General features: G+C 72.5%; 44 protein-coding genes (2 of these 44 cut by a window edge). 26 read left to right on the plus strand and 18 right to left on the minus strand.

The genetic code is table 11. The annotated features are described in order from the left end of the window. From EMA17_RS19620 to EMA17_RS19635, 4 genes are all read left to right on the plus strand, one after another. Positions 1 to 1,141: the 3' portion of a bifunctional adenosylcobinamide kinase/adenosylcobinamide-phosphate guanylyltransferase gene (locus EMA17_RS19620; RefSeq protein ID WP_126638371.1), read on the plus strand. The gene continues 176 nt to the left of window position 1, outside the view; the window shows 1,141 of its 1,317 coding nt (coding positions 177-1,317); its start codon lies beyond the left edge, outside the window; it ends in the stop codon at positions 1,139 to 1,141. Positions 1,142 to 1,402: 261 nt separating this feature from the next. After that, the gene (locus EMA17_RS19625) at positions 1,403 to 2,443 is read left to right on the plus strand and encodes a nicotinate-nucleotide--dimethylbenzimidazole phosphoribosyltransferase (RefSeq protein ID WP_126638372.1); all 1,041 of its coding nucleotides are present in this window, start codon (positions 1,403 to 1,405) and stop codon (positions 2,441 to 2,443) included. Beyond that, positions 2,440 to 3,222 carry an adenosylcobinamide-GDP ribazoletransferase gene (locus tag EMA17_RS19630; RefSeq protein ID WP_126638373.1) on the plus strand — a complete coding sequence of 261 codons (783 nt, stop codon included), beginning with the start codon at positions 2,440 to 2,442 and terminating at the stop codon, positions 3,220 to 3,222. The genes EMA17_RS19625 and EMA17_RS19630 overlap by 4 nt, the downstream gene beginning before the upstream one ends. Before the next feature lie 157 nt (positions 3,223 to 3,379). After that, positions 3,380 to 4,885: a leucyl aminopeptidase gene (locus tag EMA17_RS19635; RefSeq protein ID WP_126638374.1), complete on the plus strand. Its 1,506-nt coding sequence runs from the start codon at positions 3,380 to 3,382 to the stop codon at positions 4,883 to 4,885. A 111-nt stretch (positions 4,886 to 4,996) separates the two neighbouring features. On the opposite strand, the gene EMA17_RS19640 is transcribed toward EMA17_RS19635, so the two are convergent. After that, positions 4,997 to 5,320: a hypothetical protein gene (locus EMA17_RS19640; protein WP_078977513.1), complete on the minus strand. Its 324-nt coding sequence runs from the start codon at positions 5,318 to 5,320 to the stop codon at positions 4,997 to 4,999. Between the two features lie 273 nt (positions 5,321 to 5,593). On the opposite strand from EMA17_RS19640, the gene lpdA reads away from it, so the two are divergent. The 4 genes from lpdA to EMA17_RS19660 all read left to right on the plus strand — a co-directional run bounded on the left by lpdA (position 5,594) and on the right by EMA17_RS19660 (position 11,440). Beyond that, complete coding sequence (gene lpdA / locus EMA17_RS19645) at positions 5,594 to 6,982, plus strand: dihydrolipoyl dehydrogenase (RefSeq protein WP_170222194.1); 1,389 nt, start codon at positions 5,594 to 5,596, stop codon at positions 6,980 to 6,982. Between the two features lie 71 nt (positions 6,983 to 7,053). Next, entirely contained in the window at positions 7,054 to 8,850 is a 1,797-nt protein-coding gene (sucB, locus tag EMA17_RS19650; protein WP_126638375.1) for a 2-oxoglutarate dehydrogenase, E2 component, dihydrolipoamide succinyltransferase, read from the plus strand. Between the two features lie 105 nt (positions 8,851 to 8,955). Then, positions 8,956 to 9,849, plus strand: a complete 894-nt coding sequence (locus EMA17_RS19655) for a TIGR01777 family oxidoreductase (protein ID WP_126638376.1) — start codon at positions 8,956 to 8,958, stop codon at positions 9,847 to 9,849. A 337-nt stretch (positions 9,850 to 10,186) separates the two neighbouring features. Then, positions 10,187 to 11,440 (plus strand): NAD(P)/FAD-dependent oxidoreductase, encoded by a 1,254-nt coding sequence (locus tag EMA17_RS19660; protein WP_307721552.1) that lies wholly within the window; start codon positions 10,187 to 10,189, stop codon positions 11,438 to 11,440. A 13-nt stretch (positions 11,441 to 11,453) separates the two neighbouring features. Here EMA17_RS19660 and EMA17_RS19665 read toward each other — a convergent pair whose 3' ends face one another. Next, the gene (locus EMA17_RS19665) at positions 11,454 to 12,824 is read right to left on the minus strand and encodes an NsdA family TPR-like regulatory protein (RefSeq protein ID WP_126638378.1); all 1,371 of its coding nucleotides are present in this window, start codon (positions 12,822 to 12,824) and stop codon (positions 11,454 to 11,456) included. A gap of 413 nt (positions 12,825 to 13,237) precedes the next feature. Between EMA17_RS19665 and EMA17_RS19670 the strand changes: the two genes are divergently transcribed. From EMA17_RS19670 to EMA17_RS19690, 5 genes are all read left to right on the plus strand, one after another. Continuing rightward, positions 13,238 to 13,942, plus strand: coding sequence for a hypothetical protein (locus tag EMA17_RS19670; protein ID WP_126638379.1), 705 nt, complete (start codon positions 13,238 to 13,240; stop codon positions 13,940 to 13,942). 28 nt (positions 13,943 to 13,970) lie between these two features. Further along, positions 13,971 to 14,762, plus strand: coding sequence for a lipoyl(octanoyl) transferase LipB (lipB, locus tag EMA17_RS19675; RefSeq protein WP_126638380.1), 792 nt, complete (start codon positions 13,971 to 13,973; stop codon positions 14,760 to 14,762). A 209-nt stretch (positions 14,763 to 14,971) separates the two neighbouring features. Then, the gene (lipA, locus tag EMA17_RS19680; RefSeq protein ID WP_126638381.1) at positions 14,972 to 15,943 is read left to right on the plus strand and encodes a lipoyl synthase; all 972 of its coding nucleotides are present in this window, start codon (positions 14,972 to 14,974) and stop codon (positions 15,941 to 15,943) included. Between the two features lie 91 nt (positions 15,944 to 16,034). After that, positions 16,035 to 16,298: a hypothetical protein gene (locus EMA17_RS19685; protein ID WP_246126770.1), complete on the plus strand. Its 264-nt coding sequence runs from the start codon at positions 16,035 to 16,037 to the stop codon at positions 16,296 to 16,298. 155 nt (positions 16,299 to 16,453) lie between these two features. After that, positions 16,454 to 17,140, plus strand: coding sequence for a DUF4191 domain-containing protein (locus EMA17_RS19690; protein WP_126638382.1), 687 nt, complete (start codon positions 16,454 to 16,456; stop codon positions 17,138 to 17,140). Positions 17,141 to 17,253: 113 nt separating this feature from the next. Here the strand turns inward: EMA17_RS19690 and EMA17_RS19695 are convergent, their stop codons facing one another. Further along, positions 17,254 to 17,712, minus strand: a complete 459-nt coding sequence (locus tag EMA17_RS19695; RefSeq protein WP_126638383.1) for an RDD family protein — start codon at positions 17,710 to 17,712, stop codon at positions 17,254 to 17,256. Between the two features lie 246 nt (positions 17,713 to 17,958). Between EMA17_RS19695 and glnA the strand changes: the two genes are divergently transcribed. The 5 genes from glnA to EMA17_RS19720 all read left to right on the plus strand — a co-directional run bounded on the left by glnA (position 17,959) and on the right by EMA17_RS19720 (position 23,623). After that, on the plus strand, positions 17,959 to 19,368 hold the full coding sequence (gene glnA, locus EMA17_RS19700; protein ID WP_126638384.1) for a type I glutamate--ammonia ligase: 1,410 nt from the start codon (positions 17,959 to 17,961) through the stop codon (positions 19,366 to 19,368). Between the two features lie 222 nt (positions 19,369 to 19,590). Next, positions 19,591 to 20,409: a helix-turn-helix domain-containing protein gene (locus EMA17_RS19705; RefSeq protein ID WP_160161470.1), complete on the plus strand. Its 819-nt coding sequence runs from the start codon at positions 19,591 to 19,593 to the stop codon at positions 20,407 to 20,409. Positions 20,410 to 20,419: 10 nt separating this feature from the next. Beyond that, positions 20,420 to 20,788, plus strand: a complete 369-nt coding sequence (locus EMA17_RS19710; protein ID WP_246126771.1) for a VOC family protein — start codon at positions 20,420 to 20,422, stop codon at positions 20,786 to 20,788. A 227-nt stretch (positions 20,789 to 21,015) separates the two neighbouring features. Continuing rightward, entirely contained in the window at positions 21,016 to 22,461 is a 1,446-nt protein-coding gene (locus tag EMA17_RS19715) for an MFS transporter (protein ID WP_126638386.1), read from the plus strand. Between the two features lie 289 nt (positions 22,462 to 22,750). Then, entirely contained in the window at positions 22,751 to 23,623 is an 873-nt protein-coding gene (locus EMA17_RS19720) for a phosphatase PAP2 family protein (RefSeq protein WP_246126772.1), read from the plus strand. Here the strand turns inward: EMA17_RS19720 and EMA17_RS19725 are convergent. Further along, positions 23,587 to 26,604, minus strand: a complete 3,018-nt coding sequence (locus EMA17_RS19725) for a bifunctional [glutamine synthetase] adenylyltransferase/[glutamine synthetase]-adenylyl-L-tyrosine phosphorylase (protein WP_126638388.1) — start codon at positions 26,602 to 26,604, stop codon at positions 23,587 to 23,589. The two genes, EMA17_RS19720 and EMA17_RS19725, sit on opposite strands and share 37 nt — an antisense overlap. Positions 26,605 to 26,848: 244 nt before the next feature. On the opposite strand from EMA17_RS19725, the gene EMA17_RS19730 reads away from it, so the two are divergent. After that, positions 26,849 to 27,475, plus strand: coding sequence for a TetR/AcrR family transcriptional regulator (locus EMA17_RS19730; protein ID WP_126638389.1), 627 nt, complete (start codon positions 26,849 to 26,851; stop codon positions 27,473 to 27,475). Between the two features lie 193 nt (positions 27,476 to 27,668). On the opposite strand, the gene glnA2 is transcribed toward EMA17_RS19730, so the two are convergent. Continuing rightward, positions 27,669 to 29,030, minus strand: a complete 1,362-nt coding sequence (gene glnA2, locus EMA17_RS19735; protein WP_078977486.1) for a gamma-glutamylpolyamine synthetase GlnA2 — start codon at positions 29,028 to 29,030, stop codon at positions 27,669 to 27,671. A 482-nt stretch (positions 29,031 to 29,512) separates the two neighbouring features. On the opposite strand from glnA2, the gene EMA17_RS19740 reads away from it, so the two are divergent. After that, positions 29,513 to 31,279 carry an NAD+ synthase gene (locus EMA17_RS19740; protein WP_126638390.1) on the plus strand — a complete coding sequence of 589 codons (1,767 nt, stop codon included), beginning with the start codon at positions 29,513 to 29,515 and terminating at the stop codon, positions 31,277 to 31,279. A gap of 92 nt (positions 31,280 to 31,371) precedes the next feature. Here the strand turns inward: EMA17_RS19740 and EMA17_RS19745 are convergent, their stop codons facing one another. The 3 genes from EMA17_RS19745 to EMA17_RS19755 all read right to left on the minus strand — a co-directional run bounded on the left by EMA17_RS19745 (position 31,372) and on the right by EMA17_RS19755 (position 34,845). Then, positions 31,372 to 32,427: an endonuclease/exonuclease/phosphatase family protein gene (locus EMA17_RS19745; protein ID WP_126638391.1), complete on the minus strand. Its 1,056-nt coding sequence runs from the start codon at positions 32,425 to 32,427 to the stop codon at positions 31,372 to 31,374. A gap of 116 nt (positions 32,428 to 32,543) precedes the next feature. After that, complete coding sequence (locus EMA17_RS19750; protein ID WP_160161471.1) at positions 32,544 to 33,236, minus strand: TetR/AcrR family transcriptional regulator; 693 nt, start codon at positions 33,234 to 33,236, stop codon at positions 32,544 to 32,546. 1 nt (position 33,237) lies between these two features. Continuing rightward, the gene (locus tag EMA17_RS19755) at positions 33,238 to 34,845 is read right to left on the minus strand and encodes an MFS transporter (RefSeq protein WP_126638393.1); all 1,608 of its coding nucleotides are present in this window, start codon (positions 34,843 to 34,845) and stop codon (positions 33,238 to 33,240) included. A 255-nt stretch (positions 34,846 to 35,100) separates the two neighbouring features. On the opposite strand from EMA17_RS19755, the gene panB reads away from it, so the two are divergent. Both panB and EMA17_RS19765 read left to right on the plus strand, forming a co-directional pair. Beyond that, positions 35,101 to 35,982 carry a 3-methyl-2-oxobutanoate hydroxymethyltransferase gene (gene panB, locus EMA17_RS19760; RefSeq protein ID WP_126638394.1) on the plus strand — a complete coding sequence of 294 codons (882 nt, stop codon included), beginning with the start codon at positions 35,101 to 35,103 and terminating at the stop codon, positions 35,980 to 35,982. A 68-nt stretch (positions 35,983 to 36,050) separates the two neighbouring features. Further along, a complete protein-coding gene (locus EMA17_RS19765; RefSeq protein ID WP_126638395.1) occupies positions 36,051 to 36,857 on the plus strand; it encodes a site-2 protease family protein in 807 nt (268 codons plus the stop codon). On the opposite strand, the gene EMA17_RS19770 is transcribed toward EMA17_RS19765, so the two are convergent. Together EMA17_RS19770 and EMA17_RS19775 are read right to left on the minus strand one after the other, a co-directional pair. Next, positions 36,830 to 38,026 carry an AI-2E family transporter gene (locus tag EMA17_RS19770; RefSeq protein WP_126638396.1) on the minus strand — a complete coding sequence of 399 codons (1,197 nt, stop codon included), beginning with the start codon at positions 38,024 to 38,026 and terminating at the stop codon, positions 36,830 to 36,832. The genes EMA17_RS19765 and EMA17_RS19770 overlap by 28 nt on opposite strands. Positions 38,027 to 38,178: 152 nt before the next feature. Beyond that, positions 38,179 to 38,376, minus strand: coding sequence for a DUF3046 domain-containing protein (locus tag EMA17_RS19775; protein WP_126638397.1), 198 nt, complete (start codon positions 38,374 to 38,376; stop codon positions 38,179 to 38,181). A 102-nt stretch (positions 38,377 to 38,478) separates the two neighbouring features. On the opposite strand from EMA17_RS19775, the gene EMA17_RS19780 reads away from it, so the two are divergent. The 4 genes from EMA17_RS19780 (at position 38,479) to EMA17_RS19795 (ending at position 45,622) form a co-directional block, all read left to right on the plus strand. Continuing rightward, positions 38,479 to 43,083 (plus strand): ATP-dependent helicase, encoded by a 4,605-nt coding sequence (locus tag EMA17_RS19780; protein WP_126638398.1) that lies wholly within the window; start codon positions 38,479 to 38,481, stop codon positions 43,081 to 43,083. Positions 43,084 to 43,427: 344 nt separating this feature from the next. After that, positions 43,428 to 44,261 (plus strand): DNA-formamidopyrimidine glycosylase family protein, encoded by an 834-nt coding sequence (locus EMA17_RS19785; protein WP_126638399.1) that lies wholly within the window; start codon positions 43,428 to 43,430, stop codon positions 44,259 to 44,261. Next, entirely contained in the window at positions 44,258 to 44,731 is a 474-nt protein-coding gene (locus EMA17_RS19790) for a hypothetical protein (protein ID WP_126638400.1), read from the plus strand. The genes EMA17_RS19785 and EMA17_RS19790 overlap by 4 nt, the downstream gene beginning before the upstream one ends. Positions 44,732 to 44,824: 93 nt before the next feature. Continuing rightward, entirely contained in the window at positions 44,825 to 45,622 is a 798-nt protein-coding gene (locus tag EMA17_RS19795; protein ID WP_126638401.1) for an SDR family NAD(P)-dependent oxidoreductase, read from the plus strand. A gap of 138 nt (positions 45,623 to 45,760) precedes the next feature. Here EMA17_RS19795 and EMA17_RS19800 read toward each other — a convergent pair whose 3' ends face one another. The 8 genes from EMA17_RS19800 to EMA17_RS19835 form a co-directional block, all read right to left on the minus strand. After that, positions 45,761 to 46,150 carry a helix-turn-helix domain-containing protein gene (locus EMA17_RS19800; RefSeq protein ID WP_078977475.1) on the minus strand — a complete coding sequence of 130 codons (390 nt, stop codon included), beginning with the start codon at positions 46,148 to 46,150 and terminating at the stop codon, positions 45,761 to 45,763. Positions 46,151 to 46,394: 244 nt separating this feature from the next. Further along, on the minus strand, positions 46,395 to 47,672 hold the full coding sequence (locus EMA17_RS19805) for a CinA family nicotinamide mononucleotide deamidase-related protein (protein ID WP_218042935.1): 1,278 nt from the start codon (positions 47,670 to 47,672) through the stop codon (positions 46,395 to 46,397). Positions 47,673 to 47,718: 46 nt separating this feature from the next. After that, the gene (gene pgsA / locus EMA17_RS19810) at positions 47,719 to 48,393 is read right to left on the minus strand and encodes a CDP-diacylglycerol--glycerol-3-phosphate 3-phosphatidyltransferase (RefSeq protein WP_126638402.1); all 675 of its coding nucleotides are present in this window, start codon (positions 48,391 to 48,393) and stop codon (positions 47,719 to 47,721) included. After that, entirely contained in the window at positions 48,390 to 49,889 is a 1,500-nt protein-coding gene (gene rimO, locus EMA17_RS19815; protein ID WP_126638403.1) for a 30S ribosomal protein S12 methylthiotransferase RimO, read from the minus strand. Before rimO ends, pgsA begins: the two co-directional genes overlap by 4 nt. An 81-nt stretch (positions 49,890 to 49,970) precedes the next feature. Continuing rightward, a complete protein-coding gene (locus EMA17_RS19820; RefSeq protein WP_160161472.1) occupies positions 49,971 to 50,765 on the minus strand; it encodes a helix-turn-helix domain-containing protein in 795 nt (264 codons plus the stop codon). Between the two features lie 57 nt (positions 50,766 to 50,822). Beyond that, positions 50,823 to 53,330, minus strand: coding sequence for a DNA translocase FtsK (locus EMA17_RS19825; protein ID WP_126638405.1), 2,508 nt, complete (start codon positions 53,328 to 53,330; stop codon positions 50,823 to 50,825). A 110-nt stretch (positions 53,331 to 53,440) separates the two neighbouring features. Continuing rightward, on the minus strand, positions 53,441 to 54,133 hold the full coding sequence (locus EMA17_RS19830; protein ID WP_126638406.1) for a response regulator: 693 nt from the start codon (positions 54,131 to 54,133) through the stop codon (positions 53,441 to 53,443). A gap of 396 nt (positions 54,134 to 54,529) precedes the next feature. Then, a protein-coding gene (locus tag EMA17_RS19835; RefSeq protein WP_126638407.1) for a HAMP domain-containing protein crosses the window boundary here: on the minus strand, positions 54,530 to 57,671 show its 3' portion. 2,552 nt of this gene lie beyond the right edge of the window; 3,142 of the gene's 5,694 nt are visible here — the last part of the coding sequence; the start codon falls outside the window, past its right edge; its stop codon occupies positions 54,530 to 54,532.

The following is a 57,671-nucleotide window of genomic DNA, read 5'->3' on the forward strand; positions in this document are numbered from 1 at the left end:
CGGGTACCCGCTGACCGGGGTGCGACGGTTGTTGCTGAGCGGTCCGGCCGAGGCCGCGCCGCTGGCCTGGCTGCCCGCGGCGGGGCTCGACGAGGTGGCCGCGCCGTCCGCGCCGCCGGCCTGGTTGCCGGCGCCTGCGGCGGGCGGGCCCGGGTGGCGACGGGTCGCGGCGGGTGACACCTTCGAGGTGGACGGTCGGCGAATACGGGTGTTGCCCGGCGGGACCCCCGGGCGGGTCGCGTACGAGGTGATCGGGGCCGACGGCACGCGGCTGCTGTACGTACCGCCCTCGACGCTGCCGCCCGAGGCCGAGGCCGGCCGGGCCTGGACGCGCGGGGGCGGGCACTACGACGTGGTGTTGCTCGACGTGGTGTCGTGGCCGGAGCGGCTGGCCACGCTGCGGCGCGACGGCGCGGTCACCGAGGACACCGACGTGCTGGCGATCCACCTGTCGCACGAGTCGCCGCCGGGCGAGGAGTTGCACCGCCGGTTGGCCGCGTGGGGCGCTCGCGCGGTGCCCGACGGCGGTCTGGTGCGGGTCGGCGCCGACCCCTCGCCGGCGCCGCGTCCGCATCGCACCCTCGTCCTGGGCGGGGCCCGCTCGGGCAAGTCGGCGGAGGCCGAACGGCGCCTGGCGGCCTGTCCGGACGTGCTCTACGTGGCGACCGGCGGCACCCGGGAGGGCGATCCGGAGTGGGCCGAGCGGGTCGCGCTGCATCGTGATCGCCGCCCGGACACCTGGAGCACCGCCGAGACGGTGGAACTGACCGGGCTGCTCGCCGAGGCGCGCCGGCCGCTCCTGGTGGACTGCCTGTCGTTGTGGCTGACCGCGGTGATGGACGCGCACGGCGCGTGGGACGACGACGCGTGGGCGGACGGCGGCGCGCGCGAGGCGGTGCGGGCCGACGTCGCCGCGCTGGCCGCCGCGTGGCGGGCGTGCCGGGTCCCCGTGGTCGGGGTGAGCAACGAGGTGGGCAGCGGCGTGGTACCGGCGACCCCCGCGGGCCGCCGCTTCCGCGACGAACTGGGCCGCCTCAACGCGACGATCGCGGCCGAATCCGACGAGGTCCTCCTGGTCGTCGCCGGCCAGGCCCTGACCCTCCGAAGCCTTCCGAGCCGAGCCAAACACGCCGCTCCCTGACCCCACCCCCGAAAACCCACGCGGCGAGCGGGCGAGCGAGCGGGCAGGCAAGCGAGCGGGCGGGCGGGTGGGCGCACGCGCGACCGGCGCTTCGCGACCATCCGCGTCGGCCCCGAACCGGCTTGCGGGGCCCGATCGGTGGGTCCCTGCGCCGTGCACGCGCAACCTTCGACCGCAACGCAACGGGCCGGGCGGGTGGGCAAAACCAACCCCTCCGCACCAAGGCGCAACCGCCGCGCCGGCGACAACTACCCTGACCAGGTGACAATCGACCTCGACTCCCTGGCCGCACAGGTGGAGCGCCCAGACGACGACGCCCGCGCACGCGTCCGCACACACCTGGCGGACCTCGCGGGCGCACCGAGCGCGTACGGCCGACTCGAAGAGCTCGCGATCCGGTACGCCTCGATCCGGGGCGGCGAGACCACCGCGCCCATCGGTGCCCCCCGGGTGGTGCTGTTCGCCGCCGACCACGGAGTGGCCGCGCACGGCGTGTCGGTCCGCCCGCCCGGCTGGACCGCGCGCGAGGTGCGGGCCACCCTCGCCGGCACCACGCCCGCGGCCACGTTCGCCGCCGCGCTCGAGGCGCCGATCCGGGTCGTCGACATCGCCGTCGACGCCGAGCCCGACGCCTTCCCCGAGCCGATCGTGCGGGACCGGATCCGGCGCGGCTCCGGCGCCCTGGACAGCGCCGACGCGCTCGCTCCCGGCGAGGCCGAGGCGGCGTTCCGGGTCGGGACCGAGATCGCCGACGCGGAGATCGACTCGGGCGCCGACGTGCTGCTGCTGGGCTCCCTGGGTGCGGCCGCCACCACCCCGGCGGCCGTCCTGATCGGCGCGCTCACCGGCATGGACGCGGCGGCGGTGATCGGCCGCGGCTCCGGCATCGACGACGCGACCTGGATCCGCAAGTGCGCCACCATCCGCGACGCGCTGCGCCGGGCCCGGCCGGTGCTCGGCGACCCGATGCGGCTGCTCGGCGTCAGCGGCGGGGCCGACTTCGCCGCGATGACCGGATTCCTGCTCCAGTGCTCGGTCCGCCGCACGCCGGTGCTGCTCGACGACGTCTCCACCGCCGCGGCGGCCCTGGTCGCCCAGCGGATCTCCTACCGCGCGCCCGACTGGTGGCTGGCCGGCCACGTCACCCCCGAGCCCGGCCACGTCAAGGCGCTGGACCGGCTCGCCCTCGAACCGATCCTGGACTACCGGGTCCGCGGCGGCGAAGGCGTCGGCGCGCTGCTCGCGCTCCCGGTGCTGCGGGCGGCGGTCGACCTGGTGGCCCGGGTGCAGCCCACCCCGTGAGCGCCGGTACCACCTCGGCCGGGCTGCGCCTGGCGTTCGGCATCCTGTCGGTGATCCCGGTCGAGGTGGAGCGGGTGGACCGCCCGGTGGCCGGCCGCGCGATGGCCTGCGCACCGCTGGTCGGCCTGGTCCTGGGCGGCCTCGCCGCGGGTGTGCTCGCCCTCGCCGACGCGGCCGGCACCGGCGCGTTCACCGCCGCCGCGCTCGCCGTCGCCGGCCTGGCCCTGCTCACCCGAGGACTGCACCTGGACGGCCTGGCCGACACCGCCGACGGCCTGGGCTCGGCCAAGCCCGCCCCGGACGCGCTGCGCGTCATGAAGGCGTCCGACATCGGCCCGTTCGGCGTACTCACCCTGCTCTTCCTGGTCCTGATCGAGATCGGCGCGCTGAGTCGGCTCGGGCGGGACGGCAGCGGACCGGCCGCCGCCGCCCTGGTGTTCGCGGTGGTCACGGGCCGGGTCGCGCTGTCGATCGCGTGCGGCCCGGGCGTGCCGTCCGCGCGCCCCGACGGACTCGGGGCGATGGTCGCCGGCACCGTCGGACGCGGCGTGCTGCTCGCCTGGTCGCTCGTCCTGGTCGCCGGCGCCGGCCTGTACGGCCTCGTCCAGAACCCGGCCGAGGGGCTGCGCGCGCTCGGCGCGGCGATCGCCGGACTCGCCGCCGCCGCCCTGCTGTTGCGGCACACCACGCGCCGATTCGGCGGCATCACCGGCGACGTGCTGGGCGCCGTCGTGGAGACCGCCGGCTGCGTCGCGCTGGTGGTCCTGTCCACTGGCTGAGACGTTTGCCGGGAAGGCGTGAAATGCTGAGGGCGAACGTATCTTCCATACGGCTCGTCACCGCTCGACGAGGCATCCCGAGCAAGGATCGCCGCGTCGGTGCCCCACCGATCGTGCGGGCACTCAGCACCTCCGAGAGATGAGAGACAGGACACTCGTGACCACACTGAGTATCGGCTCCACCGCGGCCCTTTCCCTGCGCGCCGACGTTCTCGTGATCGGCGCCGTCAAGGGCAAGGACGGCGCCGTCCTGGCCGAGGGCGCCGAGAGCATCGACGCGGCGCTCGACGGCCGGCTCACCGCCACCCTGTCCGCCGTCGACGCCACCGGGGCCGAGGGCGAACTACACCGGGTACCGACGTTCGGCGCGGCCAAGGCTCCGCTCGTGCTGGTCGTCGGCCTGGGCGAGCAGCCCGCCGACGGCTTCGCGCACGAGACGCTGCGCCGCGCGGGCGGCACCGTGGCGCGGGCGCTCGCGGGCGTCAAGAAGGCGGGTGTGGCGCTGCCGTTGGCCGGTGCGGAGGCGGTGGGTGCGTTCGGGGAGGGCGTGCTGCTCGGCGCGTACTCCTTCGAGACCTACCGGGAGAAGTCGCGCGAGGGCCGCAAGGACGCGGTCAAGGACGTCGTGCTGCTCGGCCTGAAGGCCAACAAGGCGGCCAAGGCCGCCGCGGAGCGCGCCGCGATCACCGCGGAGAGCGTGAACCACGCCCGCGACCTGGTCAACACCCCGCCGAACGACCTGAACCCGAAGGACTTCGCCGCGATCGCGGTGGACACCGGCAAGAACGCGGGCTTCAAGGTCGAGGTGCTGGACGACAAGGCGCTCGCCAAGGGCGGCTTCGGCGGCATCCTCGGCGTCGGCCAGGGTTCGGCCAACAGGCCGCGCCTGGTGCGCCTGGGCTACACGCACCCCAAGGCCAAGCGCACCATCGCGCTGGTCGGCAAGGGCATCACCTACGACTCGGGCGGCATCTCGCTCAAGCCGGCCGGGTCGAACGAGACGATGAAGATGGACATGGGCGGCGCGGCGGCCGTCCTGGGCGCGGTCACCGCGGTGGCCCGGCTCGGCCTCGAGGTCAACGTGACCGGCTGGCTGGCGCTGGCGGAGAACATGCCCTCCGGCACCGCGATCCGCCCCGGCGACGTGTTGCGGATGTACGGCGGTCGCACCGTCGAGGTGCTGAACACCGACGCCGAGGGCCGCCTGGTGCTCGCCGACGCGATCACGCGCGCGTGCGAGGAGTCGCCGCAGATGCTGATCGACGTGGCCACGCTGACCGGCGCGATGATGGTCGCCCTGGGCAACGACATGTACGGGATCATGGCCAACGACGACGCCTTCCGCGACGCGGTGTACGACGCCGCGACGCGTGCGGGCGAGCAGGCCTGGCCGATGCCGCTGCCGGCCGACATGCGCAAGCAGATGGACTCGCCGATCGCGGACCTGAAGAACATGGGCAACTCGCGGATGGGCGGCGGCCTGATCGCCGGCATCTTCCTCCAGGAGTTCGTCGCCGAGGGTGTGCACTGGGCGCACCTGGACATCGCCGGCCCGGCGTTCCACGAGGGCGAGGCCGGCGGCTACCGGCCCAAGGGCGGCACCGGCGTCGCGGTGCGTTCGCTGCTCCAGGTCGCGCAGGACGTGGCGGACAACCGGATCTGACCCGGACGCGGAACGGCGGTCCGGTCCGGGCGGGGCACGCAGGCGCCCCGGCCGGACCGGCCGTACCGCGGTGGAGCACGCGTCGCCGGGCAACGGCGGCGGCGGATCGGGTCAGGAACCGTCGCCGGACTGCCGCCGGGTCCACTCGCGCATGCGCTTGGGGTAGCCCACCAGGGCCGCCTCGTACACCGGTATGCCGAGCTTGCGCGCGAGGGAGCGCGCGGCCGCGGGGTCGGCGACCCGGCGCCGGGTCCACTCCCCCGTGTCGGCGATGAACACCACGGTCGTGCCGCTCAGCGTGGTGACCGGTTCGATGTACGCCTCGACACCCTTGCGGCTGTGCGCGAATTCGCTCAGGTGGGCGGCCGCGGCGGCGGCCTGCTTACGATCGGGCGCGTCCGCGCCGGCACCGCGTTTGCGTCGGAACAGCCCCACGGGGATTTCCTTCCTGTCGTTCGCGCGTTCGCCCGCGTCCGTCCTGCGCGGACGCCGGGATCGTGCCGGAACAACGCGTCGCGAGGGCACGTCGTGCCCCCGACCCGCCATTTCGGTGCGGCCCCTGTGGGACAGGCAACACCGGGGCGGAGTGCTCGGTCGCCTCCGACAAGTGGGAGGATGTTGTACCGGCACTTGAGACCTTCCACAAGAAGGGGGTGCCGCCCGCCGCGAACCGCGCGGGTCGGCATCGCAATCACAGGAGGACGTGACGTGGCGAACGACGCCGGAGCCGTTTTCGATGTAGTCATTCTCGGCGGCGGGAGTGGCGGCTACGCGTGCGCCCTGCGCGCGGCCGAACTCGGTATGCGCGTCGTCCTCGTCGAAAAGGGCAAGCTCGGCGGCACGTGTCTGCACAACGGCTGCATCCCGACCAAGGCGCTGCTGCACGCCGGCGAGGTCGCGGACCAGACGCGCGAGAGCGAGCAGTTCGGCGTCAAGTCGACCTTCGACGGCATCGACATCGCCGCGGTGCACGCGTACAAGGACGGCGTGATCTCGCGCCTGTTCAAGGGCCTGACCGGGCTGATCGCGAGCCGCAAGATCACCGTCGTCGAGGGCGCCGGGAAGCTTGTGTCGCCGACCGCAGTCGAGGTGAACGGGCAGCGCTACGAGGGTCGACACGTGGTACTGGCGACCGGCTCGGTGCCGAAGTCGCTGCCGGGCCTGGAGATCGACGGCAACCGCGTGATCAACAGCGACCACGCGCTCGTGCTGGACCGGGTCCCGCAGTCCGCGGTGGTGCTGGGCGGCGGCGTGATCGGCGTCGAGTTCGCCAGCGCCTGGAAGTCCTTCGGTGTGGACGTGACCATCGTCGAGGCACTGCCGCACCTGGTCGCCCTGGAGGACGAGGCGAGCAGCAAGCTCCTGGAGCGCGCCTTCCGTCGTCGCGGCATCAAGTTCGAACTCGGCGCGCGTTTCTCCGGTGTCGAGTACACCGACGCGGGCGTCCGGGTCTCGCTGGAGAACGGCAAGCGGATCGAGGCCGAGCTGCTGCTCGTCGCCGTCGGCCGCGGCCCCGTCTCGGCGGGCCTGGGTTACGAGGAGGTCGGCGTCGCGATGGACCGCGGCTACGTCCTGGTCGACGAGTACTGCGCCACCAACGTGCCGACGATCTCGGCCGTGGGCGACCTCATCCCCACCCTTCAGCTCGCCCACGTCGGTTTCGGCGAGGGCATTCTGGTCGCCGAGCGGATCGCCGGGTTGAACCCGGTGCCGATCGACTACGCGGGCGTGCCGCGCGTGACCTACTGCGACCCGGAGGTGGCCTCGGTCGGCCTCACCGAGGCGCAGGCGGTCGAGCGTTACGGCTCGGACAAGCTCGCGTCGATCAGCTACAGCCTCGGCGGCAACGGCAAGAGCCAGATCCTCAAGACGACCGGCCAGGTCAAGGTCGTCTCGGTCAAGGACGGCCCGGTCGTCGGCATCCACATGGTCGGCGCCCGGATGGGCGAGCTGACCTCGGAGGCCCAGCTGATCTACAACTGGGAGGCCCTGCCGGCCGAGGTCGCCCAGCTCATCCACCCGCACCCGACGCAGTCCGAGGCGCTTGGCGAGGCCCACCTCGCGTTGGCGGGCAAGCCCCTGCACGTCCACGACTGACGACGCGCCCCCAATCGCGCCCCGTCATCCAAGACCCACGCCTTGAAGCGTTGAGAAGGAGTCATTGACCCATGCCGGTCTCCGTAACACTGCCCGCGCTCGGCGAAAGCGTGCAGGAGGGCACCATCACCCGCTGGCTGAAGCAGGAGGGTGAGCGCGTCGAACTGGACGAGCCGCTGCTCGAGGTCTCGACCGACAAGGTCGACACCGAGATCCCCTCCCCCGCCGCGGGCATCCTGGTGTCCATCAAGGCCCAGGAAGACGACACGGTCGATGTCGGTGCCGAACTGGCCGTGATCGACGACGGCACCGGAGCGACGCCTTCGGCCCCCGCACCCGCGCCGCAGACCGCGGAAGCCCCGGCGGCGCCCGCGCAGGCCGCGCCCGCGCAGGCCGCTCCGGCCGCTCCCGCGGCTCCCGCCGCTCCGGCCGTGCAGGAGCCCGCCCAGGCTCCGGCCGCGCCCGCCGGCGACGCGCAGGGCACCCCGGTGCTGCTGCCCGCGCTCGGCGAGAGCGTGCAGGAGGGCACCATCACCCGCTGGCTGAAGCAGGAGGGTGACACGGTCGAGGCCGACGAGCCGCTGCTCGAGGTCTCGACGGACAAGGTCGACACCGAGATCCCGTCGCCGGTCGGCGGCGTACTGCTGAAGATCAAGGTCGCCGAGGACGAGACGGTGGAGGTCGGCGCCGAGCTGGCCGTCATCGGCGCGCCCGGTGCGGCCCCGGCCGCGGCGCCCGCTCCGGCTCCGGCGGCCGCCCCCGCGGCTGCTCCGGCCGCCGCCCCGGCCCAGGCCGCCGCTCCGGCTCCGGCCCCCGTCGCGGCGCCGGCCCAGGCGCCCGCGCCGAAGCCGGCTCCGACGCCCGCACCGGCTCCCGCCCCGCAGGCCACCGCCCCGGCGGCGCAGCTCGCCCCGCCGGCCGAGGCCGACGGCGCGTACGTCACGCCGCTGGTGCGCAAGCTCGCCGCCGAGCACAACGTGGACCTGGGCGCGATCGAGGGAACCGGCATCGGTGGCCGCATCCGCAAGCAGGACGTCCTGGAGACGGCCCGCAAGCAGCAGGCGGCCCAGGCCGCCGCGGCGGCCTCGGCTCCGGCCGCGGCCGCTCCCGCCGCCAAGGCCGCGGCGCCGATCGAGCCGTCGCCGCTGCGCGGTCGGACCGAGAAGTTGTCGCGGATGCGCACGGTGATCGCCAAGCGCATGGTCGAGTCGCTGCAGACCTCGGCCCAGCTGACCACCGTCGTCGAGGTGGACGTCACCAACATCGCCCGCCTGCGCGACCGGGCCAAGAACGACTTCGTGGCCCGCGAGGGCGTCAAGCTGTCGTTCATGCCGTTCTTCGCCAAGGCGGCGGTCGAGGCGCTCAAGGTCCACCCGGTCCTCAACGCCTCGATGGACCTGGACGCGGGCACGGTCACCTACCACGACGCCGAGCACCTGGTGATCGCGGTGGACACCGACCGCGGCCTGATGGTCCCGGTCATCCACAACGCGGGTGACCTGAACATCGCGGGCCTGTCCCGGAAGATCTCGGACCTGGCGGAGCGCACCCGCACCAACAAGGTCAGCCCCGACGAGCTGGCCGGCGGCACGTTCACGCTGACCAACACCGGTTCGCGCGGCGCGCTGTTCGACACGCCGATCTTCCCGCAGCCGCAGGTCGCGATGCTCGGCACGGGCGCGGTCGTCAAGCGCCCGGTCGTGGTCAACGACCCGACGCTCGGCGAGGTCATCGCGGTCCGCTCGATGGTGTACCTGGCCCTGTCCTACGACCACCGCCTGGTGGACGGCGCGGACGCGGCCCGCTTCCTGCAGACGGTGAAGACCCGTCTCGAGGAAGGCGCCTTCGAGGGCGACCTCGGCCTGTAGGCACCCCCTGTAGGCGGCCGGCGACACGCACGTCCCGAAGGCGGTTCGGACCCCGGTCCGGGCCGCCTTCGGCATGTTCGGCGCCGGGTGGGCGAGGATGCTCCCATGCGTATCGCCGTCACCGGCTCGTCCGGCCTCGTGGGTTCCGCTCTCGTCCGCTCGCTCGCCGCCGACGGCCACGAGGTGGTCCGGCTGGTCCGCCGGGCCCCGCGCGGGCCCGACGAGGTGCGCTGGGACCCGCACGGCGGCACGGTGGACACCGCCGCGCTCGGCCCGGTGGACGCGGCGGTGCACCTGGCCGGCGCGGGCATCGGGGATCGGCGCTGGACGGCCGCGTACAAGCGCGAACTCCGGGACAGCCGGGTCCTGGGCACCGCGGCCGTCTCCCGCGCCCTGGCGGCCCTGCGACCGGCGCCGCGGGTACTGCTGTCCGGTTCCGCGATGGGCTACTACGGCGACACGGGCGAACGCGAGGTGGACGAGTCGTCCCCGCCCGGGACCGGCTTCCTGGCCGACCTGTGCACGGAGTGGGAGGCGGCCACCGCGCCCGCCGTCGAGGCCGGCATCCGGGTCGCCCACCTGCGCACCGGCCTGGTGGTCTCCCGCTCCGGCGGCGCGTGGGGCCGGATGTTCCCGCTGTTCCGGGCCGGTCTCGGCGGTCGGCTCGGCTCGGGCCGGCAGTACTGGAGCTTCATCTCCCTGATCGACGAGGTGGCCGCGATCCGCCACGTCCTGGACCACCCGACCCTGTCCGGCCCGGTCAACCTGACCACCCCGAACCCGGTCACCAACGCCGAGGCCACCAAGGCGATGGGCCGGGCCCTGCGCCGACCCACCTTCCTCGCGGTCCCCCCATTCGCCCTGCGCATCGCTCTGGGCGACTTCGCCAAGGAAATCCTCACCGGTCAGCGCATGATCCCCAGGACCCTCCTCGACTCCGGCTTCACCTTCGAACACCCCACCATCGACACCGCGATCGCCGCCGCCCTCGACGCCTGAGCGCCGCGTCGGGGGCGGCGGCGCCCGTCGACGGATGGACGCCCTGTGGTTGCCCGCCGGACAACCGGTGTTCTTCGGTGCGCTCCTTCGGGCCTTTGGTGGGTATGACCCGTAGGCGACGGAACCAGCCGGGCCTTCGAGGGGTATGACCCGTAGGCGATGTACCCGGCCGGGCCTTCGAGGGGTATGACCCGTAGGCGATGTACCCGGCCGGACGTTCGGGGGGTATGACCCGTAGGCGACGGAACCGGCCGGGCCTTCGGGGGATATGACCTGTAGGCGACGGAACCGACACCGCGGCGTGGGTGGTCGTGGGCTGGGGGACGGGAGGACGATCGTGGTCGACGTGCGCCGTACCGAGGTGATCGTGGTGGGGGCCGGGTTGGCCGGCTTGAGCGCGGCACGGACCGTGGCCGCGGCCGGGGTGCCGGTCACCGTGCTGGAAGCGGGCGATCGACCCGGGGGGCGGGTGCGGACGGATCTCGTGGACGGCTTCCGGGTCGACCGCGGCTTCCAGTCGCTGACCACCTCCTGGCCCCAGGTGCGCAGGCAACTCGACGTCGCCGCACTGGGGTTGCGCGCGTTCCAGCCCGGTGTGCTGCTGTACGAGGACGGCCGCACGCACCGGATCGGCGACGTGCACCGGGTCCGGGACGCGATCGGCGGGTTGCGCAACGGCAGCGGCACCGATCGCACGCGGTTGGCCGCGCTGCTCGCCCGGACCGCGTCCGCCCCGGTGGCGCGGGTGTTCGGCGCCGCCGAGACGGCCGCGGCCGATGCGCCGGTGTTGCGCGCGCTGCCGCCCGAGCTGACCCGGCGGACCCTGCGCCCGCTGCTGGCCGCGCTGTTGCACGATCCCGCGTTGCGCTCGTCCAGCCGGTTCGCCGAGTTGATGCTCCGCTCCTTCCTGCGCGGCCGGGTGGCGCTGCCCGCCCGGGGCATGGCGGCGGTGCCGACCCAGCTCGCGGCGGCCCTGCCGGCGGGCGTGGTGCGCTACGGCGTACGGGTGTCGTCCGTCTCGGCCGATCGTGTACTGACCGACCTGGCGGGCGAGATCCGGGCCCGCGCGGTGATCGTGGCCACCGATCCGAGTACGGCGGTGGCGCTGCTGCCGGGCCTGCGGATGCCCGCGTTCCACCCGGTGACCACGCTGTACCACGTGGCCCGCGGCGCCCCCCGGGCCGACGCGTCGCTGCTCGTGGAGGCCGACACCCGCAGCCCGTTCACGCACACGACGGTGCTCAGCCAGGTCGCCCCCACCTACGCGCCGGACCGCCGGGCACTGATCGCGACCACCGTGCTCGGGTACGACGGCTCGGAGCCCGCCAAGCTCGAACTACGGGTCCGCGAACGGCTCGCGGTCGTACACGACACGCCCACCGGCACGTGGACACACCTGACCACCTGTCATATCCCGCGGGCCGTCCCGGTCGTCGAGCCCGGCCACAACTTCCGCCGACCGGTCCGGTTGATCGGCGGCCTGTACGTCTGCGGCGACCATCGCGACTCCAGCTCCATCCAGGGCGCCCTGGCCTCCGGTCGCAGGGCGGCCCGCTCCGCCCTCGCCGACCTGGGCGCCCTCGCGGCCTGATCCGCCGCGCCGCTCAGGCCGTGCGGACGAAGCAGCCCGACCGCGCCTCGAACTCGCGTACCGCCGGCACGTCCCGATACGGCGCCAACCGATGGGTGAACTCGCGTACGTAGTCCACCGCCCGCGACGACCGCAGCCCCTCGGCCTGTTCGGTCGCCTCCGCCTCCACCCGGCATGCCTGCTCCACCTCGCCCAACTCCAGCAGCGCGGTGGCCAGGATCGTCTGGCAGAACAACCGGCTGCGCGCGTACTCGCTCCCGCGCAGCCGCAACGAACGCTCGGCGTATTCGCGCGCCTTGTCGTAGTCCTCCAAGTCCCGGTAGCAGTGCGCGTGGTCGTCGGCCAACTGGGCCTCGTTCATGAACGCGACCCACTCCGGCTCGTCGTCCCCCGCCGCGACGCACTCCAACGCCTGCTCGGCCCGCAACAGCGCCGCCCCGCACGCCCGCGCGTCGCCGAGCAGCCCGTGCCCGCGCGCCTCGACCGCGTGGAAGAGCGCGCGCACCCGGGGCGTGGCCACCACCGACGCGCCCTGCTGGGCGACCCGCGCCAGTTGTACCGCCTCACGCCCGTGCCCGAGGTACACCGCCTGGCGACTCATCGTGGACAACACGAACCCGCCGAGCGCCCGATCCCCCGACGCCTGGGCCAGCCGCAGCGCCTGGACGAAATAGCGCTGCGCCATCCCGTGCACGCCCACGTCGTACGCCATCCAGCCGACCAGGCGGGTGAGCGTGGCCGCCGCGCCGAACAGCGCGCTGCCGGTGCGCGAGTCGTAGGTCCCGCGCAGTATCGCGGTCACCTCGGTGTCGAGGTAGCGCACCAGCGCCTGCCGGCCGTGCCCCCCGCCGAACGAGTTGTCCAGCCGCCGGAACGCCTCGCCGACCGCGCGCACCGCGGCCACGTCGCCCAGGCCCACGCGGTCGCCGTCCTGCCGCGCCGGCCGCTCGTCGCCGGCGCCGATCAGCCAGTCCCGACTGGGCACCACCAGCGCCCCGGGCGTGAACGCGGCCTCCACCAGGGCGGATCGCTGCGCCGAGTCGGCCTGCCACATGCCGGTGACGATCTCGACCGCCTCGGGCGGACCGGACGCGTACTCCAGCCCGGCATAGTCCGGCCGGCATCCGGCCATGCCCAGGTCCTCGGCGCCGAGTTTGCGGCCGAGTCGTTGGGTGAAGACCTCCGCGAGCAGTATCGGCACGATCCCGCGCGGATGTTGGCCGCGCAGCCAGCGTGCCACGGAGGTCTTGTCGTACCGGAGATCGATGCCCTGTTCCGCACCGAGTTGGTCAACGCGTCTGGCCAGACCGGCATGCGAGAAGCCGGCTTCCTCGACAAGCGCCGCCAGCCGGTGATTGGGGCGCCGCTCGACCCTGGCTGCCATGGAGATGAACGCCTCCCGCTGGTGCGGTGGTTCGGGTGTGGGTGGGTGATCGCGCGAGAATCTAGCGATTTCTGGAGCGCTACAACCCGAACGCTCATAACAATGACCCTTTCGAGTTACACCCGAAGGAGCCGTCGGGAAGGGGCGAATTCGCCCCGAGGAAGGCCCGGTTCGGCCAAGTTCGGCAAAACCTGCCGAATCGGCGACACGGATCCGCTGCGCCGTCACCAGCCTGCCGCCGCTTGCGATGCGCGTAGCGGTGGTGGAACATGCGCGAGGCAGTTCACCCGTTGGGGTGATCGACTTCCGCGCGGCCGACATCCGCGCGGACGCGCCTCGGGGGCGTCGGGCCACACCGGCCGACGGGTCCGGGAATCGCGAGCCGTCCGTGACCAGGCGAAGGAAACGCACGCGTGACCCGGCAATCGGACGACACCGCCCGCGGGATCGTGATCCCCCTCGCCGCGGTCGCGATCGTCTGCCTGCTGCTCACCAGCGGGGTCTTCCTGTTCTCCGGCCTCGGCGACTCGGACCGGGGCGACCACCCGGTCTCGCTCGACCGGAACCTGCCGTTGCCGGCGCCCGCGTTCCCGCTGCCCGGCACCGCCGCGGCGAGCCCGGGCGCGGGTACGGCCACCGCCACGGGCCCGCCGACGACCGCGAGCGCGACGCGGTCGGCGACCCGCTCCCCGTCCGCCTCGGCGAGCGCCAACCCCGGGGCGACCGCGACCCGTTCGAGCACGCCGCCCGTCCCACCCGTCCCGCCGCCGCCCGCCACCACCGGCCCCGCGGACATCTCCGTCGACGCCACCGTGACCGGCTCCGGCTGGGGCGCCGACGGCACCGTGGTGATCACCAACCGCACCCCGCGCCCGCTGCCCGCCTGGGACCTCACGCTCACCACGTCGGGCCGGCAGAGCGGCTTCACCATGCTCTACGGCGAGGACATGCGCACCAGCACCGATCGGGGCGTCGCGACCGCCCGCGGCCGGGGGCCGCTGGCGCCCGGGGCGAGCGTGGTGATCGAGTTCGGCCTGTACGGCCGGGTCGACACGATCGGCTGCACCTTCACCGGCGTGACCTGCCGAGTCCGCGGCCTCGACGCCGGTCGCGGGTGACGTTCGACCCCGTCGTACGCTGGTGGACGTGACCAGCTTCTTGCGATTCGTGCACCTGGGCCTCGGCACCGACGCCGTTCCGTACGAGGCCGCCTGGGAGGAACAGCGCCGCGTGCACGAGCAGGTGGTGAGCGGCGAGGTCGGCGACACGTGTCTGCTTCTGGAACACCCCGCGGTCTACACCGCCGGCCGCCGTACCGACCCCTCCGAGCGCCCGATGGACGGCACCCCCGTGGTCGACGTCGACCGCGGCGGCAAGATCACCTGGCACGGCCCCGGCCAACTCGTCGGCTACCCGATCGTGCGCCTGCCCGAGCCGGTCGACGTGGTCGCGCACGTGCGTCGGATGGAGGAGGCGCTGATCCGGGTCTGCGCCGACCTGGGTCTGGAGACCACCCGGATCGAGGGACGCAGCGGCGTGTGGGTCCTGGGCGACGCGGTGCCGCAACAGGCCCCGACCGGCGGCCTCGACCTGCGCCTGGACAGCCGGCTCACGGCCGCGCCCGACCCGCGCCTGCACCCCGAGTTCGACCCGCGCCTGGCCGGTCCGGAATACGCGCCCTCCAACGCGGGACAGCGCGGCGACGACCGCAAGCTCGCGGCGATCGGCGTCCGGGTCTCGCGCAAGGTCACCATGCACGGCTTCGCGATCAACTGCGACGCCGACATGACGTACTACGACCGCATCGTGCCGTGCGGCATCAAGGACGCCGGCGTCACCTCGCTCAGCCGCGAACTCGGCCGCGAGGTCACCGTCGCCGAGGTCCTGCCGCTGGCCGAGCGGCACCTGGCCGACGTCTTCGCCCGGATCCCGGCGTGACGCACGCCGCGTGACGCACGCCTCGTCCCGAACCCGACCGCCGGGGAATCCACCCGGGTTCGTCCCGGTTGCCACTTGACGGGGCGTCCGGAGCCCCGATTCGCTCGGCGTACTCTGGACACACCGCCCCACCACGGGCCCGTCCCATCCTGCCGGGCCCACCGCAGTCCGTCCCGCCGGCAGGCTGACCCGAGAAGAGGGAGTCGCGCGTGTCCGCTGTCGCACCCGACGGCCGCAAGCTGCTTCGCCTGGAAGTCCGCAACGCCGAGACTCCCATCGAGCGCAAGCCTTCGTGGATCAAGACCCGGGCGAAGATGGGCCCCGAATACACCGAGCTCAAGCAACTCGTGAAGCGCGAGGGGCTGCACACGGTGTGCGAGGAGGCGGGCTGTCCCAACATCTACGAGTGCTGGGAAGACCGCGAGGCGACCTTCCTGATCGGCGGCGACCAGTGCACCCGGCGCTGCGACTTCTGCCAGATCGACACCGGCAAGCCCGCCGAGCTGGACCGCGACGAGCCGCGTCGGGTGGCCGAGTCGGTCCAGGCGATGGGGCTGAAGTACGCCACGATCACGGGCGTCGCCCGCGACGATCTGCCCGACGGGGGCGCGTGGTTGTACGCGGAGACGGTCCGCCAGATCAAGGAGCTGAACCCGGGCACCGGCGTCGAGCTGCTGATCCCGGACTTCACCGCGCAGCCGGAGCAGTTGGCCGAGGTGTTCTCCTCGCGCCCCGAGGTGCTGGCGCACAACATCGAGACCGTGCCGCGCATCTTCAAGCGCATCCGGCCGGGCTTTCGCTACGAGCGCTCGCTCGACGTGATCACCCAGGCCCGGGCGGCGGGTCTGGTCACCAAGTCCAACCTGATCCTGGGCATGGGCGAGGAGCGCGCCGAGATCAGCCAGGCGATGCAGGACCTGCACGACGCCGGCTGCGAACTGCTGACCATCACGCAATACCTGCGGCCGAGCGTGCGGCACCACCCCGTCGAGCGCTGGGTGAAGCCGGAGGAGTTCGTCGAGCTGAACGAGGAGGCCGAGGAGATCGGCTTCGCGGGCGTGCTCTCCGGACCCCTGGTCCGCTCGTCGTACCGCGCGGGTCGGCTGTACCGCCAGGCCCTGGAGGTGCGCGAGACGCGCGCAGCGTCGGCCGAAGGTGCGCAGAGCTTCACCTCGGTGTGACCCGGTCGCCATCATCGGGCAACACAGTGTTGCGAGAGTCGGCCGCGATGCGGCGGAACCTCGCATCGAGCACAGCTAGGGGGACGACCTCATGCCAGACACGCGGCAGGACACCGCCTCGGTGCTGCGCGGCGCGTTCGATCGCGGCCTCGCCGCACGCCGGGCCACCGTCGGCCGGGTCTTCCGGGCCGTCGAGACCGTCCTGATGTTCGAGGGCGGTCAGCGCACCGCCCGCCGCAACGCGTGGGCGGCCGTGTGCGCCGACCGCAGCCGCGCCCGGGCCCGCGCCGAGGCCTCCGACATCCTGGCCCGGCTCGCCCCGGTCAAGCCCGCGCCGGGCGCCGGCTCGCGCTAGGGCCGCGCGGAAGCCGGCCGGCTCGTGATTCGGCCGTCCTCCGGGGATGGGTTCCCCGCCGGACGGCCGGATCCGCCGCGCCCTCGGCGGGTGGGTCGCGACAAGCCGGCGCCAGGCATTGTCCCCGGTGGACGGCACGCCAGTATCCTTTTCACATGGCGAGCAAGGAACCATCCGAGAAGAGCGGCCGGCTGAAGCAGATCCGGCTCGCCTACCAGCAGACGAAGAAGGCCGATCCGTGGGTCGGCTTGATTGTGGCGGCCTGGGGCCTGGGCGTATTCGCAGTACTCCTGGCCATCGGCTTCTGGTGGGGACATCCGATCTACCTGGGCATCTTCGGTGCCCTCGTGGGTCTGCTCGCGGCGGCCTTCATCTTCGGACGCAGGGCCGAGAAGTCGGTGCTCGGCCAGATGGAGGGCCAGCCCGGCGCCGCGTTGGCGGTCATGCAGTCACTCAAGCGTGGCTGGGTCGTGACCCCCACCGTGGCCATCACCCGCAACCAGGATGTCGTACACCGCGCCGTGGGTCGCCCCGGCATCATCCTGGTGGGCGAGGGTCAGACGGGTCGCGTGACGCGACTGTTGGCCGATGAGAAGAAGCGCATGTCCCGACTGGCGGCCAACACCACGGTGCACACGATCATCGTCGGCAACGACGAGGGTCAGGTCCCGCTGCTCAAGCTCCAGCGGCACATCATGAAGCTGACCCCGACCCTGGCCAAGCCCGAGGTCGCGCAGGTCAACGACCGGCTGCGGGCGGTCGGCGACCTGATGAAGAACATGCCGGTGCCCAAGGGCCCGATGCCGAAGGGCGCGCGCATGCCGCGCGGCCCGCGCGGCTGACCCACCCCCGGCACCACGCGCCCGCGCGACACCAGTCCCCCGTTCGACCACGAGAGCGGCGGCGATCCGAACCGGATCGCCGCCGCTCTCTTCCGTGTCGCGGGAGGAACGATCTAGGCCCGGACCACCGCCGTGCCGACCGCCTTGTCGTGGAAGCCGCGCCCGTCCCGGTCGTAGATGGCCGGCGGAATCACCAGGCACAACAGGAACGTCCGCACCACGACCGCGAGCGGCAGCAGCGAGCCGCGGGTGACCGAGACCACCCGGATGCCCATGATCCGCTTGCCGAGGGTCCAGCCGAGCGTGCTCACCAGGAGCAGGTTCTCCACGGCGAACACGCCGAGCGTGCCCCAGCTGGTGCCGACGGCGTTGAGCTTGCCGCCGCCCAGGAAGGACAGCGCGATGACGTAGCAGATGCCCCAGTCGATGACCAGGGCAAGGAGCCGGCGCCCGGTCGGCGCCAGTGAATTGGGTCCGTCCTCGGGCAGCCCGAGACGCTTGCCGCGGTAGGCGAATTCGTCGTCCGCCGCCCCGGAGGCCTGGGTCCGCGCTGCGCTCGTGTTCTCGTCCACCTCTCCAAAGTAGACGAGCCGGGCCGATTCACCCGCCCCGGGGGTGGGCGTACGGGCGGCCGATCACGGGCACGCATCCAGGCAAACCGGCTAGACCGTACGGGTGGGTGCGTAACATCCCGGAAACACGAGGGACACCGACGGGAAACCGCTCGCGCCTACCTTCATGGCCTAGTGGCCACCGGGGAGGAGGCCGCTCCCCGCGAACGCAACTGCCCGCGCCTGGCGCCGGGTCGAGGAGGATTGATGTTCAACAACGCCGAAGAGGTGTCGCGATACATCGCCGACAACGACGTCAAGTTCATCGACGTTCGTTTTTGCGACCTGCCTGGCGTGATGCAGCACTTCACGGTTCCGGCGAGGACGTTCGACCCGAGTGAGACGCTGGCCTTCGACGGATCCTCGATCCGCGGCTTCCAGGCGATCCACGAGTCGGACATGGCGCTTCGCCCGGACCTGTCCACGGCGCGGCTCGACCCGTTCCGCAAGGACAAGACGCTCAACATCAACTTCTTCATCCACGACCCGCTGACGGATGAGGAGTACAGCCGCGACCCGCGCAACGTCGCGAAGAAGGCCGAGCGCTACCTCGCCGGCACCGGCATCGCCGACACGGCGTACTTCGGCCCCGAGGCCGAGTTCTACGTGTTCGACAGCGTGCGCTTCGCGACCGGCGCGAACGAGTCCTTCTACCACATCGACTCCGAGGCGGGCGCCTGGAACACCGGTGCGGAGGAGAACAACCGCGGCTACAAGGTCCGCTACAAGGGCGGCTACTTCCCGACCCCGCCGGTCGACCACTTCGCCGACCTGCGCGCGGAGATCTCCCTGGAGCTGGAGGCGGCGGGTCTGGAGATCGAGCGCCAGCACCACGAGGTGGGCACCGCCGGCCAGGCCGAGATCAACTACAAGTTCAACACGCTGCTCGCGGCGGCCGACGACCTGATGCTGTTCAAGTACATCGTCAAGAACGTCGCGTGGCGCAACGGCAAGACCGCGACCTTCATGCCGAAGCCGATCTTCGGCGACAACGGCTCGGGCATGCACTGTCACATGTCGCTGTGGGCCGACGGCTCGCCGCTGTTCTACGACGAGCAGGGTTACGCGGGGCTGTCCGACACCGCCCGCTACTTCATCGGCGGCCTGCTCAAGCACGCCCCGTCGCTGCTGGCCTTCACCAACCCGACGGTGAACTCGTACCACCGCCTGGTCCCGGGCTTCGAGGCGCCGGTCAACCTGGTCTACTCGCAGCGCAACCGCTCGGCCTGCATCCGCATCCCGATCACGGGCAGCAACCCGAAGGCCAAGCGCGTCGAGTTCCGCGTCCCGGACCCGTCGGCCAACCCGTACCTGGCCTTCGCCGCCCAGCTGATGGCCGGCCTCGACGGCGTCAAGAACAAGATCGAGCCGCTGGAGCCGGTCGACAAGGACCTGTACGAGCTGGCCCCCGACGAGCACCAGGCCGTCCCCCAGGTCCCCGGCACCCTCGCCGAGGTCCTCGACGCCCTGGAGGCCGACCACGAGTACCTCCTCGAAGGCGGCGTCTTCACCCAGGACCTGATCGACACCTGGATCGAATACAAGCGCACCAAGGAAATCGACCCGGTCCGCCTGCGCCCCCACCCCCACGAGTTCGAGCTCTACTTCGACATCTAAACCCCCCGAAGGCGGCCCCGGCCCCCTCCCGAGGACAAGGCCGTCGACCGCTGCCCACCGCGCGGTCGGCGGCCTTCCTCGTGTTCGGCCGGGGGTGTCGCGCTCGGGGCGCGGGACACTTGGGGGATGGTGGCCTTCGGTGGGACTCGGCGCGGGGGTGGGGGCGGGGCGGCGTGCTGGGAGGCCGCCGTCGGGAGTCCCCGTGCGGGGCTCGGTGGGCTGGTGGTCGGCTACGGGGGGTTCGCCGAGACGGCGGCCGGGGTGGTGGTGCGGCGGGAGGTGCCGGCGCCGGAACTGGTGTTGTTGATCAGCCTCGGTGAGCCGTTGGCGCTGGTCCGGGACGGGGTCGCCGTGCGGGCCGACGCGGCGCTGGTCGGGATCGGGCGGGGGCCGGTCGAGGCGGCGCACGGCGGGCGGCAGAGTGTGCTGGAGGTGCGGCTGTCCCCGTTGGCAGCCGGGGCGCTGTTCGGCGTGTCGGCGTCGGAGCCGGCCGAGCGGATCGTGGATGTGGGCGAGTTGTGGCCGGGTACGCCCGAGTTGGTCGAGCGGCTTCGCGCGGACGCCGGGTGGGCGGAGCGGTTCGCCCGAGTCGAGGACGTCCTGGTGGCGCGGGCCGAGCGTGGGCGGGCGGCCGACCCCGTGGTGGCGGGGTCGTGGCGGCAGGTGGTGGACTCCCGGGGCGATCTCGCGATCGGTGCGCTGCACGAGCACAGCGGATGGAGTCGCAAGCGCATGGCGCGGCGGTTCCGGGCCGAGATCGGGCTGACGCCGAAGGCGATGGCCAACCTGGTGCGGTTCGAGCACGCCGTGGACCTGCTCCGACGGCCCGGACGCCGATCGCTCGCCGAAGTGGCGCTGTGGTGCGGGTACTGCGACCAGGCGCACTTCAATCGGGAGTTCAAGGAACACGCCGGATGCACGCCGACCGCGTTCCTGGCCGGTCTCGGCCTGGACGCCCCGGGCAGGGACATGGCCGCCGCCGGCCGACCGACGCCCCGAATATCCAAGACCGGGACGAGCCACCCGCCTACCGTCGAGTGATCACCCACCGATGATCATCCACCGACACGCGGGAGTTGCCATGCACGGCGAGCCGACGTTCTTCGAGATCGGCGTCCCGGACGCCGCCCGGGCGCATACCTTCTTCGGGCAACTGTTCGGCTGGCGGTTCCCGTCGACCGGCGAGGACGACCAGGTCTCGATCGAGACGCCCAGCGGCCGGGGCGGACTGCACGGCCGGGACTCGGCCGCGGCGATCACGATGTTCTTCGCCGTCGACGACGTCGAGGCGGCCGTCCGGCGCGTGCGCGAACTGGGCGGCACGGCGGAGGACGCCCGCCCGGAGGAACCGGGCTTCGGGCGCTTCGCGCTGTGCGCGGACGACCAGGGCGTGGCGTTCGGTTTGCATCAGGTCGGCTGACGGCGGCGCGATCGGCGAAGCACCCCGAACCGCATGCCTCGGCCCCACACCCCTGCCCCGCGGAAGACCGCGAGGCAGGGGTGTTTTGGCATGTGATGACGGTTTGGCACACACCGATCACATACCCCCCTCAGGTATTTATGGCCGACCTCTGGATTTTGCATACCCCCCTCGGGTATGTTCCTGGTCGCCGGATACCCCCCGGTCGTATCTATGGAGTGATCGCGATGTCCGAACCACAAGCCAACCCGCGTCGCTGGGCGGCGCTTGCGCTCATTGCGCTCGCGCAGTTCATGGTCATCATGGACACGTCGATCATCGGCGTGGCCCTGCCCGAGATGCGCACCGATCTCGGGTTCTCGCAGGAGAACCTGTCCTGGGTCTTCAACGCCTACGTGGTCGCGTTCGGCGGGCTGCTCCTGCTCGGCGGGCGGTTGTCCGACCTGTTCGGCGCCAAGCGGGTGTTCTCGGTCGGCTGGGCGATCCTGGGTGTCGGGTCGCTGGCCGCCGGCCTCGCCGGCGAGGTGTGGGTCGAGCTCGCCGGGCGCGCCGTCCAGGGCGTCGGCGCCGCGCTCATCGCGCCCTCGGCGCTGACCCTGCTGATGATGCTCTTCGGCGGCAACCCCAAGGAGCTGACCAAGGCGTTCGCGCTGTACGGCGCCGCCGCGCCCGCCGGTGGCACCGCCGGTGTCTTCCTGGGCGGCCTGATCACCGAGTACGCCAGCTGGCCGTGGGTCTTCTACATCAACATCCCCGTCGCCGTGCTCGCCCTGGTCGCCACCCCGTCGCTGATGCCGGACGCCCCCGCCCGGCGCGGCTCGATCGACGTGCTCGGCGCCATCCTCGCCACCGCCGGACTCGGCGTCGCCGTCTACGCCGTCGTGCGTGCCCCCGAGACCGGTTGGGGCTCCGCCGAGACCCTGGTGGTCCTCGCCGCGGGAATCGGCCTGATCGCCCTGTTCCTGCTGGTCCAGTCGAAGCGGTCGGAGCCGCTGATGCCGCTGCGCATCCTGCGTACGCCCAACCTCGCCGGGGCCAACCTGGCCCAGCTGCTGATGGCCGCGGCCTGGATCCCGATGTGGTTCTTCCTCAACCTCTACCTCCAGCAGGTGCTCGGCCTGGGCGCCTTCGCCTCCGGCTCGGCCCTGCTGCCGATGACCGTGGCCATCATGCTCATGATGATCGTGCTCGCACCGCGCCTGATCGCCCGCTTCGGTCCCAACCCGCTGGTGGTCACCGGTCTGATCGCGCTCGCCGGCGGCATGTTGTGGTTGTCCTTCGTCCGCTCCGACGGCAACTACTGGGTCGACGTCCTGCCCGCCTCCCTGCTCGCCGCCGCCGGCATGGCGCTCGCCTTCATCCCGTCCCTGGGCACCGCGATCTCCAGCGCCCGGCCCGAGGAGGGCGGCCTCGCCTCCGGCATCGTCAACACCAGCTACCAGATCGGCTCGGCCCTCGGCCTGGCCGCGATGACCGCCGTCGCCGCCGCGCACGGCGCCCAGGAGGTCGGCGACCCCGGCGCGCTCACCGACGGCTTCTCCGCCGCGTTCCTCGGTGCCTCCGCCATCGCCGCCGCCGGCGCGGTGATCGCCGCGATCACCCTGCGCAAGCCCGCCGGCGCCGCCGGCCCGGCCTCCGCCGACCCCGCCCCCGAGTCCGTCCCGACCCCCTGATCACACCCCGGCCCACGGGCCCCGACCGATGTCACGGACCCCGTCCGACACTCCGAAGGCCGCCCTCCATCCCCCGGAGGGCGGCCTTCGCGCACCGTCTCGACCTGCGTTTCCTCCGTCCGGGGAAGGAGAAGATCGCGCTCGGATGGCCCCACGGGGTGATCGGCGCGGGGGCGGGCTCTGGCAGACTTGAGTCATGGGGGGCAATCCGAGCCGAGAGACCATGCCGCCGTCGGGGCGACGGCTGACCGACGAAGCCGGACGGACAACCATGCAGCCAATCCCCACGATGACCCGATTGCGTGTGTATCTGCACACGCCGCGTCGTCCGCGATTCGTGGTCGAACTCGCGTTGGTGGCGCTGAGCTACTGGGTGTACTCGCTGATCCGCAACGCGGTGCCCGAACGTGAACGCGTCGCGGTCCACCGCGCCTGGCAACTCCTCGATCTCGAGAAGGCGCTGCACATCGACATCGAACACAGCGTGAACCACGCCGTCAACGGCGTCACCTGGTTGATCGTGCCGATGAACTACTACTACGCCACGCTGCACTTCGTGGTCACCATCGGTGTCCTGGTGTGGCTGTTCCACAAACATCCCGGCCGCTACCGGGCCGTGCGCACGGTGTTGTTCCTGACCACGGGGATGGCCCTGTTCGGCTATTTCTTCTACGCCCTCGCGCCGCCGCGACTGCTGCCCGGCGCGGACTACATCGACACCGTCCTGGTCCACCACACGTGGGGATCGATGGCGTCCGGCGACATGAAGAACGTCTCCAACCAGTACGCGGCGATGCCGTCGATGCACATCGGCTGGTCGACGTGGTGCGCGCTCGCGATCGTGCTGTTCGCCCGGCCGCTGTGGGCCAAGGTGCTCGGCGTCCTGTACCCGATCGCCACCCTGTTCGTGATCGTGGCGACCGGCAACCACTTCGTGCTCGACGCGGTGGGCGGCTGGATCACCCTGGCCGCGGCCTTCGGCGTCCAGTGCCTGGTCAACGGACGCTCCGCGTACCGCTTCCCGCAGTATCCGCCGGACGACCCGCGGGCCGCGCCGCCCCCGCCGGACACGAAAGCCGACGACGGGCACGACGGCCACGCACCCGACACCCCTCGCGGGAAACCTCAGCGCGAGCCCGTCGAAGTCTCGTCCTCACCGTAGAAGACCCGCTCCACCACGGCCCGCGCCAGCCTGGTCACCCGCCGATACTCCTCCAGCAGGCTGCCGGTCTCGTCCGACGCGTGCCCGAGCAGCCGGGCCACCCCGCCCAGTTCGCGCACGTCGGACGGGAAGCTGTCGGAGGACCGGCCGCGCACGATCATCACCGCGTTGCGCACCCGGGTGGCCTCGACCCACGCGTCGTCCAGCACCCGGGCGTCGTGCGCGTCGAGCAGGCCCGCGTCCCGGGCCGCCGCCAACCCCTGTCGGGTGCCGGTCACCCGCAGCGCGGGCACCTCGTGCGCGTGCCGCAACTGGAGCAGTTGCACCACCCACTCCACGTCGGCCAGACCGCCCCGGCCGAGCTTGGTGTGCGTGGTCGGGTCGGCCCCGCGCGGCAACCGCTCGGCCTCGATCCGGGCCTTCATCCGGCGGATCTCGCGGACCTGGCCGTCGTCGATCCCCCGGCACGGGTAGCGCACCGGCTCGACCAGGTCCAGGAACCGCCGGCCCAGCTCGGCGTCGCCCGAGGTGACGTCGGCGCGCAGCAGGGCCTGGCTCTCCCACAGCTTGGACCAGCGCTCGTAGTAGGCCCGGTACGACGCGAGCGTGCGCACCAGCGGCCCCTGCCGGCCCTCGGGGCGCAGGTCGGCGTCGATCAGCAGCGGCGGATCGGTGGACGGGATCTGCAGCAGCCGGCGCACCTCGTTGCACACCCGCTGTGCGGCCTTCGCGGCCTGCTCCTCCGGCGCGCCCTCGATCGGCTCGTACACGAACATCACGTCGGCGTCGCTGCCGTAACCCTGCTCGTAGCCGCCGAACCGGCCCATGGCGATGATCGCGATCCGGGCCGGGATCGGCCCCCGCTCGCGCTCGAACCCGTCGACGGCGGCCCGCAGCGCGCCGGTCAGCGTCGCGGCGTTGACGTCGGTCAGCGCCCGGCCGATGGCGTCCACGTCCAGCCGGCCCAGCACGTCGGCGGCGACGATCCGGAACAGCTCCCGCCGACGCACGCTGCGCGCCGCCTGTACCGCGCTCTCCGGCCCCGGCGCCCGCCCGACCGCGGCCAGGATCTCGGTCTCGAGCGCCGCCCGCGAGCGCGGCCGCAGCCCGTCCCCGTCGCCGAGTATCGCCACCGCCTCGGGCGCGCGCAGCAGCAGATCCGGCGCGAGCCGCCCCGAGGCGAGCACTCGCGCCATGTTCTCCGCCGCCGCCCCGGAGGCACCCGCCCCCGAGTCGCGCAGCAGCCGCAGGTACCAGTGCGTGTTGCCGAGCGCGTCGGAGACCTGCCGGAAGGCGAGCAGACCGGCGTCGGGGTCGGCCGAGTCGGCGAACCAGCTCAGCATCACCGGCAACAGCGTGCGCTGGATCGAGGCGCGCCTGCTGACCCCGGACGCCAGCGCCTCCAGGTGGCGCATCGCGGCGGCCGGGTCGGCGTATCCCAGCGCCTCGAACCGGGCCCGCGCGGCCTCGGCGGTGAGCCGCTGCTCGCCCGCCTTGAGCCGGGCGACCGCGTCCAGGAGCGGCCGGTAGAACAGTTTCTCGTGCAGCCGCCGCACCTCCAGCGTCTGCTGCTTCCAGGCCTTCTCCAACTCGCCCACCGGGTTCGAGCGCATGCCCATCGAGCGGGCGATCCGGCGCAGTTCGCCCGCGTCGGTGGGCAACAGGTGGGTGCGCCGCAGCCGGAAGAGCTGGATGCGGTGTTCGAGGGTGCGCAGGAAGCGGTACGCGGCGTCCAGCCCGGCGGCGTCGTCGCGGCCCACGTAACCGGCGGCGGACAGCGCGGCGAGCGCCTCCAGGGTGGAGCCGCGGCGCAGCGTCGGATCGGACTTGCCGTGCACCAACTGGAGCAACTGCACGGCGAATTCGATGTCGCGCAGCCCGCCCGGGCCGAGCTTGACCTCGCGGGCCACCTCGCGCGCGGGGATGCTGTCCACCACCCGGCGGCGCATCGCCTGCACGTCGGCGACGAAGTTCTCCCGGCCGGCCGCGGTCCACACCATGGGCGAGACGCTGTCCATGTACTTGCGGCCCAGGGCCGGGTCGCCGGCCACCGGGCGGGCCTTGAGCAGGGCCTGGAACTCCCAGGTCTTGGCCCAGCGTTCGTAGTAGGCGAGGTGGCTGGCCAGGGTGCGGGTGAGCGGGCCGTTGCGGCCCTCGGGGCGCAGGTTGGCGTCGACCTCCCAGATCGAGCCCTCGACGGTGGTCGCCGAGCAGGCCCGCATCAGGGCGCCGGCGAGCCGGTTGGCGGCGGCGACCGCGATGCCCTCCGACACGCCGGGCGGGGCCTCGGCGACGAAGACCACGTCCACGTCGCTGATGTAGTTGAGCTCGCGTCCGCCGCACTTGCCCATGCCGATCACCGCCAGCCGGCACTGTTCGGCCTCGACCGGGTGCTCGCGGCGCACCAGGTCGAGCGCGGCGTCCAGGGTGGCGCCGGCCAGGTCGGCGAGTTCGGCGGCCACGGTCGGCTCGTCGGCCGAGCCGCACACGTCGCGCGCGGCGATGGAGAGCAGGCAGCGCCGGTAGCCGATGCGCAGCGCGTCGAGCGCCGGGTCGCCGCGCAGGCCGGTGAGCGCGCCGGTGAGCACGGTGTGGAAGTAGGCCGGGGTGGGCCGGGCGTCCCGGACGTCGTAGGTGACCAGGGAGCGCCAGTCGTCGGGGTGCCGGGCGAGGTGGTCGCCGAGCGCGGCGCTGACCCCGAGAACGCCCAGTATCCGGTCCCGGAAGGGCTTCGCGGACGCGAGCGTGGACAACAGGACCGAGCGGTCGGCGGCGGCCTCGGCGAGTCGGACCAGGCCGAGCAGCGCGAGGTCGGGGTCGGCGGTGGCGGCCAGCGCGTCCGGGAAGAGCGGGTCGTCGCCCGCGCCGAGCAGGGCCGGATCGCGCAGGTTGCGCGCGGCGCTCGCGATGTCGGTGAAGCCCAGTCGCACCAGACGCCCGTCGGTGGCCGCCGGTTCGCGAGGCTGATCCACAGAGGTCACCGGCCGAGCGTATCCGGTCAAACGACTGATCGATCAAGAACGGAACTGGGAATGTGGACGCGCCGCACCGGAGGTTCGCCGAGCCCCCCGACCGCGGCGAACACATGTGCGGCGCGCCCTTGTCCGGTGGTGAACGGCGATTCCACTCTGCGAGCCGTCCGTCCCACGGCCCGAAGAGGCCTCCGTAGCGACGAGCCGCCATACGCCACCGTACGGGACGTCACCCTACGTTAGCGTAGGTGCCATGCGCAACGGTGTTCCCTCGGAGAGGGTTCAATCAGACGACGAACCGGAACGGTCCGCTCGCCCCGGCCGCCGCACCCTCAGCCGAGAGGACTGGGCTCGAGCGGCCCTGGAGGCGATGCGGGAAGGCGGCCTGGGCGCGGTCGCGGTGGAACCCCTCGCGGAACGCCTCGGCACCACCAAGGGCAGTTTCTACTGGCACTTCAAGGATCGTGACTCGCTCATCCAGGCCGCCCTGGAGCGCTGGGTGGCCGAGTCCGAGGAACTGATGGCCGCGGCCGAGCGGATCGCCGATCCGGTCGAACGCGGGCGCCGACTCACCGAGTACGCGTTCACCGCGCCCAGCGGCGCGGACATCACCACCACGCTGCTGATCCACGCCCAGCACCCCGTGGTCGGCCCGATCCTGGAGCAGGTCACCCGTCGACGCCTGGAGTTCGGCGCCCGGTTGACCGAGGAGCTGGGCCTGCCTGCCGACGCCGCCTACCGGCACGCGCTGACCGCGCTGACCATGACCGTCGGCATCGCGCTGATCCGCCGGGGCGCGCCGCAACTGCTGCCGCAGGGTGAGGAGAAGGACGCCTACGTCCGCTACATCCTGGAGCTGCTCGGCCCGCCGATGTCCTGAGCGGGGACGTCCCGAGCGGGCGTGCCGGCCGCCCCCGGCCGCAGGCGGTCCGTACGCCCGACCCTCCCGCGCCGCCCGACGATCGACGGCCCGATCCCCCGGCGGGGTCGGGCCGTTCGACGTGGCGGAACCGGACTCCGAGCGGAACCGGACTCGGCGCGGTGCCGCACCCGCGGCGGTGCCGGCGCCCGCCTCAGAGCACCGGCAGGTAGCGCTTCAGCTCGAAGGGAGTCACCTGCTGGCGGTACTCCTCCCACTCGTGCCGCTTGTTGCGCAGGAAGAACTCGAAGACGTGCTCGCCCAGGATCTCCGGCAGCAACTCGCTGCGCTCCATCAGCGCGATCGCCTCGGCCAGGTTCTGCGGCAGCGGCGCGATGCCGAGCGCGCGCCGCTCGGCGTCGGTCAGCGCCCACACGTCGTCCTCGGCGCCCGGAGGCAACTCGTAGCCCTCCTCGACGCCCTTGAGCCCGGCGCCGAGCAGCACGGCGTAGGCCAGGTAGGGGTTGCACGCCGAGTCGATCTGGCGCACCTCGATCCGGGTCGACTGCCCCTTGGTGGGCTTGTACATCGGCACGCGCACCAGGGCGGAGCGGTTGTTGTGGCCCCAGCAGATGTACGACGGCGCCTCGCCGCCCATGCCCGCGGTGCGCGCCGACGCGCCCCACAGCCGCTTGTACGAGTTGACCCACTGGTTCGTGATCGCGGCCATCTCGCCCGCGTGCCGCAGCAGCCCCGCGATGAACGAGCGGCCGACCTTGGAGAGTTGGTACTCGGCGCCGGCCTCGTAGAACGCGTTGCGGTCGCCCTCGAACAGGGACAGGTGGGTGTGCATCCCCGAACCCGGGTGCTCGGAGAACGGCTTGGGCATGAAGGACGCGTGCACGCCCTGCTCCAGCGCGACCTCCTTGACCACCAGACGGAAGGTCATGATGTTGTCCGCCGTGCTCAGCGCGTCGGCGTAGCGCAGGTCGATCTCCTGCTGGCCCGGTGCGCCCTCGTGGTGGCTGAACTCGACCGAGATGCCCATGTTCTCGAGCATCGTGATCGCCTGGCGGCGGAAGTCCTGGCCGACCGGCTGCGGGGTGTGGTCGAAGTAGCCGCTGTGGTCGATCGGCGTCGGCGGGGTCCCGTCGACCGGCTTCTCCTTCAGCAGGAAGAACTCGATCTCGGGGTGCGTGTAGAAGGTGAAGCCCTTCTCCGAGGCCCGCTCCAGGGTGCGCTTGAGCACGTAGCGAGGGTCGGCGAAGGACGGCGAGCCGTCGGGCATCAGGATGTCGCAGAACATGCGAGCGGTACCGGGGGCCTCGGCCCGCCACGGCAGTATCTGGAACGTGGCCGGGTCCGGCTTGGCGAGCATGTCCGACTCGTGCACGCGCGCGAAGCCCTCGATCGCCGAGCCGTCGAAGCCGATGCCCTCGGCGAACGCCTGCTCGAGTTCGGCCGGTGCCACCGCGACGGATTTCAGGAAGCCGAGCACGTCGGTGAACCAGAGCCGCACGAACCGGATGTCGCGCTCCTCGAGGGTGCGGAGCACGAACTCCTGCTGCTTATCCATAATTCCCTATCCTTGCAGGTCGGACGGCCTGTGAGCGATCGGCGGGGGCACCGCGGGCACCCGAGTATCCCGCTGCGGGGTTTCGGGCACATTACGTGCCCTTTGCGTTGCGTCCTCGGCCGCGTACAGCTACCGCCGTGCTTCGCCACGCCCCGTGCTCCGGTACCCCGAAACCGCTCGGGGACGACCTGCGGGGCGGCTGTTTCGTGCGGCATCACACCCGTCGGGGAATCCCGTCGGGCGAGTCGTCGGGGCCCGGTGGTCAACCGTGCCAAGGGTATCCTCCGGGCGGTTCGACGCCGAGCCCCGGGCCCGCCCGGGCGAACGCCTTTCGCCCGCTGTTGGCCTGCGGTTTTCCGTCCGGCCGAGGGGCCGCCACCGCACGCCGCGCCCGGTCCGCGCGAGTGGGTCGCGGGTGGGTCGCGATGACCCGCGTCGACTATTCGTCACATTGACGTCAAGGGTTGGGTACATTGGAACGCGTGACCCGGATTCGCATCGCCCTCAGCCAGATCGACCCCACGGTCGGCGACCTCGACGGCAACGCCGAACTGGTGCTCGGCCGCACCCGGCGGGCCGCCGAGCGCGGCGCGACGCTCGTCGCCTTCCCGGAGATGGCGCTGACCGGCTACCCCGTCGAGGACCTGGCACTGCGCTCGTCCTTCGTCGAGGCCTCCCGACTGGCCATGGAGGACCTCGCCGGCCGGCTCGCCGCCGAGGGGCTGGGCGAGATCGCGGTGGTCGTCGGCTTCCTGGACCGGTGCGAGACGTCCTCCCCGCGCCTGGGCCGCCCGGCCGGCGCCCCGCAGAACGCGGTCGCGGTGCTGCACCGGGGCCGGATCGCGGCCCGCTCGGCCAAGCACCACCTGCCCAACTACGGCGTGTTCGACGAATACCGCTACTTCGTGCCCGGCGACCGGCTCCTGGTCGCCCGGATCGGCGGAGTGGACATCGCGATCGCGGTCTGCGAGGACCTGTGGCAGGAGGGCGGCCCGGTGGCCGCCGCGCGCGCCGCGCGGGTCGGACTGCTGCTGTCGATCAACGCGTCGCCGTACGAGGTGAGCAAGGACGACTCGCGGCTCGACCTGGTCCGCCGCCGGGCCCGCGAGGCCGACTGCACGCTCGCCTACGTCAACGCCTTCGGCGGGCAGGACGAACTGGTCTTCGACGGCGACTCGCTGATCGTGGACGCCGGGGGCCGGGTGCTCTCGCGCGCCGCACGGTTCGACGAGGAACTGCTCGTGGCCGATCTGGACCTGCCGCCGCGCACCGTCGACGCCCGGCTCGCGGGCACGGACGACACGGTGGCCGACGACCTGACCATCCGGCACGTGGTGCTGACCGAGGAGTCCGCGCCGCCGCCCGCGCCCGCCGCCGGGCACAGCGTCGCGCCGGCCCTGTCCGACGACGCGGAGATCTACCGGGCGCTGGTCCTGGGTCTGCGCGACTACGTGGCCAAGAACGGCTTCGCGTCGGTCCTGCTGGGCCTGTCCGGCGGGATCGACTCGGCCCTGGTCGCGGCGATCGCGGCCGACGCGGTGGGCGGCGGCAACGTGTACGGCGTCTCGATGCCCGGCAGCTACTCCTCCGTGCACTCCAGGGACGACGCGGCCGAGACCGCCGAGCGGATCGGGCTCGACTACCGGCAGGTGCCGATCGCGCCGATGGTCGACGCCTACCTGGCCGCGCTCGGGCTGACCGGCCTGGCCGAGGAGAACCTCCAGGCACGGGTGCGCGGCACCACCCTGATGGGCCTGTCCAACCAGGAGGGCCACCTGGTCCTGGCCACCGGCAACAAGAGCGAGCTGGCCTGCGGCTACTCCACCCTGTACGGCGACGCGGTGGGCGGCTTCGCGCCGATCAAGGACGTGCCCAAGACCGCGGTGTGGCGGCTGGCCCGCTGGCGCAACGCCGAGGCCGAGCGGCGCGGCGAGGTCGCGCCGATCCCGGTCAACTCGATCACCAAGCCGCCCAGCGCCGAGCTGCGCCCGGGCCAGGTCGACACCGACTCGCTGCCGCCCTACGAACTGCTCGACGCCATCCTGGACGACTACGTCGAACGGGACATGGGCCGCGACGCGATCGTGGCCGCGGGCTTCGAGCCGGCGCTGGTGGACCGCGTCCTGACCCTCGTGGACACCGCCGAGTACAAGCGGCGCCAATACCCCCCGGGCACCAAGATCTCGCTCAAGGCCTTCGGCCGCGACCGCCGCCTGCCCATCACCAGCCGGTGGCGCGAAAGCGGCTGACCGGGAATCGGGCCGGCGGGGGTCCGGGAGCCGAGACGCCGAAGGGCCCGACCGATGCGGTCGGGCCCTTCGGCGTGTGGGTTCGCGGCGCCTCAGCTCAGGCGCAGGTCCGCCTGGACCGGCTTGTGGTCGCTCGGGGTGCTGCCGAGGACCTTCGCGTCGGCCGCGGCCATGCCCCGGTACATGATGTGGTCGATGGCGGCCATCGGGAACGACTCGGGCCAGGTGAAGCCCATGCCCGTGCCCGCCGTGTCCTGGGCGTCGCGCAGGTAGCGGGTGACCGGGCGCAGCGCGCGGTCGTCGGTGGTGCCGTTGAGGTCGCCGACCAGGACCACGTGCGGCGCCGACTCGACCGCGAGCGACGTGGCGAGCCGGTCGATCGTGTGGTTGCGGTCGCCGACGGTGAAGCCGCTCGGGCCGAAGCGCACCGACGCCAGGTGCGCGACGTAGAAGGCGACGTCGCCCTTGGGGGTGGTGATCACGGTGCGCAGCGCCCGGGTGAAGCCCATCCCGACGTCGATCGCCTCGGCCTTGCTCATCGGGAAGCGGACCTTGGTCCACACCGCCACCGTGCCCTCGTGCTGCACATTCGGGTACAGGTCCTTGAGCACGGCGTTGTACTGCTTCCACGCGCCCTCGGGCAGTTCCTCCAGCGCGATCACGTCCGCGCCCGAGCCGAGCAGCGAGCGGGCGGTGCCGGCCGGGTCGGGGTTGCCCGCGTTGACGTTGTGGCTGACCACCCGCAGGTCGTGCGGGCCGCCGCCGCGGCCGGGCAGGAAGAAGCCGCCGAACATGGTCACCCAGACCAGGACCGGCAACATCGTCGCGGCGACCGCGGTCCACGAACGGCGGATCGCCGCGCAGATCAGCAGCAGCGGGACGACCAGGCCCGCCCAGGGCAGGAAGGTCTCGATGAAGCTGCCCCAGTTGCCCGGGGTGTTGGGCACGAGCCGGTGGAAGGCCATCGGCAGCGCGGCCAGCACCGCGAACACCGCGATCACCCGGCCGCGCCGCCACGGCGGGGTGCGCCAGACGCGGACCGCGCCGTCCCGGATCGACTCCCACGACCAACGTGACCCGCGCCGCGGACCGCCGTCGCCGGCCGGCTGCGGCTCGGCTCCGGTATCGGTCGTGGTGGGCCACGTCATGCTGCCTCCTGATGTCCCGGGGGTACGGGTCCCGACTGTCCGCGTCAACGTACGAACAAAACGTCGCCTACGTCGAAACGGACGCCGGGAAGCGGCCGATAGGTTCCCTTTTGGGCTCAGGAGCGAGCGCGGATTCCGCCGAGCAGCGCGTCCGCGAGTTGGCCCGGCAGCTCCGGATCCAGACTCGCGTTCTCCCGTACGAGCTTGCGTACCAGTATGGGGCCCGCGACGAGGTCCATCAGGACTTCCATCGGAAGGTCGGCGCGCAGCTCGCCGGAGTCCACGCCGCGCTGGAGCAGATCCCGCAGGATCGCCCGGCGCTTTTCCACCACCACCTCGTGGTAGCGCCGATGCAGCTCCGGATGGTTGCGGATCTCGCCCGCCACGATCCCCATCAGGCCGTCGCCGCGGTTGTCGATGGCCTGCCGGCGCATGTTGTCCAACACGCTGACCAGGTCTTCGCGCAGCGAGCGGCCCGCGAGTGCCGCCGGGGTCACCTCGGTGGCCTCGATCGCCGCGATGATCAGCGCCTCCTTGCCGGGCCAGCGGCGGTAGATGGTGGCCTTGCCCACCCCCGCCTCCTGGGCCACCGCCTCGACGGACAGGCCGGTGATGCTGCGGTGTTCGGCGAGCAGTCGCCACGTCGCGTGCAGGATCGCCCGTTCGGCCTCCTCGCTGCGGGGCCGACCCCGGCGCGGCTTTTCCGCCGCGCCGGGGTCGTCGAGGTCGATCCCGACGGTGGGGTCGGAGTCGACGGTGGGGTCGGCCGGCGTCGGCTCGACCGCTGATCGGGATGTCGCAGGCTGCATGTCAGACCTTCGCGGAGCGCTGTTCCTCGGCGGGCTCCCCGGGTCGGCCCGCTCCCGGGGCAGTCTGCCCGGCATCGCGGCGCGGCATCCACAGGAACACCACGACCGCGCCGACCAGACCGACCACCGCCGAGCCGATCGAGGCCGCGTGCATCGCGTCGATGAAGCCGTCCTTGGCCGGGTCGACCAGCGCCACGCCCCGGTCGCCGAGCCTGCCGGCGACCGCGAGGGTGGCCTCGACCGAGTCGCCGGCCGGGCCGCGCGGCACGTTCGGCGGCAGCTTGTCGAGGTCGCCGGAGATCCGGTCGCGGTAGACCGAGGACAACACCGAACCCAGGATCGCCACGCCGAGGGCGCCGCCCACCTGACGCACGGTGTTGCTGACCGCGGATCCGGCGCCGGCCTTCTCGCGCGGCAGCGAGGACATGATCGAGTTGGTGGCCGGCGGCATCACGTGCGCCATGCCCGCGCCCTGGAAGAAGAAGACCACGCACAGGACCCAGATCGGCGAGGTGCGGTCCATCCAGAGGAAGGACAGGAAGCTCAGGCCGACCAGCAGCATGCCGCCGGTGGTCACCGCACGCACCCCGAACCGTTTGACCATCACCGAGCTGCGCGCCGAGAACAACAGTTGCGCCACCGCCAGCGGGAGCAGCAGCAGACCGGTCTGCAGCGGGGTGTAGCCGCGCACGCTCTGCAGGTAGAAGGCCATGAAGAAGGTCACGCCCAGGAGCGCGAAGAAGACCAGGCCGATCGCGGCGGCCGCGGCGGAGAACGCCGGGTCGCGGAAGAACCGCACGTCGAGCGAGGGGTGGTCGCTGCGCTTCTCGAACCAGACGAAGAAGGCGAGCACGGCCAGACCGAGCACGATCGTGCCGATCACCTCGACACTGCCCCAGCCCGCGTCGCCGCCGCGGATGATGCCGTAGACCAGCGAGACCAGGCCCGCGATGGACAGCACCACCCCGATCGGGTCGAGCCGGCCCGGCCGGGGGTCACGCGAGTCCGGCACGAGCACCAGCATCGCGACGATGCCGACGATCACGATCGGGACGTTGATCAGGAACACCGAGCCCCACCAGAAGTGGTCGAGCAGCGCGCCGCCGGTGATCGGGCCGATCGCGATCGCCAGACCCACCGCGCCGGACCAGATGCCGATCGCCTTGGGTCGTTCCTGCGGCTCGAAGACGTTGCTGATGATGGAGAGCGTGGCCGGCATCACGAACGCGCCGCCGAATCCCATCACCGCGCGCGCCGCGACCAGTTGCCCCGGACTCTGCGAGTAGGCGGACAGCAGCGAGGCGAGACCGAAGATCACCATGCCGAACAACAGCGTGCGTTTGCGACCGAAGCGGTCGCCCAGGATGCCGGCGGTGAACAGCAGGCCGGCGAAGACCAGCGTGTAGGAGTTGATCGCCCACTGGAGTTCGCTCTGGGTGGCGCCCAAACCCTGGTCCGGGTCGGCGATGGTCTTGATCGCGACGTTGAGGATGGAGTTGTCGAGGACGACGACCAGCAGGCTGATCACCATGACGCCGAGGATGGCCCAGCGCCGGCGGTGTATGTGCTCGTCGACGGTGCGTATGGGGGGAACGTTCGTTGCGGTCACGGGTGAGGCTCGATTCGTACGACGCGGGGACACTGCTCGATGGCCCCAGGCTAACGAGACTTTACGAAACGATACGGTCTCGTATTGCAAAACCTCGGCAAACGTCGCTGCCCGCGATCGGCCCCCGACCCACCCCCGACCCGCCTCCGGCCTCCCGGAATCCCCCGCCCGACGCCTCTGTTGTGCTGTTCGGAGGCATGTCACCATGGCCTTGTCCGGGGACGCCGTCCGAGCGCCTCGAGTCGGGAGAACACCATGTCCAGCAACAAGTCCGCGCAGTCGATATCCGCTTCGGCCGAGGGTCCGGGACTGACCCTGTACGGCGGCGACGGAACCGGGCGCCGGGTCACCGTGCGCGACCTGGCCCGGGCCAAGCGGGCCGGCGAGCGGTGGCCGATGCTCACCGCGTACGACGCGATGGTCGCCTCGGTCTTCGACGACGCGGGCATCCCCGTACTTCTGGTCGGCGACTCGGCCGGCAACAACCACCTCGGCTACGAGAACACCGTGCCGGTCACGATGGACCAGCTCGTGATGCTCACCGGCTCGGTCGTGCGCGGCACCAAGCGCGCGCTGATCGTGGCCGACCTGCCGTTCGGCTCGTACCAGGAATCCCCCGAGCAGGCGCTGCGCAACGGCGTGCGCTTCCTCAAGGAGGCCGGTGCCGGCGCGGTCAAGCTGGAGGGTGGACGGCGCTCGGTGCCCCAGGTCGAGGCCCTGGTCGCCGCGGGTGTCCCGGTGATGGCCCACCTCGGGCTCACCCCGCAGTCGGTGCACGCCTTCGGCGGCTACCGGGTGCAGGGGCGGGACGCGGAGAGCGCCGAGCAGTTGATCGCCGACGCCAAGTCGATGCAGGCCGCGGGCGCGTTCGCGGTGGTCCTGGAGTGTGTGCCGGAGGAACTGGCCACCCGGGTCACCGACCTGCTCGACATTCCCACCGTCGGCATCGGCGCGGGCGCGGGCACCGACGCGCAGGTGCTGGTGTGGACCGACATGGCCGGCATGACCACCGGCCACACCCCCAAGTTCGTCAAGCGGTACGTCGACCTCCGCGCCGCGCTCGGCGACGCCGCCAAGGCGTTCGCCGGCGATGTGGTCGGGGGTGCCTACCCGGCCCCTGAACACGCGTTCCACTGAGTGTCCCGGAAGGGCCGTACGATGCGAACTCCCGGTCGTACGGCCCTTCCGCCTGTCTGGAGCAGTTCGTGACGCACCCCTACGGAGATTACGGCCGCCGCCCCGCGGCCGGCTCGCTGCGCCATGTGCGGCCGAGCCCGGTCTTCCTCGCCATCGTCGCGGTCTGCGTCGCCTCGGGCTGGTACGCGTGGCACGACGACGGCACCTCCGAGCCCGCCACCCGCACCAGCGTGTTCCTGCTGGTCATGTCGGGCTGGCTGGTCTCGTTGTGCCTGCACGAGTTCGCGCACGCCTTCGCCGCGCTGCGCTCGGGCGACCACAGCGTGGTGGGCAAGGGCTATCTCACCCTGGACCCGCTCAAGTACAGCGACCCGCTGCTGTCCTTCATCCTGCCGACCGTCTTCGTGCTGCTCGGCGGGATCCCGCTCAGCGGCGGCGCGGTCTACCTGGACCGCGGCGCGATCCGCGGCCGGGCCCGCAACAGCGTGGTGTCGGCGGTCGGACCGCTGACCAACGCCGTGCTGGCCGGCGTGCTCGCCCTGCTCCTGTCGTCCGGCGTGGTGGACGGGGCGAGTGCCACCTTCGTGGCCGCGTTCTCGTTCCTGATCCAGCTCCAGGTGATCGCGGCGGTGCTCAACCTGCTGCCGGTGCCGGGTCTGGACGGCTACGGCGTACTGGAGCCGTGGTTGCCCTTCGAGTTCCGCCGGGCCATCGCGCCGTACGCGCCCTACGCGATCCTGTTCCTGTTCGCGCTGCTGTGGTCGCCGTCGGTCAACCACTACTTCTACGACGTGGTCGACCACATCACCGACGCGCTGGACGTGTCGCCGTACCTGGCCAACGACGGCTACCGGCTGTTCCGCTTCTGGTCCTGAGCGTCCGCGTCCCCCGCCGGGTCCCCGCCCCGCCGCCACGGCCGGCTCGGCCGCCTCGGCGGCCGGGTCTCGTCGGGCGTCAGGTGGTGTTCGGGCACCTCGTAGCGGTGCAGGTAGCTCCCGATGAACGCCTGCGCGGTGGCCGTCACCGGGATCGCGATCAACGCGCCCACCGCGCCGAGCAGCGCGGCACCCGCGATCACCGAGCCGAACGCCACCGCCGGGTGGATCTCCACCGTGCGCGCGGTGATCCTCGGGTGCAGCAGGTAGTTCTCGAACTGCTGGTAGGCGGTCGCGAACAGCACCACCCACACGGCGGTCGCCGGGCTCACCGTCAGCGCGATCAGCGCGGGCAGCACGATCGCGATGTAGGTGCCCACGGTCGGCACGAACTGCGAGATCAGCCCGACCCACAACGCCAGCGGGATCGCGTACGGCAGGTCCAGCACCAGGAACGCGACGTAGTGCGCGAACGCCGAGATCAGCGCGAGCGCGGCGCGCGAGTAGAGGTAGCCGCCGGTCTTGTCGATCGCGATCTCCCACCCGCGCAACACCTCGGCCTGCCGGCCCGGCGGCAGCAGCGAGCACACCGCGCGCCGCATCCGCGGGCCCTCGGCGGTGAAGTAGAAGGTGAACAGCGCGATGGTGAAGAGCTGGAACAGCGCGCCGACGATCCGGGCGGACCAGCCGAGCGCGTGGTTCGCCACCTGCTCGGCGTAGCCCTGCACGGTGCCGGCGTCCTTGAAGATCTTCCCCTGGATCTTGTCCACGGTCAGATCGGTGCCGAAGGTGCGGTTCACCCACGCGACCAGGTCCTCGAGGTAGCGCGGCAGATGGTTGGCGAACGCGACCACCTGGTCCACCAGGAGCGAGCCGACCACCGCCAGGAATCCCGCGCAGGCCAGGAGGACCACCACGAACGCGATCCCGGTGGCCACGCCGCGCCGCATCCCGCGGCGGGCGAGCCGATCCACGGCCGGCTCGAACGCGAGCGCGAGGAAGAAGGCCACCAGCAGGTCGATCAGCAGCGTGCGCAACTGGCCCAGGGTCCAGCCGAGCAGCCGGAAGCCGGCGATCATCACGAGGACCAGGAGCACCGCCCGCGGCAACCAGGACGGCATGCGGTCGCGCGCCGCGACCCGGGTGGTCCGGGTGTCGGGTGTGGTCACGTGGGCTCCCTGTCCGGTCGCGCGGCATGTGTGGTGCCTTGCGTCGTATGACAGAAAGAGACTAGAGCGTCACGCTGGGTCGTTTTGTGCAGATTCGCCCGCACGGACCGGCGCGGACCCGCCGGGTCCCGGCCCGGTCGCCGTCGCGGGGGTCAGGCGCGTTTGGTGGTCGGCAGGTCCATCGACACGCACACGCCCCGCCAGACGTCCTTGGCCTCGATGCCCGCCGCCAGCGCCTCGTGCACGGTACGCCCGCCCAGTTCGGACATCACGTGGTCGCGGGCGAAGGACTCGAAGTACGAGTCGCCGAAGTGCGCGCGCATGCGTCGCCAGAAGTCGGTGAGTCCCATGCGACCAGTATCCCGGTGTCGGCCGACCGACCCGCCGCCCGCATCCGCCGCCCGCCTGTCGAGCGACGCGAATGTCGGAGCCACCCGGCACCATGGGGAGTTATGCCACACGACGATTCCGCTTCCGTCCTGGCCGGCTTCTCCCCCGCCACCCGGGCGTGGTTCACCGGCGCCTTCCCCGCGCCGACCCGGGCCCAGGAGGGCGCCTGGCGGGCGATCGCCGAGGGCAAGGACGCGCTGGTCGTCGCCCCGACCGGTTCCGGCAAGACGCTCGCCGCCTTCCTGTCCGCGCTCGACCGGCTCGCCGCCGAGCCGGTGCCGGAGGATCCCCGGCGACGTTGTCGGGTGTTGTACATCTCGCCGCTCAAGGCGCTGGCGGTCGACGTCGAGCGCAACCTGCGCAGCCCGCTCACCGGCATCCGGCAGGCGTCCGTGCGGCTGGGCCTGCCCGAGCCCGAGGTGACCGTGGGCGTGCGCTCCGGCGACACCCCCGCCGCCGATCGGCGCCGGTTCGCGACCAGGCCGCCCGACATCCTGATCACCACGCCCGAGTCGCTGTTCCTGCTGCTGACCTCGCAGGCCCGCGAGGCGCTGCGCGGGGTGGACACGGTGATCGTGGACGAGGTGCACGCGGTCGCCGGCACCAAACGCGGCGCGCACCTGGCGCTGAGCCTGGAGCGGCTGGACGAACTCCTGGAGCGGCCCGCCCGCCGGATCGGCCTGTCGGCGACCGTGCGCCCGGTCGACGAGGTGGCCCGGTGGATGCGCGCCACGGGCGAGGTGCACGTGGTCCAGCCGCCGTCGGCCAAGACGTTCGAGCTGTCCGTGGTGGTGCCGGTCGAGGACATGGGCGAGTCGGGCGGCGGCACCGGCGACTTCGACGAGGCCGGCAACGAGCGCAGGACCTCGGTGTGGCCGCACGTCGAGGAGCGCATCGTCGACCTGATCCAGGCGCACCGCTCGACCATCGTGTTCGCCAACTCGCGCCGCCTGGCCGAGCGGCTGTGCGGCCGGCTGAACGAGATCGCCTACGAGCGGGCGACCGGCGAGGAGTTGCCGCAGGACGCGTCGCCGGCCGAGCTGATGGCCCAGGCCGGCAGCAGCAAGGGGGCGCCGCCGCTGCTCGCCCGGGCCCACCACGGCTCGGTGTCCAAGGAGCAGCGGGCCGCGGTGGAGGAGGATCTGAAGGCCGGCCGGCTGCCCGCGGTGGTGGCCACCTCCAGCCTGGAGTTGGGCATCGACATGGGCGCGGTGGACCTGGTCGTCCAGGTCGAGTCGCCGCCGTCGGTGGCCTCCGGCCTGCAGCGGGTGGGCCGGGCCGGCCACCAGGTGGGCGCGGTCTCCCGGGGTGTGGTCTTCCCGAAGTTCCGCGGCGACCTGGTGCAGACCGCGGTGGTCACCGAACGGATGCGCGAGGGTGCGATCGAGTCGGTGCGCGCGCCGCGCAATCCGCTGGACGTGCTCGCCCAGCAGATCGTCTCGATGGTCTCGGTCGAGGACCGCGACGTGGACGCGCTGCTCGCGCTGATCCGCCGGGCCGCGCCGTTCACCGCGCTGCCCGCGTCGGCCTTCGAGGCGACCCTGGACATGCTCGCGGGCCGCTATCCCTCCGACGCGTTCGCCGAGTTGCGCCCGCGCGTCGTGTGGGATCGGGTGGCCGGCGTGTTGTCCGCCCGCCCGGGCGCGCAGCGGCTCGCGGTCACCTCCGGCGGCACCATCCCCGACCGCGGCCTGTTCGGGGTGTTCCTGGTCGCGGGCGAGGCGAAGTCGCGCGTGGGCGAGTTGGACGAGGAGATGGTCTACGAGTCGCGCGTGGGCGACGTGTTCACGCTCGGCACCTCCTCCTGGCGGATCGAGGACATCACCCACGACAAGGTGCTGGTCTCGCCCGCCCCCGGAGTGCCCGGCAAGCTGCCCTTCTGGCACGGCGACGCGCTCGGCCGGCCGGTGGAACTGGGCCGCGCGCTGGGCGCGTTCGTCCGCGAGGTGGGCGCGCTGCCGGCGGATCGGGCGCGCGAGCGGGTGGCCGCCGCGGGCCTGGACCCGTGGGCGGTGGACAACCTCCTCGGCTACCTGGGCGAGCAGCGCGAGGCGTGCGGCCACGTCCCCGACGACCGGACCATCGTGGTCGAGCGCTTTCGCGACGAGTTGGGCGACTGGCGGGTGGTGGTGCACTCGCCGTTCGGCGCGCAGGTGCACGCGCCGTGGGCGCTGGCCATCGCGGCCCGGCTGCGCGAGCGCACCGGACTGGACGTACAGACGATGCACGGCGACGACGGGATCGTGCTGCGGCTGCCCGACACCGGCGACCCGTTCGGCGACGCCCCCGAGGACCTCGCGGCCGGTGCGCTGCCACCGGACTTCGCGGTGTTCGAGGAGGCCGAGGTGGAGCCGCTGGTGACCGCCGAGGTGGGCGGCTCGGCGCTGTTCGCGTCGCGCTTTCGCGAGTGCGCGGCCCGGGCGCTGCTGCTGCCGCGCCGGATGCCGGGTCGGCGCACCCCGCTGTGGCAGCAACGGCAGCGTTCGGCCCAACTGCTCGCGGTGGCGAGCGAGTACGGCTCGTTCCCGATCGTCCTGGAGACGATGCGCGAGTGCCTTCAGGACGTGTTCGACGTGCCCGGGCTGACCGGGCTGATGCGCGACATCGCCACGCGCGCGGTGCGCATCGTCGAGGTGACCACGACCGAACCGTCGCCGTTCGCCCGCTCGCTGCTGTTCGGCTACGTCGCGCAGTTCATGTACGAGGGCGACTCGCCGCTGGCCGAGCGGCGGGCGGCGGCGCTGGCGCTGGACTCGCGACTCCTCGCCGAGTTGCTGGGGCAGGCCGAGCTGCGCGAGTTGCTGGATCCGGAGGTGTTGGCGCGCACCGAGAGCGAGTTGCAGCGGCTGGCCGAGGATCGCCGGGTGCGGGACGCGGAGGGGGTCGCGGATCTGCTGCGGCTGCTCGGACCGCTGACCACCGCCGAGGTGGCGGCGCGGGCCGAGGCGGGCTTCGAGCAGGAGTGGCTGACCGGTCTGGAGCGGGCCCGCCGGGTGATCCGGGTGCGGATCGCGGGCGAGGAGCGCTGGGCCGGCATCGAGGACGCCGGCCGACTGCGCGACGCGCTGGGCACGCCGCTGCCGGTCGGGGTCCCCGAGGCGTTCACCGAGCCGGTCAAGGACCCGCTGGGCGACCTGCTGGCCCGGCACGCGCGTACACACGGGCCGTTTCGCGCGGGCGAGGCCGCGGCTCGGTTCGGCCTGGGCGTCGCGGTGACCACCGGCACGCTGGAGCGGTTGGCCGCGAACGGGCAGGTGGTCTCCGGCGAGTTCCGCCCGGGCGGGTCCGGCCTGGAGTGGTGCGGCGCCGAGGTGTTGCGGATGCTCCGCCGTCGCTCGCTGGCCGCGCTGCGGCACGAGGTGGAGCCGGTGCCGCCGGTCGCCCTCGCCCGCTTCCTCACCACGTGGCAGGGCGTGGGGGCGAGCGGGGTGCGCGGCCTGGACGGCCTGGTCCGGGTGATCGAGCAGTTGCAGGGCGCGAGCGTGCCCGCGTCGGCGCTGGAGAAGCTGGTGCTGCCCTCGCGCGTGGTCGGCTACACGCCCGCGATGCTGGACGAGTTGTGCGCGGCGGGCGAGGTGCTCTGGGCCGGACACGGCGCGCTGCCCGGCAAGGACGGGTGGCTCTCGCTCTACCTCGCCGACGCGGCGCCCTACCTGTTGCCGCCTCCGGTGCCGCTGGACACGGGCGATCTGCACCGGGCGATCCTGACCGCGCTCGACGGCGGATACGCGCTGTTCTTTCGGCAGTTGACCGAGCGGCTGGCCCCGGAGGCCCCGGCGTCGGAGGCCGCGATCGCCGAGGCGCTGTGGGACCTGGTGTGGGCCGGGCGGGTCACCGGGGACACGCTCACCCCGCTGCGCGCGCTGCTCGGCTCGGGGCGCACCTCCGGCTCGACCGCGCACCGGGCCCGGCGGGCGACCCCGCGCGGGCGGTACGCGGGCCTGAGCCGGGGCCGCCCCGTGGCGAGCGCGCGCACCGGGCCGCCGACCGTGGCCGGGCGCTGGTCGCTGGCCCCGGTGCCCGAGCCGGACCCGACCCGGCGCGCCCACGCACTGGCCGAGACGCTGCTCGACCGGCACGGCGTGGTCACCCGCGGCGCGGTGGTCGCCGAGGGCAGCCCCGGCGGCTTCGCGGCGGCGTACAAGGTGCTGAGCGTGTTCGAGGAGGGCGGCCGGGTCCGGCGCGGCTACTTCGTGGAGGGCCTGGGCGCGGCCCAGTTCGCCGCCGACGGCGCGGTGGACCGACTGCGGGCGGTGCACAACGCGAGCGAGCGCCGCGAGCCGCACGAGCGGCCCGACGCGGTCGTGCTGGCCGCCGCCGACCCGGCCAACCCGTACGGCGCCGCGCTGCCCTGGCCGGACCGGCCCGGCGAGGCCGGCGGCGGCCACCGGCCCGGACGCAAGGCCGGCGCGCTGGTGATCCTGCTCGACGGCGAGCCGATCCTGTACGTCGAACGCGGCGGTCGCACCCTGCTGTCCTGGACCGACGACCCGGATCGGGTGGGTCCGGCGGCCGAGGCGCTGGCCGACGCGGTGCGCGCGGGAGCGCTGGGCAAGCTGACCGTGGAGAAGGCCGACGGCGCCGAGGTGCTGACCTCCTCGCTGGGCAAGGCGCTGGAGGCGGCCGGGTTCCATGCCACCCCGAAGGGGCTCCGCCTCCGAGGGTGACATCGTTTCGTTACACGAGCGCCCGGTCCGCGAAACACCCCGGTCATGTACATCCCGCAGGATCGTGGTCACGGACGGCGACCCGGGAGCGATCCCGGTGGACCGACCGGCACCATCCCGCCCGTGGCGACCCTGCACGCGTCACGGTCGGGTGCACTCGGATCCGGCGTCGCGGACGTGTTCCTGGCCGCGCGTTCGCGACGTCGGTCCGGGTACCGCGAAGCAGCGCGCGTCCCGTGGCGTCACCGACCCCCGGGGGCGGCCGCACCGACGGGTCCGGGGGGACTCGGGGGCCGGCCCCGGGCCGGACGCGCGGGCACCGGCGCGGTCGGGACAATGGCGGCATGCCCGAAGGCGACACCGTGTACCAGGCGGCGCGGCGACTGCGCGCGGCCCTCGTGGACCGAGAGCTGACCGTGACCGACTTCCGGGTGCCCGCGTTGGCGACGGTGGATCTGACCGGCCGCTCGGTACTCGAGGTCGTCCCGCGCGGCAAACACCTGCTGACCCGGATCGAGGGCGGCGTCACGCTGCACACCCACCTGCGGATGGACGGCACCTGGCACGTCCAGGACACCGGCGCGCACCCGCTGCCCCGCCCCTGGCACGCGATCCGACTGGTGCTGGCCAATGCCGCGCACACCGTGGTGGGGATGCGGATGCCGGTGGTGGAGCTGCTGCGCGGCGCCGACGAGTCGACCGTCGTCGGGCATCTGGGCCCGGACCTGCTCGGCCCGGACTGGGACGCGCCGGAGGCGGCCCGTCGGCTGGCCGCCCGCCCGCGCCGGCCGATCGGCGAGGCGCTGCTCGATCAGCGCAATCTGGCCGGGATCGGCAACGTGTACCGGGTCGAGCTGTGCTTCCTGCGCGGCGTCGCGCCGTGGACCCCGGTCGCCGAGGCCGGCGACCCGCTCGCCTGGACGGTACTGGCCCAGCGCCTGCTCGCGGCCAATCGGGACCGGGTCGGGCACGTCACCACCGGCGACACCCGGCCGGGTCGGCGCCACTGGGTCTACGGGCGCGCCGGTCGCCCGTGCGCGCGCTGCGGTACCGGGATCCGGCGGGCCGACCTGGGCGATCCGCCGAGGGTGACCTTCTGGTGTCCGCGCTGCCAGCCGTCACCCGATGGAGGTACACCCGGTGACCGACGACCGGGTGGTTCGTCGTACCGGGCATGACCCCTCCCCGGATCCTGCCCGTCCTGGTGCTGCCCGCGCTGTTCCTGGCCTCGGCCGGCTGTACCTCGGTGTCCGCGCCGACCCCCGCACCGCGTCCGCAGACCCCGCCCGCGGCCGCCGCGCCGCACGGGCCGACCGACACGCCCTCCCCCGTCGACCCGCTCGCCGGCGAACCCGCGCCTGCGATCACCGCCATGGCGGGCGGCTCGGCCGAGCCGACCCCGACCGAGCCCCCGACGCCGCCGGCGGGCGAGCCCGCCGAGGACGCCGCGCCGCCGGCCGGCCGCCCGCGCCCCCGGGCCGGGATCGCACCGGCCCACCCGCCCCGTTCCGCGCACACCGGCGACGGTCGGACCGGACGGCCGGCGCGTGTGCGCACCGACCCCTGCGACGCCCTCGCGGCGGCCGGCGTGTTCCCCGCCGGCGGCGAGACGCACCGCTGGTGCCGCCGCCAGGAGGGCCTGCGGTGACGCCGATCTCCCCGGCCCACACCTTTATTGACTGTTCGTCAGATGGCTCGTACGGTCGGCGCGCCATACTCGACCAGCGCCGGGAGGTCACCCGTGTTCCGTGAAGCCCTCGATCTGACCGGCCGGGTCGCCGTCGTCACCGGCGCGGCGTCGGGCATCGGCCGCTCCAGCGCCGAGGTGCTGGCCGAACTGGGCGCGACCGTGGTCTGCGCGGACATCCACGAGGCCGGGGCGCAGGAGACCGCGAAGGCGATCGTGGCCGCCGGCGGCGCCGCGACCGCCGCCGCCGTGGACACCTCGCGGGCCGCGCGGGTGGACGCGCTGATCGACGACACGGTCGCCGCGCACGGCCGGCTCGACGTACTCGCCAACATCGCCGGGGTGATGCACCTGAGCACGGTGATCGAGACCGAGGAGGCCGACCTCGACCGGGTCCTGGCGATCAACTTCAAGGGCGTCTTCTTCGGCTGCCGCGCCGCCGCGCGGGTGATGTCGGCGCAAGGCTTCGGCAGCATCGTCAACATGGCCTCCGGCGCCGTGGACACCGCCACCTCCGGGCTGCTGTGCTACGGCGCGGCCAAGGCCGCGGTGGTGCAGTTGACCAAGACGCTGGCCACCGAGGTCGGCCCGCGCGGCGTCCGGGTCAACGCGGTCGCGCCGGGCTGGATCGTCACCGGGATGACGGGCCGGCACTGGACCGACGCGGACGGCAACGAGGACGAGGAGCGCAAGGCCGCCGTCGCCGCGCCGATGGCCCGGATGGCCCCGCTGCGCACCGTCGGCGAGCCCACCGACATCTCCTACGCGGTGGCCTACCTCGCCTCGGACGCCGCCAAGTTCGTCACCGGTCAGATCCTGCGCCCCAACGGCGGCGTCGCGATGCCCTGGTAGACCGCCCGCCGTCGGTCCCGCCCGTGCCGAGGCCCCGTCTCCCGATGTCGGGGACGGGGCCTCGGTGTCGTGTTCGGGTCGATCGGGCCCGGTGTCCGGCGCGCGACACCCGGCGGGTGCCCGGCGTGCGGACGCGGCTCAGGCCGCCACCACCACACTCACCGCGTTGTCGCCGGCGATCGGGGCGGCGCCCGACGTCCGGTCGTTGTTCTGACGCTCTGTGGCGCGCTCGTTCGGCGTGAAGCCAGCACCCACCGGCTCCAGGACCGGGCGCATCGCCTCGGCCGAGGCCAGCTCGGCGAGGGCCAGCTCGTCGCTGACCTCCCGCATGAGCACGGACATGCGCACGTCCAGCGCGTCGCAGATCGCGGCGAGCAGTTCGGACGAGGCTTCCTTCTGGCCGCGCTCGACCTCGGACAGGTAGCCAAGGGATACCCGGGCTGAGGACGAAACCTCGCGCAGGGTGCGACCCTGACGCTGGCGCTGGCGCCGCAGCACGTCACCCAGCAGGCGACGGAGCAGGATCATCGGTCGCTCCCTCCTAGGGCGGCTCGGGGGGTCACAGCCCCACCGTACCTGCCCGACCGTGCGGGTGTGCCCGCCTTGCCGTCCTGTTCACTCAGGGCGTGGAACCTTGACGGCGGGGGTCCCCAGGGTCCATAGGCGTTCCGGTTCACTCCCACCTCGATTCGCAGCACGTCGTCGGCCGGCCTTCCGTGTCTCCCCCGGGCGCCCGGCCGGCGTGGTCTCGTCGGCCGATCGGCGCGTCGGATCACCCCGTACACGCCGGATCCTGCTCGGCCGGCAGCCCGGCCACCACACACCGGAGCAGGTCGAGCGCACGGACCGTGGTCATCTCGCGGATCCTGCCCCGACTGCCCGAGAACAGCAGGGACAGCACGATTGTTCCCTCGGGGCCGGCCACCGCGATGTATACGGTGCCCACGGGCTTTCCGTCCTGGGGGTCCGGACCGGCGACCCCCGTCGTGGCCACCCCGTACGTACCCGACATGACGTCGCGCACACCCTCGGCCATGCGCGCGGCCACGTCCGGGTGAACCGCGCCCTCCGCCGCGAGCAGATCGGTGTCCACGCCGAGCACCGAGCCCTTGAGGTCGGTGGCGTACGCGGTGACCGAGCCGCGCACGCTCGCGGACGCGCCGGGCACCGAGGTCAGTTCGGCGGCGATCAGGCCGCCGGTGAGCGATTCGGCCACCGCGACGGTGGCGTCGCGCCCGCGCAGCAGGTCGAGCACCACGCCGGCGAGGGTGTCGCCGGCCTCGCCGTAGACACACCCGCCGAGCAGCGCGCGGGCCCGTACGGCGGCGGCGTCCACCTCGGCGGCGCCGCCGGGCGTGGCGGAGGTGAGCTTGACCCGGGTCTGCCCGGCGGTGGCCAGGTAGGCGACCTCGACCGCACCGTCCCGGGCGAGTTCCTTCTCCAGCGGTTCGAGCATCGCGGCGATCACCCCCTCGCCGATCGAGGCGGTGAGCAGTTGGCGCTGCGCGCGGGTCGGCGGCTCGCCCGCGCGGCGCAGCAGGTCGGGCAGGACCTGCTCCTCGGTCATCGCGATCATCTCGTGCGGCGGGCCGGGGATCGCGTAGACCGCCACCTCGCCGATCACCACCGCGACGCCGGGCGCGCTGCCGTTCGCGTTGGGCAGGCTGCGCCCGCCCTCGGGGACGTCGGCCTGCTGCAGGCCGAGCGCGGTGAGGGTGCGGTTCATGCCTCGGTAGCGCCGGCGCAGCCAGTCCTCGATCGCCGGGTCGCGGTGCAACCGCACACCGGCGACGGCGGCGATCGCCTCGCGGGTGCGGTCGTCGGAGGTGGGGCCGAGGCCGCCGGAGACGATCACCGCGTCGGCGCGCCGGACGGCCTGGGTGAGGACGTCGATCATCGCGTCGAGGCCGTCCCCCACCGTGGACACCCCGCTCACCCGCAGACCGGCGGCGGTGAGTCGGCGGCCGAGCGTCCCGGCGTTCGTGTTCTCCACGTCGCCGACCAGCAACTCGTCCCCCACCGCGACGAGTTCGATCTTCAGTTCGCGCATGGTCCCGCTTCCCCGCTTCCCCCGTGGTCGGGATTCGTCCCGACGGTCAGCCCTGTCCGGCGGGCACCGGGGTGCCGCGTCGCAGTCGTACGGCCTTGACGATGTAGTCCAGGCCGGTCACCACGGTAACGATGACCGCGGCCGCCATGATCCAGGCCCGGGTGCTGGCCAGCGGGCCGGTCATGACCAGGGTGTACATCCCGATCGCGCTGCCCTGGAGCATGGTCTTGGCCTTGCCGCCCCGGCTGGCCGGGATCACGCCGTGGCGGATCACCCAAAAGCGCAACAGGGTGATGCCGATCTCCCGGGCGAGCACCACCAGGGTGACCCACCAGGGCAGGTCGCCGAGGGCGGACAGGCTGATCAGCGCGGCGCCCATCAGCGCCTTGTCGGCGATCGGGTCGACGAGTTTGCCGAAGTCGGTGACCAGGTTGTGCATCCGGGCGAGCTTGCCGTCGAACAGGTCGCTGATGCTGGCCACGGTGAACGCGGCCCAGGCCCAGGCGCGCCAGGCGGGGTCGTGCCCGCCGTCCTGGAGCAGCAGGGTGACGAAGACCGGCACCAGGGCCACCCGCATCAGGGTGAGCGCGTTGGCGGCGTTCCAGGCGCTGACCGAGGTGGTGGGGTCGCCGAGGCGGTCGGGCTTCGGCGGGTGGTTGGCGGCGGCGGCCCGAACGGCCTCGGCCGGGCGCCGGCGCGGCGGTGCCGGTTCGGCCGTCACCGATCGCCCCCGGGCACGATCACGTCGATCGCCTCGCCGTACAGGTCGGCGCCCTCGCTGTCGGTGACCCGGACCCGGACGAAGTCGCCCACGCGCAGTCCCTCGCCGACCACCGTGGTCGAGCCGTCGGTCTCGGGGGCCTGGTGGGCCGCGTGGCCCTCGGCGCCGCCGTCCTCGCCGAGTTCCTCGATCAGCACCACGATCTCGGTGCCGATCCGGTCCTCGGCGCGTTGTGCGACCAGTTCCTCGGCGAGCCGGGAGATCCGCTGCACGCGGGCCTCGATCACGTCGGCGTCGAGCTTGTCGGGATAGCTCGCCGCCTCGGTGCCGTCCTCGTCGGAGTAGCCGAACACGCCGATCGCGTCGAGCCGGGCGGCGATCAGGAAGCGCTCCAGGTCGTCCACGTCCTCCTCGGTCTCGCCGGGGAACCCGACGATGAAGTTCGATCGGGCGCCGGCCTCGGGGGCCTTGGCCCGGATCTGCTCCATGAGGGTGACGAACGCCTGGACCGAGCCGAATCGGCGCATCCGGCGCAGCACCGGTTCGGAGGCGTGCTGGAAGGACAGGTCGAAGTAGGGCGCGACGCCGGGGGTGCCGGTGATCACGTCGATCAGCGTCGGGCGCATCTCGGCGGGCTGGAGGTAGTTGACCCGGACCCGCTCGATGCCCTCGACGGCGACCAGCTCCGGCAGCAGCGTCTCGAGCAGGCGCAGGTCGCCCAGGTCCTTGCCGTAGGACGTGGAGTTCTCGCTGACCAGGACGATCTCGCGGACGCCCTGCTCGGCCAGCCAGCGGGCCTCGGCGAGCACGTCGGAGGGGCGGCGGGACAGGAACGAGCCGCGGAAGGAGGGGATGGCGCAGAACGAGCAGCGGCGGTCGCAGCCGGAGGCGAGCTTGAGCGAGGCCACCGGCCCCGAGCCGAGCCTGCGGCGCAGGGCGCGCGGCCCGGAGGCGGGCGCGACGCCCTCGGGCAGGTCCTCGGGGATGCCGTGGCCGGGCACCGCGACGTCGGCGGCCTGGCGCTCGACGGGGGTGATCGGCAGCAGTGCGCGGCGGTCGCGGGGCGCGTGCGGGATGTGGCTCTCGCCGGCCAGGATCGAGCGCAGCCGGCCGGAGATGTCGCCGTAGTCGTCGAAGCCGAGCACGGCGTCGGCCTCGGGCAGCGCGCCCGCGAGCTGGTCGCCGTAGCGCTCGGCCAGGCAGCCGACCGCCACCACGGCCCGCGTGCGGCCGTCGCCCTTGAGGTCGGCGGCCTCCAGGACGGTGTCGATCGAGTCCTTCTTGGCGGACTCGACGAATCCGCAGGTGTTGACCATGACGACGGAGGCGTCCGCGGCGTCCTCGACGAGGGCCCACCCGTCGGCCTCTAGCCGGCCGGCGAGTTCCTCGGAGTCCACCTCGTTGCGGGCGCAGCCGAGGGTGACCAGGGCGACGGTGCGCAGGGCGGCGGGGCTCTCGGCCGGGGCGGCGGGGCGGGTGGTATCGCGGGCGGACATGCCGGAAAGCCTACGTCAGGCACGGACGTGGACCGGACGCAGGGAAGCGTCGAATGGTTCCGGGGAGGTCACGATGCCGGGTCACCGGGACGACGGGGTCGCCGACGCGCTCGTCCGCATCTGTGGAACGGGGTCGCCGGGCACGAATGTGTGTTTGACCACCTCGCCGTCCTCGCCCGCCGGGCCCAGGTCCCGGCCGTTGACGTTCAGTCGCGCGGCGCCCGAATTGCCGACCTGGACCTGCAGCCGTGCGGGGTCCTCGAAGGTCTTGGCCTCGCCCTTGTCCAGGATCGTCTCCAGGATCTGCCTGTCCTTGGAGTCGAACGCGCGGATCCAGCTGCGCCCGTCGACGGCGGTGACGGTGACCACGACGCCCGCCGGGAACTCCGGCGCCTTGCTCACCGGCGCGGCCGGGGACGGCGGCGGGGGCGGCGGAGCCGGCGCCGCCGGGGCGGCGGTGGTCGGGGCGACCCGGGACGCGGTCTCCTTCTCGTCGTCGTCGGCCCGGCCGCCGGCGAGTTGGACGAAGGCGAAGATCAGCACGATGACCACGGCGACGCCCATGGCCAGGGTCCAGTTGGGGCGGCGGTATTCGATCGACTTGCGCGGCGAGTCGAAGATCTCGGTGGGTCGTGGGGTGCTCGTGCCGCCGACGGTGTGGTCGTACTCGGCGATCAGCGGCGCGGGTTCCAGGCCCGTGGCGCGCGCCAGGGTGCGAATGTGGCCGCGGGCGTAGAAGTCGCCCCCGCACGGCTCGAAGTCGTCGTGTTCGACGCCTTCGATGATGGCCTGTCGGATCCGGGTGACCTCACTGAGCCGTTCCACGGTGAGACCGGCCCGTACGCGCGCCTCGGCGAGACTCCGACCGATCGACACAGTTCGCCCCTTATGCGTCATTCATTACGACTGACAGCAATCATCACTTAAGTCAGATCATTCTCCGCGCAACGTGGCCATAACCTGCTCGATTTCATCCGGTTTGATCAATACCTCGCGCGCCTTGGAGCCCTCGCTCGGTCCGACGATGTCCCGGCTCTCCATCAGGTCCATCAGCCTGCCCGCCTTGGCGAAGCCGACGCGCAGCTTGCGCTGGAGCATCGAGGTCGAGCCGAACTGGGTGGACACCACCAGTTCGACGGCCTGGCAGAGCAGATCGAGGTCGTCGCCGACGTCCTCGTCCACCTGCTTCTTGCGATCCGGCCCCGCGGTGACCTCGTCGCGATACTCCGGCCGCAACTGCTCCTTGCAGTGCCGGGCGATCGCGTCGATCTCCTCCTCGGTGACGTACGCGCCCTGCATCCGGATCGGCTTGCTCGCGCCCATCGGGAGGAACAGCGCGTCGCCCTTGCCGATCAGCTTCTCCGCGCCGGGCTGGTCCAGGATGACCCGGCTGTCCGCCAGCGAGGAGGTGGCGAACGCGAGCCGCGAGGGCACATTGGCCTTGATCAGACCGGTGACCACGTCCACGCTGGGCCGCTGGGTGGCCAGCACGAGGTGGATGCCCGCGGCGCGGGCGAGTTGGGTGATCCGCACGATCGAGTCCTCGACGTCGCGCGGCGCGACCATCATCAGGTCGGCCAACTCGTCCACGATCACCAGCAGATACGGGTAGGGCTGGATCTCCCGCTCGCTGCCCGGCGGCACCTTCAGCTTGCCGGCGCGCACCGCGACGTTGAAGTCGTCGACGTGTCGGAAACCGAAGTTGGCCAGGTCGTCGTAGCGCATGTCCATCTCGCGCACGACCCACTGCAGCGCCTCGGCGGCCTTCTTCGGGTTGGTGATGATCGGCGTGATCAGGTGCGGAATACCCTCGTAGGTGGTGAGTTCGACCCGTTTGGGGTCGACCAGCACCATCCGCACCTCCTCCGGCGTGGCGCGCATCATGATCGAGGTGATCAGGCCGTTGATGCAGCTCGACTTGCCCGCGCCGGTGGCGCCCGCCACCAGCAGGTGCGGCATCTTGGCCAGGTTGGCCACCACGTCGTTGCCCTCGACGTCCTTGCCCAGCGCGGCGATCATCGGATGCGTGTCGCCGGCGGCGGTGTCGGAGGCCAGGATGTCGCCGAGGCTGACCATCTCGCGGTCGGTGTTGGGGATCTCGATGCCCACCGCGGACTTGCCGGGGATCGGGCTGATGATCCGTACGTCCGGACTGGCCACGGCGTAGGCGATGTTCTTGGCCAGCGCGGTGATCCGCTCCACCTTGACCGCCGGGCCCAGCTCGATCACGTAGCGGGTCACCGTCGGGCCCCGGGAGAAGCCGGTGACCTGCGCGTCGACGTTGAACTGCTCGAACACCTTGGACAGCGCCGCGACCACGTCGTCGTTGGCCTTGCTGCGCGCCTTCGCGGGCGGGCCCTTCCGCAGCAGCGCGGGGCCGGGCAGGTGGTAGGTGATGTCGCCGGACAGCCTGAGTTGCTCGCTGCGCGGCGGCGCGGGGGTGTGCGCCGGGGCGGCGTCGCGGGCCCGCAGATCGGTCACCACCCGAGCGGCGGCCTTGCGCGTGCGGGCGGGCGGGACGACCAGGCCGGCGTCGCCCGCGTCCAGCGCCGCGGCGGCGGCCGCGGCCACGTCGACCGCGTCCGGATGGCCGGTTCCGGCGGCCGGGCTCGGGCGGCGGCGCGGTCGGGGCTTGCGGACCGGCGCCGGCGCGGGCTCGTCGTCCTCGTCGAACCCGGCGAACCCGCTCGGGCGGTCGTCGTCCTCGTCGTACGGCTCCGGCTCGGGCCCCTCGATGAAGCCCAGGAAGATCCCAAGGCGTTCCGGCACCGCGTTGATCGGCGTCGCGGTGACCACGAGCATCCCGAACACGATCAGCAGCACCAGCAGCGGCACCGCGACCCACCGGGTGACCAGGTGCACCGGCGGGGTCGCGAACGCCCAGCCCACCAGCCCGCCCGCGTCGCGCATCGCCGCCGCGCCGTCACCGGTCTGCGGGGTCCCACACCCGACGTGGATCAGCCCGAGCACCGCGCACACCAGCGCCGTGCAGCCGATCACGATCCGCCCGGTGGCGTCCTTGCGGTCGGGATGGCGCATCACCCGCACGCCCAACGCGCCGACCAGGAACGGAACCAGCACGTCCAGCCGGCCGACCAGGCCCGCGACGACCGCGTTGACCCCCTCGCCGACCGCGCCGTCGATGGTGCCCCACGCGCCCGCGGCGATCACTATCGCCAGGCCGAGCAGGGCGAGCCCGAGCCCGTCCCGACGATGCGCGGGGTCGAGTCCGCGCGCACCGGAGCCGACGCCCCGCGCGAGCGAACCGAACGCGTGCGCCAGCCCCAGCCACAGCCCCTTGAGCCCCTTCCCGAGCAACGCGGGCACCCCACCGAGCAGTTTCGGCGGGGGAGGCGGAGGCGGGGCCGCCTTCTTGGCGGGAGCCTTCTTCTTCGCGGCCGTGCGCGGTTGCGCTCCGCCGCCGGACGCACGTGTGGCCATGTCCCGAGGTTACCGGTGGACCCTCCCCACCTCATGCGTCCCGGCCCGGAGCGCGCGCCGTGTCGGACCGGGCCGTCGACGACGGTCCGGTCCGCGCGGGTGCTCCGGGGTCAGCCGGCCGCCTCGCCCTTGTCCGGGGCCGGGACCAGCGGAGGTCCGCCGTGGCCGGCCGTGGCCGGCGCGAGGGCGTCGAGCGCGGCGCGCATCCGGGCCACCCGGCGGCGCAGTTGCACCGCGGAGGCGGCCAGGACCGGATCGTCGGTCGACTCGACCTGCTTGGCCATGCCGTCGGCCTGCTCCTCGACCGCGGCCAACCGGGTGGACAACTCCGCGATCACGTCCGCCCCGGCCCGGTCGCCGCCGGCGGGCCCCTCCAGGCGCCCGCGCAGCAGCGTGGCCTGCTCGCGCAACTGGCAGTTCTTCTTGTACAGATCCACGAAGACCGAGACCTTGGCGCGCAACACCCACGGGTCGAAGGGTTTGGAGATGTAGTCGACCGCACCGGCCGCGTAGCCGCGGAAGGTGTGGTGCGGACCGTGGTTGATCGCGGTCAGGAAGATGATCGGAATATCGCGGGTCTTCTCTCGCCGCTTGATGTGCGCGGCGGTCTCGAACCCGTCCATTCCGGGCATCTGCACATCGAGCAGAATCACCGCGAACTCGTCCGTGAGCAGCGCCTTGAGGGCTTCCTCGCCCGAGTGCGCCCGAACCAGGGTCTGGTCCAGCGCGGACAGGATCGCCTCCAGGGCGAGCAGATTCTCCTGACGGTCATCGACCAGGAGGATCTTGGCCTTCTCCGTCATGGCCCACCCTCTTCGATCCGACACGGTGGGTGACCCCGCGTATCGGTCGGCTCCACTCGTCCTTGTGCATGTTTTCGGTTTGCCTGGTTGACGCTGACGCTGCTGACGCTGCCCAGAATGACACGGCCTCGCTCGACACGGTTCGACCCGGCGCACCGTCGGCCGAGCTCGCCCCGACGCACTCCACGCCGGTCGAGCACACGCTCCGGATGGCGCTCGTCCCGGTCATGGTAGTGGCCAGGCGATCGGCTCGGCAGGTATTCCGAAACAGACGACCGCATGGTGTCACCACAGCCGGACCTACGGTTGCGACAACACCGCATCGACCCTCCATCCTTCAACGCCGCTTCGACCATACGGGTTCCATCATGTGGTGCTTGCCACCCGGGAAGCGAACTAGTGGTCGAGCCAAGTGCGGATGAGTCCCAACAAGTGCCGCGTGTCGACCGGCTTGGCCACGTAGTCGGAGGCGCCGGAGTCGATGCTCTTCTCCTGATCCCCCTTCATCGCCTTGGCGGTCAACGCGATGATCGGCAGCCCCGCGTACTGCGGCATCCGACGAATCGCCGAAGTAGTGGCATAGCCGTCCATCTCCGGCATCATCACGTCCATCAGCACGATCGCGATGTCGTCGTGTCCCTGGAGCACTTCGATGCCCTCGCGGCCGTTCTCCGCGTACAGCACGCTGAGTCCGTACTGCTCCAGCACGCTGGTCAGCGCGAACACGTTGCGCACGTCGTCGTCGACGATCAGCACCCGCTCGCCGTCGAAGGTGCCCTCGAACGGCTCGACCACCGGCTTGGCGGGGCCGGTGTGGTCGGCCCGCACCGGCCCGGTGGCGCCGAGCACCGCCCGGGCCAGCGCGTCGGGCGTGGAGACCCGCTGGAGCAGCACGATCCGGCGCCGGTAGCCGCGCAGCCGGCCCGATTCGGAGCGGGTCGGGCGGGCCGGGACGTGCACCACGACGGGCAGACTCTGCAATTCGGTCCGCGAGGCGACCGCGTCGAGCACCTGCCAGGCGCCCTCGTCGGGCAGCCGCAGGTCCACCACCAGGCACGCGGGCGGCGCCTCGGCGAGCAGGCGCACCGCCTCGCCCTCGTCGGCGGCGGTGCTCAGGTCGATCTGCCCGTCGAGCCCGGCCAGCGCGGTGCTCAGCGGCGCGCCGTCGGACTGCGGCGTCTCCACCACCAGGACCCGGCGCGGCGTCGTGTCGTGCGCGTCGTCGGCCTCGTCCTCGCCCTCCCCGGCCGGTTCCGGGGCGTCGCTGAGCAGCGGGGTGGACGGCGCGGCGGCGGGCAGCGCCGCCCGGTACGGGATCGGCGGCAACTCGGTGTCGCGGTCGTGGCCGATCTCGTCGCCCGGGACCAGGACGCTGTCCAGCGGGAGGTAGAGGGTGAACGTGCTGCCGCGTCCCGGCATGGACTCGGCGTGGATCTCGCCGCCGAGCAGCCAGGCGATCTCCCGGCTGATCGACAGGCCCAGGCCCGTACCGCCGTAGCGGCGGCTGGTGGTGCCGTCGGCCTGCTGGAACGCCTCGAAGATCACCTTGAGCTTGTCCACCGCGATGCCGATGCCGGTGTCGATCACCGAGAAGGCCACCGCGTGCTCCGCGTTGTCCAATTCGGTGTTGGTCAGCGGGATGTCGTCGGTGAGCGTGATCAACACCTCGACCGATCCGGAGTCGGTGAACTTGACCGCGTTGGAGAGCAGGTTGCGCAACACCTGTTGCAGCCGCTGCTCGTCGGTGAACAGGATCCCGGGCACCGCGGGCGAGACGTGCACCGTGAACTCGAGGTTCTTCTCCGAGGTCAGCGGACGGATGGTCGCCTCGACGTAGTCCATCAGCTGGGCCAGCGCGATCCGCGCGGGACGCACGTCCATCTTCCCGGCCTGCACCTTGGACAGGTCCAGGATGTCGTTGATCAGCTGGAGCAGGTCGGACCCGGCGCCGTGGATGGTCTCGGCGAACTCGACCTGCTTGCGGGTCAGGTTGCCCTCGACGTTGTCGGCGAGCAGCTTGGCCAGGATCAGCAGGCTGTTCAGCGGGGTGCGCAGCTCGTGCGACATGTTGGCCAGGAACTCGGACTTGTACTTGGAGGACAGCGCGAGTTGCTCGGCCCGCTCCTCCAGCGCCTGCCGGGCCTGTTCGATCTCCCGGTTCTTGATCTCGATGTCCCGGTTCTGCCGGGCGAGCAGCGCCGCCTTGTCCTCCAACTCGGCGTTGGAGTGGCGCAGTTCGCCCTGCTGGCGCTGCAGCTCCTCGGACCGTTCCTGGAGTTCCTCGGTCAGTCGTTGCGACTCGGCGAGCAACATCTCGGTGCGCGAGTTGGCCATGATCGTGTTGACCGTGACCCCGATCTGCTCGTTCAGCTGCTCCAGGAAGTTGCGGTGCACCTTGGTGAACGGGCGGAACGAGGCGAGTTCGAGCACGCCGAGCAGCTGGTCCTCGAACAGCACCGGCAGCACGATCACGTTCGCCGGGGCGGCCTCGCCCAGGCCGGAGGCGATCTTGATGTAGCCGGGCGGCGCGTCCAGGATCAGGATCGAGCGCTTCTCCAGCGCGGCCTGGCCGACCAGCGACTGGCCGAGCCGGAAGCGGGTCGGCACGCCGCCGCCGTCCTGGTAGCCGTACGAGGCGATCAACCGCAGCTCGACCACGTCCTCCTGGGTCAACTCGGCCAGGAAGAAGGCGCCGTGCTGCGCGTCGACGACCGGGGTCAGCTCGCTCATGATCAGCGCGGCGACCGCCATCAGGTCGCGGCGGCCCTGCATGAGACCGGAGATCCGGGCCAGGTTGGTCTTGAGCCAGTCCTGTTCCCGGTTGGCCCGGGTGGTCTCGCGCAGGTTGTAGATCATCTGGTTGATGTTGTCCTTGAGCTCGTCGAGCTCTCCGGACGCGTCCACCGCGATCTGCAACGACAGGTCGCCCCGGGTCACGGCGGTGGCGACCTCGGCGATGGCCCGTACCTGGCGGGTCAGGTTGCCGGCCAACTCGTTGACGTTCTCGGTCAGTTGCTTCCAGGTACCGGAGACGCCCTCGACCTCGGCCTGGCCACCCAGCATGCCCTCGGTGCCCACCTCGCGCGCCACGCGCGTGACCTCGCCGGCGAACGCCGAGAGCTGGTCGACCATGGTGTTGATGGTGGTCTTGAGCTCCAGCATCTCGCCGCGCGCGTCCACGTCGATCTTCTGCGACAGGTCGCCGCCGGCGATCGCGGTGGTCACCTTGGCGATGTTGCGAACCTGGCCGGTGAGGTTGTCCGCCATCGAGTTGACGTTGTCGGTCAGGTCCTTCCAGGTGCCCGAGACGCCGGGCACGTGCGCCTGACCGCCCAGGATGCCCTCCGTGCCCACCTCGCGGGCCACCCGGGTGACCTCGTCGGCGAACGCGCGCAGCGTGTCGACCATCGTATTGATCGTGCCCGCCAGGCCCGCCATCTCGCCCTTGGCCTCGACGGTGCTCTTCTGGGACAGGTCGCCGTCGGCGACGGCGGTGGCCACCTGGGCGATGTTGCGCACCTGGGACGTCAGGTTGTTG

The organism is Embleya hyalina (genome assembly GCF_003967355.1).
Taxonomy (GTDB): domain Bacteria; phylum Actinomycetota; class Actinomycetes; order Streptomycetales; family Streptomycetaceae; genus Embleya; species Embleya hyalina.

Coding starts and splice junctions, on each gene's coding strand:
- sucB (WP_126638375.1), top strand. CDS start 7,054: ATGCCGGTCTCCGTAACACTGCCCGCGCTCGGCGAAAGCGTGCAGGAG.
- EMA17_RS19655 (WP_126638376.1), top strand. CDS start 8,956: ATGCGTATCGCCGTCACCGGCTCGTCCGGCCTCGTGGGTTCCGCTCTC.
- EMA17_RS19665 (WP_126638378.1), bottom strand. CDS start 12,824: ATGGCAGCCAGGGTCGAGCGGCGCCCCAATCACCGGCTGGCGGCGCTT.
- EMA17_RS19685 (WP_246126770.1), top strand. CDS start 16,035: ATGCCAGACACGCGGCAGGACACCGCCTCGGTGCTGCGCGGCGCGTTC.
- EMA17_RS19690 (WP_126638382.1), top strand. CDS start 16,454: ATGGCGAGCAAGGAACCATCCGAGAAGAGCGGCCGGCTGAAGCAGATC.
- glnA (WP_126638384.1), top strand. CDS start 17,959: ATGTTCAACAACGCCGAAGAGGTGTCGCGATACATCGCCGACAACGAC.
- EMA17_RS19710 (WP_246126771.1), top strand. CDS start 20,420: ATGATCATCCACCGACACGCGGGAGTTGCCATGCACGGCGAGCCGACG.
- EMA17_RS19715 (WP_126638386.1), top strand. CDS start 21,016: ATGTCCGAACCACAAGCCAACCCGCGTCGCTGGGCGGCGCTTGCGCTC.
- EMA17_RS19720 (WP_246126772.1), top strand. CDS start 22,751: ATGACCCGATTGCGTGTGTATCTGCACACGCCGCGTCGTCCGCGATTC.
- EMA17_RS19730 (WP_126638389.1), top strand. CDS start 26,849: ATGCGCAACGGTGTTCCCTCGGAGAGGGTTCAATCAGACGACGAACCG.
- glnA2 (WP_078977486.1), bottom strand. CDS start 29,030: ATGGATAAGCAGCAGGAGTTCGTGCTCCGCACCCTCGAGGAGCGCGAC.
- EMA17_RS19745 (WP_126638391.1), bottom strand. CDS start 32,427: ATGACGTGGCCCACCACGACCGATACCGGAGCCGAGCCGCAGCCGGCC.
- EMA17_RS19750 (WP_160161471.1), bottom strand. CDS start 33,236: ATGCAGCCTGCGACATCCCGATCAGCGGTCGAGCCGACGCCGGCCGAC.
- panB (WP_126638394.1), top strand. CDS start 35,101: ATGTCCAGCAACAAGTCCGCGCAGTCGATATCCGCTTCGGCCGAGGGT.
- EMA17_RS19775 (WP_126638397.1), bottom strand. CDS start 38,376: ATGGGACTCACCGACTTCTGGCGACGCATGCGCGCGCACTTCGGCGAC.
- EMA17_RS19780 (WP_126638398.1), top strand. CDS start 38,479: ATGCCACACGACGATTCCGCTTCCGTCCTGGCCGGCTTCTCCCCCGCC.
- EMA17_RS19785 (WP_126638399.1), top strand. CDS start 43,428: ATGCCCGAAGGCGACACCGTGTACCAGGCGGCGCGGCGACTGCGCGCG.
- EMA17_RS19790 (WP_126638400.1), top strand. CDS start 44,258: ATGACCCCTCCCCGGATCCTGCCCGTCCTGGTGCTGCCCGCGCTGTTC.
- EMA17_RS19800 (WP_078977475.1), bottom strand. CDS start 46,150: ATGATCCTGCTCCGTCGCCTGCTGGGTGACGTGCTGCGGCGCCAGCGC.
- EMA17_RS19805 (WP_218042935.1), bottom strand. CDS start 47,672: ATGCGCGAACTGAAGATCGAACTCGTCGCGGTGGGGGACGAGTTGCTG.
- rimO (WP_126638403.1), bottom strand. CDS start 49,889: ATGTCCGCCCGCGATACCACCCGCCCCGCCGCCCCGGCCGAGAGCCCC.
- EMA17_RS19825 (WP_126638405.1), bottom strand. CDS start 53,330: ATGGCCACACGTGCGTCCGGCGGCGGAGCGCAACCGCGCACGGCCGCG.
- EMA17_RS19830 (WP_126638406.1), bottom strand. CDS start 54,133: ATGACGGAGAAGGCCAAGATCCTCCTGGTCGATGACCGTCAGGAGAAT.